We start from the raw sequence: 56,198 nt of genomic DNA on the forward strand, positions 1-56,198 counted from the left end.
AGCGTCGCGTTCACGTCCTGCGCGATCAGTTCTGCCCGGTCCCGCGCCCACGCCTCGGCGTCCGGGTCCGTGACCATCCACGACGTGTTCAGTACCACCAGTAGAGCCACGATCATCACTGCGGGCACGGCGACGGCCGACACCCCGAGCACCACCCGCACTACCTTCCACATGTCGGCCATTGTGGACCGCACCGGCAACCGCCGCTCCGCATGAACAGGGCTCGTGGAGTAGGCAGCCACAACCCTCAAGCAGGGAGTACCTCGATGTCGTACTTCTGGATATGGGGGTCGCGGGTTACCAGGGTCAGCCCTTCGATCTGAGCTTGGGCTATCAGGACGCGGTCGAAGGGATCTCTGTGGTGCATCGGCAGGCGGCCTGCTGTGATGCCGTGCTCGGCAGTGATATTCAGCAGGCGGAAGCCGCTGGGACTATGTGGGTGTCGAGGAGAAGTCTTATGGTGCCAGCCCGAAGTCGCGGGCGATGGCGTCGTCGACCTCGGGGGAGTTCCAGTCGTCCGAAGTGATGAGTCTGCCCTGCAGGGAGCCTCGGCCTGTGCGGGTGATGCCCGGCCGGATCGTTGGCAACGATCGGCGCCGGCCGGACTCATCATCGAGTTGCCAGAAGTCCCAGCCGTCGATAAACCGGGCCCGCACTCGTTGCCCCTCGTAATCCGCGTGGATCGCTGTGCCGTTGCCGGTCGGCCGGGCGGGCTCATCCGCGTGCAGAGTGCTGGCAGCTATCAATCGACGGATGATCGCGCTCTCGGAGAGATTGATTAGGGCCGCGAACGACACGGTGCGTTTGGTCTCTTCATCCCCTTCGATGATGGCCATTGTCTCACCTCCAGCGTCACGGTAGCGCCGTGAGCAAGCAAAGCAGCAAGGCATGAGAAGGCATAGCCGCGTCAGCGGTGCAGCGCTGCAACGAGAACGCCACAGGTGAATGCAAGCAGGCAGGTAGAGCGAAGGCCGGTTCTCCTCCGGCTCCCTTGATCGACTGGCGGCCACGTCTCCCATAAAACGCCACGTCGGAGGCGCGCCACCCTCCCGCCCAGGTGGCCGGGAGTGTCTTCCGTGGCGTTAGGGATCAGGTAAGGGCAACGACGATCAGTTGGCCGATGAGGTTGTTGACGACGTGGACGAGGACGGCCGGCCAGATCGAGCCGCTGCGGCGGCGCAGTTCGGCGGCGACCAGGCCGACGATCAGGGCGGTGAGGAAGGCGGAGTTGAGGCCGTGGGCGAGGGCGAAGATGACTGAGCTGGCGATGACGCCGATGAGCGCGCCGTAGCGCAGTAGGGCGGTGGTGACGACGCCGCGGAAGAGGAACTCCTCGCCGATGGGGGTGAGGATGGCCAGGAACAGGATCGAGAGGATGACCGTGACGAGGCCGCCCTGGGCCGCTTCGCGGTAGGGGGCCTGGATGTCGTCGGCGGGGCCGGCCAGGTAGAGGAAGGCGGCTGCGGCCAGGCGGGACAGCACCATGGCGAGAAGGCCGCCGGCTATGCCGATCAGGAGCCAGCGCGTGGAGGTACGGACTATGCCGAAGGCGGCCCAGTCGCGGATGCGGATCCGGTCGGCGACGAGGAAGCCGGCGAGGCCGGCCACGCCGGAGAGGGCGGCGAGGAAGAGGCCGCCGACGACGGGGGAGAGCCGATCGCTGACGCCTGTGGCGTTGAGCAGGTACGGAAGGCCGAAGGCGACGACGGCAAGCGTGCCCAGGCCGGCAAGGATCTCGGTCCAGCCGGGCTTGATCGTTCGATTGGTGAGCACGGACATGAGAGCGGCCTCCCTGGGAGCGACTTGGCCTATGCCAAGCGCTTTAACCGAGAGTGTCCTATGTCAAACCGATCGGCGGGCGCGGATCTCGTCGAGGACTGTGGCGACCATCTGGACGGAGCCCTCGTCGAGGACGTTGCCGAACTCGACGACCTCGGTGCCGGGTGCGGCGCCCTCGCCCAGGTCCGGATCCTCGGTCGGTACGACAAGCACGGCCAGGTCCGCGGGGACCGGCGCGGTGGTCGGGACGATCACGACTGTCGCACTCGCGGCGGTGGCCAGCCAGTCGCGGACCTGCTCGCTCTGGTGCTCGGTCGAGTAGCGGACGCCGACGCGGGCGGAGGCGGGCAGCTCGGCCACCGTCATCAGCGTGCGGATGTGCGGGGCCACCACGATCGCGACCGTCTCGGTGCCGCGCTGCCCGGCCCGCGCCCACCGGCGGACCGCGGCCAGGTGGAAGAACGTGGTGATGACCAGGTCGACGTCGGCGGTGACGGTGTCCAGCTCGGTGAGCAGGCTCGGCCGTACGTTGACGTGCAGCCGGGCGGACAGCTCCTTGGAGAACGCCTGCGCGCGCTCCTCGTTGCACTCCACGAACACGGCCCGCACCTCGCTCGTGCTCTGGCGGGCGATCGCGTACGCCGCGTCGCGCACCTGCTCCGGCGTCATCCCGCCGTGCAGCGCGGCCAGCACGGCGTCCCGAAGCGTCGGCGCGGGTGAGGCGGGCACGGGCGGCGGCGTGGCGATCACCGTGCCGGACGCACCGCGGGTCTCGATCAGCCCGAGTTCCCGCAGCGTGGCGTACGCCTTCACCACTGTGTTCCGGTTGACGCCGAGGTTGTCCGCGAGCTGCCGGACCGGTGGCAGGCGCTCGCCCGGCCTCAGCCCGCCGCTCTCGGCCAGGAACCGGATCTGCCCGACGATCTGCCGATAGACCGGGACGGCCGACGTCGAGTCGACGGACAGCGTGCTCATCGGCCGAGCGTACGTCGCCTGCCCAGGCGGCCGTGGCGCGCTGTAGCGGTGGGGGCGCAGGTGCCGACGGATGGCTGACGTCGTGCGGCCTCGTGCTGGTCTTGCCGGGACCGGCACGAAGCCGCACGCACGGGGACTAACTGCTCCGGGACTAACTGCTCCGGGGCCGGTGCGCCTCGTAGACGAACGCGGGCGGCGGATTACGCCAGAAGGTACGGCTCTGGGTGACCTCTTCGAACGTGGTGTTGAGCGCCGCGCGGAAACGGCGGGCGCTTGGCATGCGGCTGCCGATGCTGAGCGTGATCGTGGTAAACGCGCCGTGCGGGGCCATCGACGCGGCGACGCTGCGGAGGATGGCGCGGGTCTGGTCGTCGGGGAAGAGGGTCCAGGGGAGGGCGCTGACGATGACGTCGGCCTTCCCGAGGCCGCGGTCGGCGAGCAGTTCGGGAAGGTGGGCGGCGTCGGCCTCGGCCACGTCGAGATCGGGCCAGCGGGTACGGAGCAGCCCGGCGAAGACCGGGTCGATCTCGATCGCGAGGTGGTGGCCGCGGCCGCCGAGCCGTTGCCGTATCTGTTCGGTGACCGCGCCGGTGCCCGCGCCCAGCTCGACGACCAGCGGGTCGCCGGTCTCGGGGACCGGGGCGGCCATCTGGCGGCCGACCGCCGCGGAGGTGGCCGCCGGCGTGCCGACCCGGGCCGGATTGCGGAGGAACCGTTGCACGAAAGCGCCGGTGGACGAGGGGGTGTCCGTCTGCATTCCGCCTACGCTGCCTCAGAGTCCGCTCAATGGCCAGCCGTGGAGTGCTCACCGATGCCGCACAGAGACATGCGACACCGGTGAGCGCCGGGTCAGGCCGGTTTCTGCGTGCGGGGACGGCGGGCCTCGTAGACGTAGGCCGGCGGGATGTTGCGCCAGATCGCGGCGCTTGGCTCGACGCTCTCGAACGTGTCGTTCAGCGCGGCCAGGACGCGGCGCCACGGCGGCAGCATGCGCGCGGTCGTGTACGTGATCGTGGTGAACACGCCATCAGGCGTCATCGACGCGGCGAGCGCGCTCAGTATCCGGCGGGTCTGCTCGTCCGAGAGGAGCGTCCAGGGCAGCGCGCTGACCACCACGTCGACCTTCCCGAGCCCTCGGTCCGCGAGAAGCGTCGACAGGTTGCCCGCGTCGGCGACCGCTATGTCCAGGTCCGGATAGTTGGTCCGGAGCATCTCCGCGAAGACCGGGTCGATCTCGATCGCGAGGTGGTGTCCGCGGCCGTTCAGGCGGCGGCGGATCCACTCGGTGACCGCGCCGGTGCCCGGGCCGAGTTCGACGACGAGGGGCTCGCCGGTCTCCGGGATCGGCTCGGCCAGCCGCCGGCTCACCGCCGGTGACGTGGCGGCGATCGTGCCCACCTGGGCGGGGTGCTTGATGAAGCGTTGGATGAAGGCGGCGCCGGACGAGGGGGTGGATTTCGACTGCATCCCGCCACGCTGACTTAGATCACTGCTCACTCGCCACTCGCTCACTGTTAATTCGGCGTGCATTCATGGGGCCGTTGTGGACGGCCGGAGAATTGTCGCTGGTCAGACCGGCTCGTGCGGATTTTCCACCTCTCCTGGCCATCGGGGTACGCCGGTTGTGGCAGATCCCCGACACGAGCTTTGCCGACGCGCGTCTCCGCCCGATGATCATCCCTCGACACGTCCGTGAGCAGGGAGAATGTCGTGCGAGTGAAGACCGCGCTGCTGGCGATCAGCGACGGCGACCCGAGGCCGGCGCTGCGCGGCACGAGCCGGTCGGCGGCCGACGCCGAGGAGTTGGTGCGTGGCCTGCTGCCCGGCCGCGACGTGACGCCGTCCGGCGAGGGCACGCTGCGGGACCGGATCAGCCCGCCCGACGACATGACCTTCGCGGCCGTGCTTCGTGGCGCCGCCGTGCTGTGTGACCGCCGGTTCGCGCTCGACCGCCCGTCCCGGCTGCCGGCCCACGTGCTCAGGGTCGCGGCCGGCCGCCGGATCACCGTGCACGCGATGGACTCGGCGACGGGCTGGGTCAGTTTCGGGGTGTGGGAGGGCGGTGCGCTGGTGCGCTCGCTGAGCCGTACCGGCGACCGGATCCTTGAACACATCGGCCGGCCCTACGACTTCGAACGCTCCACCGACCCGGCCGCGCTCGGCGAGGAGGCGCTGCGGGCGCTCTTCGGCTTCGTGGTCGCGGGCCGGCCGCACCCGGGCGACATCCACGCCGGCGGGGTGCGCATGCACGGCTTCCGGGTGGAGGACCCGCTCGGCCAGGAGCAGGCACTCCGCGCGGCGATGACCTCCCGCCTCCGGCACGCGCTCGGCCGGCCGACCCCCTCGATCGGCCGCTGAAACACGGTTAGGGCAGTGACGCCTGGACCCGGCCCTCCACCACGCGGGAGCGGAGCACGGGCTGGTCATTTGCGGACGGGCCGCGCACGACCGCGCCGTCCACAAGCCGGAACGTGCTGCCGTGCCACGGGCAGACCACGCACGCGGCGCCGCCGATCTCGGTGATCTCGCCGTCGCCGAGCGGGCCGGTCTGGTGCGCGCAGTGCTCCATGATTACGGTCACCCGGTCGCCGATCCGGGTGACGAGCACCGGCACCTCGCCGATCCTTGCGACCTCGGGCCGGCCCTCGGTCAGCTCGTTCCAGGCGTAGAGGTCGTGCCAGCCCTCGTCGATCTGCCGCAGATACGGCTCGGCCTGGTTGACGGCCGCGCCCTGCCGGAAACTGAGGTGCCCGCCGACGTAGGCGCCGAGCCCGGCCGCGGCCAGCCCGGTGTAGCCGAGCGTCCGCCCCAGCCGGTGGTTGCCGGAGAGCCGCGCCACGAACGAACCCGCGTACAGCCCGAGCGCGACGGTGTTCGCCGCCGCGTGCACCAGGCCGACGCGCCGCTGCTCCCGGGACAGCTCCGACCAGTCGGTCGCGCCCGAGGCGACGGCGGGCAGCGCGGCCGCGGTACCGACGCCGACAAGCACTGTCGCGGCGCTCTCGGTGCCCGGCAGCGCGTCAAGCACGGCCGTGCTCATCCAGGCGCCGACCGGCAGCTGCACCGCCACCGGATGCAGCGGATGCCCGAGCCCGACGCCGTGCAGCAGATCCTTGAGCCGCCTCGGCAACGTCGCCCGCACCCGCCGCTGCAACGGATCACTCGCCCGGTCCAGCTCCCCGGCCTTCTCGACGCGTTCCAGCAGTCTCTGCAACATGTCGCATGGGTGCCCGCCCGAGGCCGCCGCAAACACCCGTCAATCACAATCAATGTCAAGGTCCAGGTCATGTTCCCGCTTCCGCGGTGGTCCGGCCCGCACGCTCCCGCGGGCAAACCTCGCGGCGGGCAAAGACTCCGCTGGCGCTCCGCTTTCCCCGCCGCTCGGAGCCGGGGCCGTGCGTGGTCCCGCCAAGGCCGCGATCTCCGTGCACCCGCGGCCGCGCCCGCGACGCGCGTGCCGCGTCCCAGCACCCGGAAGAGCGTTCCCGGGATGCGGTCACGCCTGGGTTGTCCCACGACGGGTCGTGCAGGGAGGAGCGCAAGCGACGACCGGAGCCCGCGGGAGCGTGCGGGCCGCCACCACCCGCGGAGTGGGAAGAAGGGTGTGATGTCCTTGATCTGGGTGGTTGTGAGGGCTGGAGGGCTTGATGCGGCTGGTGTTGCTTGCGGACACGCATGTGCCGAAACGGGCGAAGGATCTGCCGGCCGAGGTGTGGACGGCGGTCGAGACGGCGGACGTCGTGCTGCACGCGGGCGACTGGGTGGACGTGCCGCTGCTCGATGCGCTGGAGGGGCGGGCACGGCGGCTGATCGCGTGCTACGGCAACAACGACGGCGCGGGATTGCGGGCCCGGCTGCCGGAGGTGACGCGGGTGGCGCTGGACGGGGTCCGGATCGCTGTGGTGCACGAGACCGGGGATGCGAAGGGCCGGGAGGCGCGGTGCGCGGCGGCGTATCCGGAAACTGACGTGCTTGTGTTCGGGCATTCGCACATCCCGTGGGACACGGTCGCGCCGGGCGGGTTGCGGCTGCTCAATCCCGGCAGCCCGACGGATCGTCGACGGCAGCCGTATCGGACCTACATGACCGCGGTGATCGAGGCCGGTGTGCTCGGCGAGGTGGCGCTGCACCGGCTGCTCTAGGCGGTGCGGGCGTTGCGATCAGGCGGCGTGGTCGTGGTCGCTGTCGCGGCCACTGTCACCGGCGTGCGTTTTCCGCTGACTCCCGAACGATCGGCTGAGCATGAGAATCAGCTGCTCGGCGGCGTGCGCGGTGTCGAAGGCCGGATCGGCCAGGCTCTCGGTCACGATCGCGTCGAGCGCGCCGTTGATGATGATCGCGGTGGTGCGCACGTCCACGTCCGGCCGGTAGTCGCCCGCGTCGGCCGCGGCGGTGACCAGCGCGGCGACCGTTTCGTGCCGGCCCGGCCCCTGCGGAGTGCCGGTGTCCGCGATCAGCGCCTCGATGATCATGCGGGCGTGATCGGGGTGCTCCCGCATGTAGCCGGCCATCGACCGGAGGTAGGCCTCCAGCGCGGCCGCCCCGTCCCGCCCCTCCACCGCGGCGCCGACCTGCGCAACCACGCCGTCAAGCACCGAGGCGTACGCGGCACGGACGACCGCGTCCTTGCTCGGGAAGTGGTAGAGCACCGCGGCCTTGGAGATGCCGGCCGCCTCGGCGATCCGGGCGAGCGAGGTGCCGGGGTAGCCATGCTCGGCGACAAGCGTGATGGTGACGCCGATGAGCTGGGCGCGCCGGGCCTGCTCGGTGAGGGTGAGCGGCTTGGCGGCGTCGGTCGGTGGCACGCGCACACCGTACCGTGGCGTGATTCTGACCGACCGGTAGAATTTTCTACCATGCGGTCAGTAGACTGGCGGGCATGAATGCGAGAACAGTCGTGATCAGCATCGGCGCGGTGATCGTCGTGTTCGTCGCCGCCGTGGCCTACGTGCTGCGTGACCCGTCCCCGGTCGGCTACTTCAGGTCCGGGCGGGCGGCCGACCGCTTCCAGGCGGCCTACCGGGAGGCGATGGCGGACATGCCGGTGCCGGACCGGACCCTCGACCTCCGCACCGGCTACGGCGTCGTCCGCGTCTACCACTTCAGCGGTGGCCCCGGCCCGCCGCTGCTGCTCCTGCCCGGCCGCGCATCCGCGTCGCCGGTCTGGGCCGACAACATGCCGTCGCTGCTGCGGCTGAGCAGCGTCTACACCGTCGACCTGCTCGGCGAGCCCGGCCTGAGCATCCAGCAGCGGCCGGTCGAGACGCCCGCCGACCATGCACAGTGGCTGCACGAGTTGGTGCAGGCGCTGCCCGAGCCGCAGATCCACCTGTTCGGCCTGTCGTTCGGCGGGTGGACAGCGATGAACCTGGCCGTCCACCACCCGGAGAAGATCGCCGGCGTGATCCTGCTCGACCCGATCATGGTCTTCGGCGGACTGTCCGCGGCAGTCATCTGGCGCTCCATCCCGGTCGCGGTTCCCTGGGCGCCCCGCTCCTGGCGCGACGACTTCGCCAGCTGGACCGCGAACGACGCGCCGGTCCAGGACCTCCCGGTCGCCCGGATGATCGAGGCCGGCCTGCAGGCCTACGTGGTCAAGCTGTCCGCCCCGACCCGCCCCACCGACGACCAACTGCGCGGCCTCATACCCCCGATGCTGCTGCTGATGGCCGGCAGGTCCCGCATGCACGACTCCGCCGCCGTCGCGGCCACGGCCCGGTCGTTGCTTCCCCAGGCCACCGTCAAGACCTACCCGAACGCCTCCCACGCGATCAACGGCGAACACCCCGACGAGATCGCCGCGGACATCGCAGCCTTCCTGCCCTGAGCACCCCGCACAGAACTGCCCAGCGGATCAGGGCTGCTACGCGCCGGCGGTGAGCAGGGTCAGGGCGCGTTGCGACGCGCTGCCCGGTGCCGCGGTGTAGAGGATCAGGCGCTGGCCGGTCTCGGTGATGTCCAGGGTCTGGCAGTCGAGTTCGAGGTCGCCGGCGACGGGGTGCGGGATCCGCTTGGTCGAGGTGCTCCTGGGCGGATCCACCGGGTAGTCGGTCCAGCGCCGGGTGAACCCGGGGGTGCCGTGCAACCGGTCGACCAGGCCGGTGACCTCGGGACTGCCCGGGTACCGCGCCACGGCCCGGCGCAGATGCGTCGGTCCATCCGGTCATCGTGCCGGTCCCGGGCGTGCGCATCCAGGGACCGGCCGGTCCGGGGTTGCGGCCGGTCTCTTCACCGGCCTCGGTCGTGGCCGCAGGCTGGGCGCATGTCTGACATGAGGATCGCGCTGGTGACCGGTGCTAACAAGGGGATCGGCCTGGAGACGGCACGCCGGCTCGGCCAGGCGGGGGTGACAGTGCTGCTGGGCGCGCGAGACCCGGATCGGGGTACGGAGGCGGCGGCGCGGCTCGGTGGTCTGCCTGTGGTGCCGCTGCTCCTGGACGTCACGGATCCGGGGTCGGTCGCGGCGGCGGCGAAACGGATCGAGGACGAGTACGGGCGGCTGGACATCCTTGTCAACAACGCGGGCGTGCTGACCGGCTGGGGGCGGCCGGCCGATTTGACGGCTGCGGACTTCCGGGCGGCGTACGAGGTGAACGTGTTCGGTGTGGTGACGGTGACCAACGCGGTCCTGCCACTGCTGCGGCGCGGCCCGGCCGGGCGGATCGTGAACGTCTCCAGCGCGATGGGCTCGCTCACGCTGCAGGCGGCCCCGGACAGCCAGATCCCGATCATGTCCTACAGCTCGTCGAAGGCCGCGCTGAACGGCCTGACCGTGGCGTACGCCGCCGACCTGCGGGACACCCCGATCACTGTCGTCTCGGTCGATCCCGGCTATTGCGCGACCGACCTCAATCGGCACACCGGTTCCCGGAGCGCGGCAGAGGGCGCGGTGGTGGTGGCCGGTGCGGCGCTGCGCGAGGCGGGTGTGGACAGCGGCCGGTTCCTCGGTGACGGGGGAGAGGTGCCCTGGTAGGGGTCAGCCGGCGGCCTGCCGGTCGGCGTCGGCCTCGGCGGTGCGGCCGAGATCGTCGAGGACGGCCGCCCGCTCCTGCCGGCACCGGGCGGCACGTTCGGTGTCGCCGAGCCGGTCGAAGATCTCCAGCGCCGTCGCGAACTCGGCCAGCGCCCGCCGGTGCCGTCCGCGACGGTGGGCCACGACGCCGAGGTTGCGGTGCGCGCCGGCGACGCCGGTCAGGTGTCCCATGCCCTGGTGCAGCTGCAACATGCGCCGGAACTCCCGCTCGGCGTCGGCGTGCCGCCCCGCCGCGTCCGCAGCCCACCCGAAGGCGATCCAGTGCAGCGCGTGCGCGCGGCGCGACCCGTCGCCGAGTCCGCGGGCCGCGACCTCGCCGGCCTGCCAGAGCTGGAGCCGGTAGACGTGGTCGGCGGAGCGGTCGAGCAGCGGGTGGACCGCCTCGACCAGTTGCCAGGCCGCGGTGAGATGTCCGTGTTCGACGGCGGGGGAGAGTGCTGCCAGGGCGTTCTCCAGTTCGAGCTCCCGCCAGGCGCCGGGCGCCGCGGTCGCGGTCAGCCAGGCGAGCAGCCGTTCCAGCGCCGCGTCGTCGTCCGACAGCTCCCGCGCGTAGAGGCGCAGCAGGTCGTGCAGCCGGTACCGGCCCGGCGCCGGGCTGTCCACGAGCATCGCGTCGGTGAGCCGGTCCAGCGCGCCGGCCACTGTCTCCTCGTCCAGCCCGGCCAGCGCGGCCGCGGCACCGACCCCGAACGCCGGTCCCGGATGCGCGCCCGCGCGCCGGAACACGAGCCGGTCCGTGGCGGACAGCCCGTCGTAGGCGCTGCGGAACGTGGCCCGTACCGCCGCGTCGCCGTGCTGGAACTCCTGCAGCCGGCCGCTCGCCAGCCGGTCCGCGAGGTCGCCCGGCGTCCATCCCGGCCGGTCGCGCAGCCGGGCCGCGGCCAGCCGCACCGCGAGCGGAAGCCCGGCGCAGGCCTCGATGATCCGGTCGGTGCCACCCGGATCCGCCGCGATCCGGTCACGGCCGGCGGTGGCGCCGAGGAGCTCACGGGCTGCGTCCGCCGAGATGCCGCCGAGCCGGACCGCGTGCCCCACCGAGAGTGCGCGCCGGCTGCTGATCAGCACGAGACAGCCGTCGCCGCCGGGCAGCAGCGGCCGGACCTGGTCGTCCTCGAGCGCGTCGTCAAGCACGATCAGCAGCCGCCGGTGGGCGACAGCGGTCCGGAACCGGTTCGCCAGCTCGTCGAGCGGCGCCGGGGTGTCCGGCTCGCCGAGCGCGCGCAGGAACGCCGGCAGCACGCTGTCCGGCGTGACGACCGCGCCCTCGCCGCGCAGCTCCGCGTAGAGCTGACCGTCCGGATAGTGCTGTCGCAGGTCATGGGCGGCCCGCACGGCGAGCGCGGTCTTGCCGGCCCCGGGAGCACCGAAGATCACAATCACGCGGGTACGGGCACGCGCGCCGCGGATCGCGCCGAGTTCGCCGGCCCGGCCGTGGATCCGGTGCCCGGCCGGCAACTGCGCGGGTACGGCCCGATGCGGGGTCTCGGCCGTGCGCCGGTGCTGCCAGACCGACAGGGCGGTCAGCGCGACTGCGAGCAGCCCGACGGCCGGCCAGGCGAACCATCCGAACGGGTCTAGTGGAGCGGGAAGGTCTCCACCGGTGGCGACGTTGACGGCGATGGCGAGCAGTGCCGTGAGTAACCCGGAGGTGACGATCTGGAGTGCGGTCACCGGTTCGCGTCGCACGGCGCCTCCCCCGGCCGATTCGCGGCGTCCGGCCAGGGTACGTGAGCCGGGCCACTTACGCTGCGGCCCACGATCAGGCAGAATGGCCCTATTACCCATCGGGTAAGAAGGATTTACCGAGCCGTAGGGAGACCGTGGTGAGCATCGCTGTCGTGGCGGGGAACCCCAAGCCGAAATCCCGCACGCTCGCGGCCGGCATCCTGCTCGCCGAGACGCTCACCGGCTCCACTCCGGACCTGGTCATCGACGTCATCGACCTCGGGCCCGGGCTGCTCGGCTGGGGGGACCCGGCCGTCACCGAGGCGGTCTCCGCGGTCGCCAAGTCCGATGTGGTGATCGTCGCCAGCCCCACGTTCAAAGCCACCTACACAGGTCTGCTCAAACTCTTTCTTGACCAGATCCCCACCGACGGGCTGGCCGGCGTCTACGCGCTGCCGCTGATGCTCGGCGCCGGGCCGGGCCACGCGCTCGCCCCGGAGCTGCTGCTCAAGCCGGTCCTGGTCGAGCTCGGCGCGATCACCCCCGCGCGCGGCCTCTACCTCATCGACAAGACGTTCACCGAGGACCCGCAGCTCGTGGCGTACGCGGACCGGGTCCGGCCTCTGCTTCCGAAGTCCGCAGGGCTTCCGATATCTCAGGGAGAGTGACAGCCATGGTCGAGCTTCGTCCCGTCGCCGACGATCCCGGCGCGCTGCGCCAGGCCTACGGATGCTTCCCAAGCGGCGTCACGGCCGTCTGCGCGCTCGTCGACGGCGTGCCGGTCGGGCTCGCCGCCAGCTCGTTCACCTCCGTGTCGATGGACCCGCCGCTCGTCTCCGTCTGCGTCCAGCACACCTCCACCACCTGGCCACGGCTGCGTGACCTCGGCCGGGTCGGGGTGAGCGTGCTCGGCGAGGGCCATGACGTGCTCGCCCGGCAGATCGCGGCCCGCACCGGCGACCGGTTCGCGGGTGTGAGCTGGGAGGCCGGCGCTGAGGGGGGCGTGTTCCTCGGCGGCGCCACCGCCTGGCTCGACTGCACGATCGAGCGCCACGTGCCGGCCGGCGACCACGACATCGTGCTGCTGCGCGTGCACACGCTCAGCGCCGACCCGGACATCGCCCCGCTGATCTTCCACGGCAGCCGGTTCCGTCAGCTCGCCGCGCCGCGCCTGCAGGACGCCGCATGAGACGCGCGCCGGCCGCCTGCCCGCGTACCGCCGCGGTATTCGCCCTTGATCGTGCCGCCACCACGCGGTTGCCGACGCCGCACGGCGAGTTCCAGCTGATCGCCTACCGCGACCCGGTCACCGGGCAGGAGCCGCTCGCGTTCGTCGCCGGGCGCCCGCCCGCGGCCGGTGCCCACGTCCGCATCCAGGTCGAGTGCCCGGTCGCGGACACGCTGCGTTCCACCCGGTGCGACTGCGCCGCGCTGCTCACCCGCGGGCTCGCCGAGACGTCCGCCGCCGGTGGTGTGCTCCTCTACCTCCGGTCCGCGCCCGGCGGTCTGCTCGACCGGCTCGCCTCCTACGGCCGCCAGGACGCCTCCGGCGGTTCGTCCGCCTGTTCACAAACGCCACGGGGGTACGAGGTCCCCGCAGCGATCCTGCGCGACCTCGGCCTCGACGACGTCGTCCTGCACAGCTCCGACAGTCGTGCCACTGTGGCGCTCGGGGCGCATGAGGTGCGTGTGACCAGGCAGAAGACGGTAACGGCCTGATCCTGGACAGCCCGTCGCCGCGGCGCGCACCATCAGGGTCATGGATGGTGCGTGACCGACCCAGGGGGTGCGGGCGATGGTGACCTTCGGACCGGCTCAACCGCTGCTGCACGACACCCGCGCGCTCGCGCGTGCGGTCGCCGCGCCGGTGCACGACGACCCGGCCTGGCGCGAACGGGTCGCTGTGCACCTGCGCGGACTGCGGACCGCCTTCGACGCGCACATGCGTGACACCGAGGGCCCGTCCGGCCACTACGCCGCGCTTGTCGACAGCGCGCCGCGGCTCGCGTACAACGTCGACGGCCTGGTCCGCGAGCACGCGGCGATGCTTGACGGGATGCGCGCGCTGCAGGAGCACGTCGACGACGGCAGCGGCCCGGCCGCCGAGCAGATCCAGGCCTGGGCGCGGCTGCTCGTCAATCAGCTCTCCACACACAGGCAACGCGGCGCCGACCTGTTGCTTGAGGCCTACCAGACCGATCTCGGCGGCTCCGACTGACGCAGACCGGGGTGCGGGGCCGATCCGAGATCGCCGGACCAGGTCGCGGGGCCGCCTTGACCTGCACGGACGCGATGCTGCCCCCGGTACTCGACCGCGGCTCACCAAAGAGGCCGTGCCGGGAGCGCGGAACCACGGCGACGGGTGGTTCGTCATACCGGTTATGCGTCGTTTGCCGTATCTGGGAATCGCTTTTGTTCTGACGGCCGCCGGGTGTGCCGCACCGGGCGAGTCGCCGTCGTCCTCCGCCAGTTCTCCGTCCTTGTCCGGCGCCTTCACCGCGCGCGCCGCCGCCGTCGCGGCCGCCTGGCCCGCCACGGCCTCGTCCACGGCCTGGACCAGCGGTTTCGTACCGTTGCAGGATCTTCTGGTGGTGCCGTCCGGGCTCAGCGACGAGCAGCGGACCGCTGTGGACGCGGGATGGTTCACGCTCGACAGCCTGCTGCCGGCGGAGGCGCCGTCCGGTGAGGTGACGTTCGCCGGCGGGGCGGAGGAGCTGCCGCTGATCGGCGCGGCGGACGCGTACCGGCTGATCGACAGGGGCGATCCACCCGCGTGCGAGCCGGCCCAGGGCAAGCGGCCGGCTCCGAGCGGTACCGCCGCCGATCCGGGCGGCAGCGGATCCGATACGTCGTCAAGCGGCGCCGATACGTCGTCAAGCGGCGCCGGGGGGTCGTGCACGCGGCTGCCGGTGACCGGCGCGACGCTGGGGAGCGTGCCGCTGCGCACCAGCCGTGGCGACGCGACCGTGCCGGCGTGGCTGTTCACGGTGCGCGGCCTGACCGCCCCGGTCGCGCGGGTCGCGGTCGCGCCGGCCTCGGTCGCCGAGCCGCCGGCGCCGTCCCTGGCACCGCCGGACACCGCGTCCGCGGCCACGCTCAAGGGCGCCCAGTCGCTCGCGCGGGTGGCCGGCACCGCTGTCGACTACCGGCTCGGCGTCGGCGCCTGCGACGAGCAGATCACCCCGCTTGTGTACGAGACGGAGACGCTGATCGTCATCGGCGGCAGCGCCACCTCATCCGCCGAGATGTGCACCGAGCAACTCGTCCTCCAGCCGGTGTCGGTCACGCTCCGCGCCCCCGCCGGCGCCCGGCCGATCCTTGACGCCCAGACGGGTCAGGCCCTCATCCTGAAGCCCTGAACCGCCTGCCCGGTGCGCGACGCCTGAACCGGTCAGGCTCATTCTGCGGCCCTGACCTGCCGATGTGGTCCGGCAGGCGACTCCGGCCCTGAGCGACGAGCGGTTCGCGTCAGGGCCGGAGTGCCGGTGTCGGTCTTCGTTTTTGTTCTTGCGCCCACGGCACGTGCAGGGAGGCCGCCTGCGGCCGACCGTTGCCCGCGGGAGCGTGCGGGTGGTGATGTGCGACCAGGTGGGTATATCTGGATCTTTGTTGCTTTTCAGGGCAGTTGAATGGGGAGCGGGATGCCGTCCAGCGCTGTCGCGCACGGGCAGGCGCGGTCCTTCGGGAGCTGGGTGACGACCGTGAGGAGCAGGTCGCGGAGGCGGTCGGTGTTCTCCCGGAAGACGCGGAAGACCTCGTCCATGGTGACGCCCTCGCCCGCTTCGACACCCGCGTCCAGGTCCGTGACGAGCGCGATCGAGGTGTAGCAGAGTTCGAGTTCGCGAGCGAGGACCGCCTCGGGGTGGCCTGTCATGTTGACGATCGTGCCGCCGATTGCGGTGAACCAGCGCGACTCCGCACGGGTGGAGAAGCGTGGGCCCTCGACCACGACCATGGTGCCGCCGCTGACCGGTTCGAGTTGCTGGGCGGTGGCCTCGGCGAGGACGATCTCGCGGCCGGTCGGGCAGTAGGGGTCGGCGAAGCCGAGGTGGACCGCGCCCTGGTCGTAGTAGGTCTGCACGCGGCCGCTGGTCCGGTCGATCAGCTGATCCGGCACGACGAACGTGCCCGTTCCCAGCTCGGGCCGCAGGCCGCCAACCGCGCACGGCGCCAGGATCTGCCGCACGCCGATCGACCGCAGCGCCCACATGTTCGCCTGATATGGGATCTTATGGGGCGGGAAGCGGTGATCCTTGCCGTGTCGTGGCAGAAAGGCGATCTTTCGGCCACCGACCTCGGCGATCGTGATCGGGTCGGAGGGAGGGCCGTACGGCGTGTCGACGACGTGCTCGCTCGCGTTCTCGAGCAGGGCGTAGAGGCCTGACCCGCCGATCACCGCCACATCCGCGTGCGGCGCGTCCGGCTCTGTCGGGTAATCGTTGCGCTCACTCACGTACAGACCTTATCGGCGGGCTGGGACGCAAGCTATCGTGCGAGGCATGGCGTTGACTGCGTCCGGAGACTTCGACGCCCCCGGAGCCGGGGATTGGGGGTCGCGTGCATCCTGAAGGTCAGCGCATCGGAGGTCGTTCCATGGAGTCGATGACCGGACGTCTCCTGGTCGCGACTCCATCGCTGAAGGATCCGAACTTCGATCGCACTGTCGTGCTGCTCGTCGCGCACGAGCCCGGCGGCGCGCTCGGCGTGGTGCTGAACCGGGCCACCGAGGTGGCCGTCTCCGAGGTGCTCGGCAAATGGGGCACCCTGGCCGGCGATCCGGCCGTGCTGTTCGAGGGCGGCCCCGTCGCTCCCGAGTCCGCCATCTGCCTCGCCCGCACCCGCCCCTCGGTGAAACGCCCGTCCGGCTTCCACCCGGTCTCGGGCGGCGTCGGCACTGTCGACCTGTCCGCCGACCCGGAGTCCCTGGGCGACAACCTGGCCGGCCTGCGGGTTTTCGCCGGTTACTCCGGGTGGTCGCCGGGGCAGTTGGAGGAGGAGGTCTCCTCGGGTTCGTGGTTCGTCTTCGACGCCCTGCCCGGGGACGCGTTCGTTTCCCGGCCTGACGATCTGTGGGGAATGGTGCTGAAGCGCCAGGGCGGCATCATGGCCGCGGTGGCCCACTTCCCGTCGGACCCTGCACTCAACTGAGCCGGGGGGCCTCCGATGAGGGGGTGCCGAGGGTGTGTAATATTGCTGCCGTGCCCGGGTGAAACCGGGTGCACGGAAGACACAAGGGGCTGTGGCGCAGCTGGTAGCGCACCACACTGGCAGTGTGGGGGTCAGGGGTTCGAGTCCCCTCAGCTCCACCCTTGTAGAGGCCCGGGCGATTACGCCCGGGCCTTTTTCTGTCTGCGGATTCAGTTGTCGACGGCTTCGGCCGCCACTGGAGCCCTCCGGCGCCGGTCTCGAGGGTCCCCTCGCACGCTCTCTTGAAAAGATAGAACGTTCGGTCTTGACACTGGTGCGATGGCGGGTCATTGTTGGACGTGACAGAACGTTCGTTCTTCCGGCGGGCCGTGCAGTGCGACTCTCCGTGACGACTTCTCCGAGTCGCACCACAGCTGAAAGGAACATCGTGACCGCCATCGCCTCGTCCGGCGTCGCCGAGACCGCTACCGCCCTCCGGCGGCTCTACTTCGTCCGCTTCGGGTTCGCAATCATCTGGGCCCTCATCACGACGGTGCTCGCCAAGGACCTGAGTCCGGTCGTCGTCGTACTGCTCGTGCTGTACCCGCTGTTCGACGTGGCCGCCGCGATCGTCGACGCCCGGGCGTCGCGCACCACCGGGTCGCCGGTCCTGCTGTACGTCAACATCGCGATCAGCCTGCTCACCGCGGTCGGCCTGGCCGTCGCCTCGGCCTCCGGCGTCCCCGCGGTGCTCCGGGTGTGGGGCGCCTGGGCGGTCGTGGCGGGCCTGATCCAGCTGGTCGTGGCGATCAGCCGCCGCGCGATGGGCGGCCAGTGGCCGATGATCATCAGTGGTGCGATCTCCGTGCTCGCCGGTGCCTCGTTCATCGCCGGTGCCTCGGCTGACAACCCAATGCTTACCAATGCGGTCGGTTACGCCATCCCCGGTGGCATCTTCTTCCTTATCTCGGCCATCCGCCTGGGCCGCGCAGCGAAGGGCAAGTGACATGGAGAGCAACACGTACGACGTCGTCGTCATCGGCGCGGGCCCGGTCGGGGAGAACGTCGCCGACCGGGTGGTGCGGGGCGGTCTGAGCGCCGCAATCGTCGAGCGCGAGCTGGTCGGCGGCGAGTGCTCCTACTGGGCCTGCATGCCCACCAAGGCGTTGCTGCGCAGCGGGGCCGTCCTGCGGGCGGCCCGCCAGGTACCGGGCGCGAGCCAGGCGGTGACCGGCGGCCTGGACACCGCCGCGGTGCTGGCCCGCCGTGACTCCTTCGCCTCGCACTGGAAGGACGACGGCCAGGTCGGCTGGCTGGAGTCGGCCGGGATCGCGCTGCACCGCGGTCAGGGCCGGATCGCGTCCGCCCGGGTGGTCGAGGTGGTCGGCGACGACGGCGTGGTGACCACGCTTACCGCCCGGCACGCGGTGGTCGTCGCGACCGGATCCGGCGCGTTGGTGCCGGACCTGCCCGGTCTGCGTGAGGCGAAGCCGTGGACCAGCCGGGAGGCGGTCGCGGCGAGCGTGGTTCCGGGCCGGCTGGCGGTGATCGGCGGCGGCGTGGTCGCCTCGGAGATGGCCACCGCGTTCGCCTCACTGGGAAGCGCCGTGACAGTGCTGGCCAGGGACGGGGTGCTGCCGATGGCGGAGCCGTTCGCCGGCGAGCGGGTCACCGAGGCGCTTCGCGAGGCGGGCGTGACCGTGCGTCTGGGCGCGGAGGCGTCCGAGGTCCACCGCGACGAGCACGGCACGGTGCGCATCACCCTGACCGGCGGCGAGCAGATCGAGGCCGACGAGGTTCTGGTGGCGGTCGGCCGCACGCCGAACACAAGTGATCTCGGCCTGGACGCCATCGGCCTGACGCCGGGCGCCTGGCTGACGGTCGACGACACGCTGCGCGTCCTGGACGGTGACGGCGCGCTGGCCGGCGACGGCTGGCTCTACGCCGCAGGCGACGTGAACCGGCGGGTGCTGCTGACCCACCAGGGCAAGTACCAGGCCCGCGCGGTCGGCGACGTGATCGTGGCCCGGGCCAAGGGCGAGACGGTCGACGACGGCCGATGGGGCCGGCACGCCTCGACGGCCGACGAGCGCGCAGTGCCGCAGGTCGTCTTCACCGAGCCGGAGATCGCATCGGTCGGGCTGACCGCCGCAGCCGCCGAGCGGGCCGGGCTGCGGATCCGGGTCGTGGAGTACGACCTCGGCGCCGTCGCCGGCTCGGCACTTCACGCCGACGGCTACAAGGGCCAGGCGCGGATGGTCGTCGACGAGGACCGGAAGGTGATCGTCGGGTTCACGCTCGCCGGGCCGGACGTGGCGGAGCTGATCCATGCCGCGACGATCGCGGTGGTCGGCGAGGTGCCGCTGGAACGGCTGTGGCACGCGGTTCCGGCCTACCCGACGGTCAGCGAGGTCTGGCTGCGGCTGCTTGAGGCCTACGGCCGCTGAGCCGGAGAGCAACACCCCCACCCCCCATACAGGAGGTCACCATGTCCACCAAGATCACGCTGATCATCGACAACCCCGAGAACCCCGACGAGTTCGAGAAGGCCTACGCGGAGGTGCGCCAGGCCGCCGAGACGTTCCCGAAGGTCCGGCGGGTGGAGTCGGCCAAGGTGTGGCCGAAGGAGGACGGCACGCCCACGCCGGCGTACCGGACGCTCGACCTGTACTTCGACAGTTACGAGGACGCCTCCGCCGCGGTCGCCACGCCCGCTGCCGGCGCCGTCTTCGGTGGGCTGGTGGGGACGCAGGTGACGTTCAAGGGGCTGTTCTCGGACATCGAGCAGTAGAGCCGTACCCCGTGGCCCGTCCGACGTGATGTCGGACGGGCTTTTCCGTGCGCGACGCCGCCTATCGAGCGGGCTCGGCTGCCCGGCGCCTTCCGCGGACTCGGACCGGCCCGGCGAAGAGAACGTTCGGTCTGCTCTGCTCTCGACGGCCGCTACGGAATGCAATCGACCGCGCTCTTTGCGCTTATCAAAGATCTCGGATTGATATCAAGAAATTAAGGGGTAGCTAAAAAATTTCTGTGCGAATGATGGAATGGCTAGTCTCAGGCGGCGTTGCGGGTTCGCTTCGTCCATTAGCGACAACCGCCGCTGACACGCCCCTCGAAGGCGTCACCCTCACCGGTCAGTACATCGGCATCACCCGGTTCGCGCCGACCGATAAATCGGTGCGTTCCGTTCGTTCCCCTCTCTTGGAGCGTCGCACCTATGAGTTCTGCCCCCCGCATCCGCCGTGCCGCCGCCCTTGCGGCCGGTGTTCTTCTCGGCCTGACCGGTCTGGCCGTCCTCGGTTCGCCGGCCAGCGCCGGCACCGGTGACCACAAGACCTGTGTCGCGCCCGAAAAGGCCGAGTACCGGCACACCTTCAACGGCCCGAACGGAACCGCGAGCATCCAACTGCTCAACGGCCCGCTCTGCGCGGAGCAGTCGTTCGCGCTTGTCGCCTACACCGCGCCGTCCGCGACGTTCGCCACGCCGCAGCACGTGCTCGACAGCTCGGTGAAGAAGTTCGTGCCGGCCACGGCTGCGGAGCTCAGCTCGAGCAAGCTTGAGTTCAAGGTCGAGGTCCCGGAGTGCTTCACCCAGGTCGACTTCGTCTTCGGTGACCAGATCATCAACCCGCTGACCGACGGCAGCGACCGCTACGGCAGCCGCAAGGTCGGCGAGGGCAGCGCCCCCGGCAACCGGTCGAAGCCGGCGCAGGGCCAGCCGAAGAACGCCTGGTACAACGGCGGCTCCGGCACCTGCAAGGCCGAGCCGGCCGTCGAGGCGCTCCCCGACTGCGAGGGCAACGTCACGCTCAAGCTGATCAACCGCAGCACCTTCAGCGAGACGTTCACCATCACCGCCGACGGCGGCTTCTCCAAGTCCGAGACGCTCGCGGCCCGCCAGGAGCCGGTCTCGATCAAGGTGCCGGCCGCCAACGCCAAGAACATCGTGGTCAAGTCGAAGAACAAGGAGCTGTACCGCGGCTCCTGGACCAAGCCCGAGGACTGCAAGACCCCCGAGGTCGGCACCCTCGAGGCCACCGTGGACCAGACCTGCGAGGGCCTCGGCTTCACGATCAAGAACCCGGAGAACGGCAAGAGCCTGACCGCCACCTTCACCCCGAACAAGGGCGAGGCGAAGACGGTCACCGTGGCCCCGGGCAAGACCGAGAACGTGACGTTCGCCGGCGTCGAGGGCCTCACCGTCAAGGTCGAGGGTGACCTCGACTCGCTCGGCGAGGTCACCTGGGCCGGCGCTGCGAACTGCACCCCGGCCCCCTCCACCACCCCGGCGCCCTCCACCACCCCGGTGCCCGGCACCGGCGGCGGCGAGCCGGGCGAGCCCGAGCTCCCGCTGACCGGTACCGCAATCGGCTCCATCGTCGCCGGTGCGGCGGTGCTGCTCGCGGTCGGTGGCGGCCTCTTCCTGATGGCCCGCCGCCGCAAGCTCAACTTCGAGGCCTAACCGCCTTACGCACCACAGGGCGCGCCGACCGGCAACGGTCGGCGCGCCTTTCCGCGTCTGCGGGCCGGATCGGCAGCGGGCGTCGCGCGGTTGACGTCACCCGATCGAGGTCCGCGTCACATCGCCGGGCGGGCGCTTCGATACCGTTGGTTCCCGTGGCGCGATTGGCACTGACCCAGGATGAGGCGGCGATCTGTGAGGCGGTCGGTACCAGGAGCTTTCTGGCCGCGCGCGCGATCCTGGCCGACGGAGACCTGACCGGCGTCCGGTGGAACCCCACCGCCGGACAGGGGCACGCGGTCGTACGGGGTCCGGCGGGCGGGGTGACGACGGCGGCGGTGAAGACCGAGGCGAACGGCACGGTGCGTGTCGACGGCGACTGCACCTGCGAGGCCGCGCCCGGCTGCTCCCATCCGATCGCGCTGGCGCTGGCCGGCTATCAGAAACCGGCGGCCGCGGTGTCGACGCCGCCACGCAAGAAGGCGGCGTCCTGGGAGCCGTTACTGGCCGCGTTGATGGGGACCGATTCGCGGCCGGACGAGCACGACGTCCCGGACCTCGCGCTGCAGGTGGAGCTGGAGGGCCGCCGGGTCGGGCTGCGCCCGGCCGTACCGGGAAAGAGAGGGTGGGTACGTACCGGCATCTCGTGGTCGACGCTGCACTACGCCTACCGCGCCACGTCACCCAGGGCGAAACACCATGTCCGGCTGCTCCAGGAACTGCGCGCGTTGGCCGAGGCCGATGAGCGCGAATTGCATCGGTACGCCTACTACGGCGGTGGCCAGCGGGTCATCTACCTGGACGACTTCCAGACCCGGCGGGTGTGGGACGTGCTGGCCGAGGCGCAGGAGGCCGGGCTGCCACTGGTGCAGAGCGGCCGGACGCCGGCGCCGGTGACGGTGTCCGCGCCGGTGAGGTTCTCCGTGCATGCCGACAGGGACGGCGCCGACCTGCGGCTGCGCCCGATGCTGATGAGCGGTGGCGAGGTGATCGATCCGGCGGACTCCGTCATGATCGGCGATCCGGCACACGGCATCGCCTGGTGGGGTGCGGGCCCGTTGCGGCTGGCACCCGCGGAGCGGCCGTTGACCGATCAGGCTCGGCGGGCGCTCGCGGTCCCGGCGATCGTCATCCCGGCCGCCGACGAGCAGCGCTTCCTACGGCAGTACTACCCGGGCATGATGCACCGGTCCGAGATCGTCGCCGCGGGCGAGGCCGGGCTGCCCGACATCGCGCCGGCGCTTCTGACCCTCACTGTGCACCGGCTTCCTGAGCATCGCATGTCGCTGACCTGGGACTGGATCTCTACGATCGGCACACAGATCCAGCGCGAGCCGCTGAGGGACGGCAGCGGCGAGACGGCCGACCGGGCCGCGACGGTACGCCGCGCGGCTGAGCTGGTGGCCGGCCCTGAGTACGGGATGACCGAGCCGGCACCCGGCGGGCAACGCCTGCGTCGCCACGTCATGGCCGACGGCGATCTCATGCTCCGCATCATCCGCGACATCCTCCCCCGGGTGGCCGAGGCGGACGGCCTCGCCCTGGAGTTCGACGCGGACGGCGACCTGCCGGATTACGTCGAGGAGGAGTCGGCGCCTGTCGTCTCGTTCAGCAGCGACGGGCAAGCGGACTGGTTCGACCTCGCGGTACGGGTGACTGTCGGAGGCGAGGACGTCGGCTTCGACGCGCTGTTCCTGGCGCTCGCGGCCGGACAGCAATTCATGATCTTGCCGAGCGGCAGGTACTTCACCCTCGACCGGAACGAATTCCGGCAGCTTCGCGAGCTGATCACGGAGTCCCGCGAGCTGCAGGACGCGCCGCCGGGCGTGCTCCGGGTCGGGCGGTTCCAGGCAGGTTTGTGGCAGGAGCTGTCCGAGCTGGGCGTCCTCACCGGGCAGGCGGCCGCCTGGCAGGAGTCGATCCGGGCGCTGAGCGTGACCGGTGCCGGCGACCGTGCCACGGTGCCGGCCGCCCTGCAGGCGACGCTCCGGCCGTACCAGCTGGAGGGCTTTGAATGGCTTGCCGCCCTGTACCGTCATGGGCTCGGCGGCGTGCTGGCCGATGACATGGGACTCGGGAAGACGCTTCAGGCGCTCGCCCTGATCTGCCATGCCGGCGCCGGCGTGCCGTTCCTGGTCGTGGCCCCGGCCAGCGTGGTCGGCAACTGGGCGCAGGAGTCCGCCCGCTTCGCCCCGCACCTGCGGGTCAGTGCCGTCGTGCAGACGGGGGCGCGCCGCCCCGGCTCGCTGCGGGAGACGGTCGAGGGTGCGGACATCGTGGTCACGTCGTACACGCTGTTCCGGCTGGAATACGACGACTACGCCGCGCTGCCGTGGGCCGGGCTCATCCTCGACGAGGCGCAGTTCGTCAAGAACTCCCAGTCACACGGCTACCGATACGCCAGGCAGCTGCCCGTTCCGTTCAAGCTGGCGATCACCGGAACACCCATGGAGAACAACCTGGGTGAGCTGTGGGCGCTGCTGTCCATCACCGCGCCCGGCCTGCTGCCCCGGCCGGACCGCTTCACCGACTACTACCGCAAGCCGATCGAGAAGGACCACGACGAGGCCCGGCTCGCCCAGTTGCGCCGCCGGATCCGGCCGTTGATGCTGCGCCGCCGCAAGTCCGAGGTGGTCACCGAGCTGCCGCCGAAGCAGGAACAGATCGTTGAACTGGAACTGAACCCGAAACACCGGAGGATGTACCAGACCTACCTGCAACGCGAGCGGCAGAAGGTTCTTGGCCTCCTCGGTGACCTGCAGAAGAATCGCTTCGAGATCTTCCGGTCGCTGACGCTGCTGCGGCAGGCGAGCCTCGACATCGGCCTCGTCGACCCGAAACACGCGAACATCCCGTCGACCAAACTCGACGTCCTCAGCGACCGGGTCACCGACCTCGTCGCGGAGGGCCACCGAGTGCTGATCTTCAGTCAGTTCACCCGGTTCCTGACCGCGGCCCGGCATCGGCTGCAGGACGCCGGCATCGACTGCCTCTACCTCGACGGCAAGTCCCGTGACCGGGCCCGCATCATCGACGGCTTCAAGTCGGGCATCGCGCCCGTCTTCCTGGTCAGCCTCAAGTCCGGCGGCTTCGGCCTGAACCTGACCGAGGCCGACTACTGCATTCTGCTCGACCCCTGGTGGAATCCGGCGACCGAGGCGCAGGCGGTGGACCGGGTCCACCGCATCGGTCAGACCCGCACCGTCATGGTCTACCGCTTCGTCGCAAAGGACACGATCGAGGAAAAGGTGATGGCCCTCCAGGCCCGCAAGGCCGAACTCTTCAGCAGCGTCCTCGACGGCGGCGAGTTCGCCGATGCCGCCCTGACCTCCGACGACATCCGCACCCTGCTCGAATGAGCATGAATCCCGCGCCGCTGACATCCCTGAGTGGTGTCGGAATCATGTGCGTCTGCCGATGCCACCGCCCTGTTCACCGACGACCTCGCATCGGCCGTCCGCGAGCTGCGCGAACCGCGGGGCGTGGCCGGACTACCGCCGTCGCCGCCCGGCCCGCCGCTTGCCGCTGAGGACCGCTGGGCGGGCGGTGTGAGTCGGTGTAACGGCGATGGGGTCAGAGGTCGAGGCCCACGTCGGCCAGGCGCCGCTGGAAGGCGGGTTTGCTGAGGTGACCGGCACGGAGCTCGGCGATCCGCTGCCCGAAGGCAGCCTCGGCACTGTCGCGCTCGCTGATGTCGCGTAGGTCGATGAGGAGTTGCACGGCCTCGTCGTACCCTCGCGAGGTCTTGGTGTCTATCAGTGCGAATACCCGCTGCCAGGCGCGGATCTGGTCCCTGGAGAGGCGGTCGAGGTGTCGTTGCCGTTCGGCGGCGGCCGACCGTTCGCGACGCTCCTGCTCCTGCCTGCGGGCCGCGGCGTCTAGGCGTTCGCGCTCGTCCCGCGCCTTCTCGGCCGAACCACGAAGCATCCCGGCGGTACGCGAGGCGCGCGCCCCGGCCCGGTCCGGGTGCTCCGCGCGATATCGGCGGAGCAGGTCACCGTGGATGGAGGCGCCGGTGATCGCACGGGTCAGCAGCGCGTCCTTCTCCGCGACCGGCAGCTCACCCACCCACGCGGTGAGTTGCACTGCGGTGGGCTCGGCTCTGGCGGCCGAGCCGGTCGCGGCGACGGTGAGGAGATCCGGGTCGAGGCGTAGGAACGCGGCGGCAGCGGTCAGCGGGCCGTCCAGCCGGTCCAGGCCGGCGGGGACGGGTGGTTCCGGCTCGTCGTCATCGAGCCTCATCAGCTGTACGTCAAGCAACCAGCCCAGATAGAGCAACCGCAGGTCACCGGCGAGCAGACCGGCCCGGGCCGGAGTGATCGCGCCGAGCAGACCGCCGCCCTCGGATTCCAGCTCGACCTCGCCCTCCTCGTCCTGGAAGACCAGGTCGATCACGACATGTGTACGGGTCTTGAAGGAGGAGGCGTTGTAGCGGATGGCGGTCGCCGGGTCGAGAGCCGTGACGGGCAGCCGGAACATCAGCTGCCGGGTGCCCCACAGCGCCAGGTACAGGTGGGCGTCGAAGTAGGTGCTCATCAGGGCGCGCTCGTCGCCCTTGAAACTGCCGTAGTTGTAGTAGTTGGTGAAGCTCGTCGTGGTGATCTCGGCGCGGGTGGAGATCGCACGCAACGCGGCCTGCCGACGCGCGGTCAGCGGCCGGTCGACGGCGACGAACTCGTAATACTGGTACTCGCTCACGGTCTATCGCCCTGTCGCCCAGCGGCGGGAGGCGTCTACAACGGCCTCTTCGATCATCGCGTCGAGCTCGTCGGCCCGCTTCTTCGGCATTCCGCGAGGATAGTGAGCCAGGGGGCGGGCGGCGTGCTATGTCACCCGTGGGTGTCCGGCGGGCGTGAGGTCGGACAGCAGCGTGTCGAGCAGCCGTTCCTCCATCACCGCCCGGCCGGTCCCGCGCATCAGCGCGCCAAGCGCCGGCTCCCACGGTGTCTCCGCGGCCGCCCCGGCCAGCGCAATTCCGGCCGTCCCGGTCGCATAGTCGGCAGCGCCCATCCGCCACGGCACCGCCCCCGGGTAACGGGCCAGGGCGCTTCCCGTCAGTCGCACGCCGGTCCAGTCGAAGTCGTTACGCCAGCGGATCACGGTGTCCGGGGTGAGCGTGCCGAGCAGCGTGTGGACGGCCGCGGACGGCACTCCCTCGGTGCAGACGAGCGGGCGCGTGCTCCTGCCCGCCGCCGCGCGGAGCACGGCCGGGTTCTCACAGACGAAGATCTCGGGGGTACGGGGTGTGAGCGGCGCGATCCGCAGCTGGTGCAGGGTCACCCGGAACGGCACGTGCGCCTCAGCGGCCGAGGTGAGCCATGCCCCGAGTGGGCCACCGGAGGCGGGCAGGTTGAGGACGAGCACCTGGCTGGCCAGATCGTCGGGGACGACGCCGGCCAGCTCCCACAGCGCCCGCTCCTGCTCCGCGCCGGCCGGGGCGGGTACGTCGTACCGGACGGCGAGCGCGCGCAGGACCAGCCCGCGCACCGGGCCGTCAGCAAGCGCTTTCGTGTCGTGGAGGATCCGTTCCGCGAAGACCGGCATCGGCTCGAACTCGGCCGGCAGCGCGTCCAGCACGGCCAGAACGTCGGGGAACGGCAGGCCGCCGCGGACGATGCGGGTGAGCGTGCCGTCCCGCCGCATCCCGTCCAGCCAGGTCTCGAACCACGCCGTACGCGCGTGCCGGCTGTCGGTGGCGAGGGAGAGAACGGCGGCGCGGCCGAGCGACTCACGTGCGCGTTCGCCGGGCCGGTCGCGGAACGGGCCCACGGCTTCGGCCAGGCCGAGGCCGTGGGCGGCGCGAAGGTATTCGTCCAGGTCCGCGAGCCGGACGCTGACCCGGCTGACCCCGGCGGGCCGGTGTGTGCCGGTCACGCCGATGACCACAAGCCGTTCGGGTTCGTCGGGCGCGGCAAGCGAGATCGCGCCGTCGAGGGCGCCACCTGTCCGTTCGAGGCTCCGCCGGGCGGCCGCGAGCAGCCGCCGCCAGCCGGGGTCGTCGGCGAGGTCAGGCATCGAGGCCGTCAAGAACGCCGGATCCCTCGGCGGCGCTGTTCGCCGGCGAACCGGAGTCGGGGGCCCGCCGGGTTTCCGGGGAGCCGAGTGCCCGCGCCAGCGTCCCGTCGAAGTCCGCGACGTTCATCGTGCCGTCCCAGACAAGCAGCACCGTCGACACCGCGTGCTCGACCGTGGAGTGTGACAGGTCGTAGTGGGCCGCACCTGTCACGGCCGGGTGGGTGGCCCACAGGTCGTACCCGGTCATGAAGAGGTCCAGGTCGAACTGTTTCGCGAGCGACATCAGCTCACCGCGGCCGTTGTCGTCGACGCCCGCGAACGCCTCGTCCAGGCCGAGCAGCCGGGGCGCATCCGGGCGGGCGGAGCCGAACAGTGCGTTCGCGGCCGCGAACAGCGGCAGGTGCAGCGACACGGACTGTTCGCCGCCGGAGAGCTGGCTGTGCCGGGCCCGGGTCAGCGCCTCGGCGGTTCCGCCCGGCCGGTGCAGCGTGAACGCGAAGACCCGCCACTGCCGGTAGTCGAGCACCTCGGCGAGCAGGTCCCGGTACGGTTTTTCCGGCGCCTGTGCGCGGGCTTGCTTGATCCGGGCCGCGAAGTGCCGGCGGAGCGTGGTGAGCTGGCCGGGGCCGAGCCGCGCCGGGTCACGTTCCAGCAGGCGGCAGACCTCGCGCTGCTCCGGGTCGAGGTCGTCGGCGAGCCGCCAGCCGACACCGACGGTGAGCCCGGACGACATGCGCCGGGCCCGCATCTGGGTGTCCATCGCGTCGACCAGGTCGCGGGCCTCGATGGTGCGGCGGTGGATCTGGCCGGCGAGCTGACCGAGCAGCGCGTCCTCGAAGACCCGCTGTTCCGCGTCGGTGAGCAGCTGTTCCTGGTCGCGGCGTTCGGCGGCGATCCGCTCGGCGAAGTGCGCGACAGGCGTGAGTCCCTGCTCGTCCGCGACCCGGACGACGATCACACCCTCGTCGCTGTCCCATTCCGGCCGGTGGTCGAGCCCGGCGGCGGGCAGCTGCGCCTGCAGATCGGTGAGCGCGGAGGTGAGCCGGGTGGCGCTCTGCTTCAGCGACGTCTCGGTCGGCGTCAGTTCGCGGGCGGCGGCCAGGATCGCGTCGTGCAGCGCGACGATCGCCGGGTCGAGATCGTCCTCGTCGGACCCGGCGGCCGGCCAGCGCAGCCCGATCGGGGCACGGATCAGACCCAGCAGATCGGCCTGCGCGTACGGCCGCAGCCGTACCGCCTCCTGCCGCGCCTCGGCCAGCGCGCCGATGACGGCCTGCTCGCCGAGCTCCACCCGGGCCGCCGCGCCCGCGTGCGCGGCGGTCGCCTCCGTCACCGCGGCGCGCGCCGTTGCAAGCGTGGCCTCGGCCGCGACGACTGCCTGCTCGGTGCGGGCGACCTCCGCGAGCACCTGCTCGGCCTCGCTGCCGATCGCCGCGGAGAGCGTCCGCAGTTCCTCGTCCTTCTCGGCGTGCCGGATCCGGGCCTGCTGCGCCTCACCGGCGGCCTCCTCCTGCCGGGCCAGCGCTTCCGCGTGCCGTTCGGCGGCCTGCTCGGCCTGCACCGCGGTCCGGGCCGCGGCCGCGTGCGCGTGTTCCAGGCGCAGTCCGGCCCGGTCGAACCGGTCCAGTGCGGCGGCGACCTCGTCCAGGCGCTCGACCGGGAGGCTGCGGTCCGCGACGGCCCGGCGCAGCGCGGCTACCGTTGCCGCACGCTCGGCGGCGGCCGCGTCGAGCGCGGACGCGGCGGTCACTGCCGCTTCCCGGCGCACCCGTAGCGTGGCGGCGGCCCGGTCAAGTGCCCGTTCCGCCTCCCGGATCCCGGTCAGCGGCGGCAGCGCGTTCCGCGCCCGGTCCACGGCGGCGAGCAGGTCCCGCACCGATGCGATGGCCGCGTCGGCGTCAGTGATCTCCGCATCGAGCCCGGCGATCCGGATCTCGCACTCGGTGATCCGGGCCGCGCGGCGGGCGGCGCGGGCGGTCGCACCGATGTATTCGCAGCGGTCCTTCACGAACCGGCCGGCCCCGGCACCCTGCGCCCACCGGCCGGCGGCGGAGACGGCGGCCGGCCCGGTCAGGTCACCGAGCGCGATGCCCGCCAGAACCGCAAGAATCCGATCCGGGGGTACGTCGTCCTGCTCCTCCGGCACGAGCACGTCCGCCAGGTTCGGCCCGGTCACCGGCGCCCCGGCCCGCAGGTAGGCGTCCTGCACATCCTCCGGAGCCGCCGCGGGCAGCCCACCGGTGCCGGCAGCGCCCGCGAGGTCCCCCTCGGCCGGATGGGGGAGGCCGGTGTCGCCCGGCCCGCCGGAGGAGTGCGTCGCCGCCGGCCGGTGGGTGCCGGGGGAGAGGCCCGCGCCGGACGGGTGCAGCCAGGCGTCGAGCAGGCCGGCCGCCTGGAGCGCCGCCTCGATCCCGGCCGCCTCCGCCTCCGGCACGCCGTCGCCGAAACGGACCAGCTGCCACAGTGGCGCGCCCGCGCGGCCCGTGCGCGATGCCGGCCGGGTCGGTGACGGTGGTGGCGCGTCGTCGTGTTCCGCCGCGATCAGGTCGCGTTCCGTGACGACCTCGCTCCGGGCGGACAGTAGCCCGGCGCGACGCGTGGTCAGCGCGGCCAGCTCGTCCCGGCGCACGGTGACCGGCGGCGTCACCGCCGATGAGTAGACGTCCCGCAGTGACGGCGCATCGAGCGATCCGGCGAGCAGCTCGGGCAGCTCCGGAAGCGCCAGCGCGGTCAGCACGTCGCCGTGGCGGGCGCCCCAGTCCCGTACCGCCGCGGCTGTCTGGGTTGTGGTCTGGGAGAGGTTGTCCTGGGCGAGCTGCGCCTGGGCGGCTGCCTCCTCGGCGGCGTCGCCGGCGGCGCGGTCGGCCTCGGCGGCGCGCGCGTGATCACGTTCGGCGTCGGTGACCCGGGCGGCGGCGCTGCGGACGGTGTCCAGATCGGACCGGCGGGCCTCGGCGCGGGCCGTCAGCCGCACCGGCAGGCCGTCCGGGGCGGCGTCGCCTGCGGTCCAGGAGATGCCTGCAGCCTCCGCCTCGCCGGCGACCTCGGTGGCGCCACGAGCTGCGGCGGAAACCGCGTCGCGGGACTCGGCGGCGGCCCTTTCCCACTCGGCGCGCCGGCGTTCGGTGGTGGACTCCTCGGCGCGGACGGCCTCTGACGCCCGGCGTGCGGCGGTGGCCAGATCGTGCACGTGACGGTCCAGGTCGGCGAGCTGCTCGTGGGAGCGGTAGGCGGCCGAGCCCTTCAGCCGGTCCAGGTGGGCGCGCAGCCGGCCGGGCTCGCCCTCGGCCGCGTCCTGACGCTCCCGGGCGGCGGTGACCTCTGCCTCCGCGGTGACGGCGGCGGCTCGGGCCTCGTCGCGCGCGGTGCGGTGCGTGCCGACCGCGGTGCGCCGGGCGGTGACCGCGTCGGCCGCGGCGCGCGCGTGGGTACGCAGGTAGGTGGCGTAGACGGAGAGGAAGGTCGACGTGGCCGTGTCGGCGGCGACCAGACCTTCGAGGGTACGGGCGACCGCCTCCATGTCGTCGAACGATCGCGCGGCCTCGACCAGCAGGTGGTCCTCGACCGGGCGGAGTCCACGCTGGAGCGTCCGGGACAGCTCGACCGGGTTCAGGTCCTTGGCCAGTTGCGGTTTGCGCAGCGTCAGCACCAGGTCGAGCAGCTGTTCGTAGCGGGCCGGGCCGAGGCCGAACAGCCGGGCGTCGACCAGGTGCCGGTACTCCTCGGCGGAGTCGCGGACCGCGTCCGCGCCGAGCCGCTCGATCAGCTCCTTGCGGGATACCGGCCGGTCGTCCGCGTCGATGAGCGACAGGTCCACGCCGACCCGGCCGTCCGCGACGAAGTGCCAGCGGGTGACGCGGTCGTTGTGCCTGTGCGCGCGCAGGCCGATGCCGATCGTGACGTGGCGGACGCCGTCGCCGAACTCCATCCAGACGTAGGCGTGTGACACGTCCTGCCCGCGGTAGAGCAGGTTCGACTTCATGGTCCGGTCCTCACCGGCGAACGGGTTGAGCCGGCGGGGCTCGATCCGCCCGTCAAGCACGAACGGGAACAGCACCTCCAGTGCCTTCGTCTTGCCGGAGCCGTTCGGGCCGCGCAGCACGAGCCAGCCGTCGACGAAGAGGAACTCCTCGTCGCGGTAGTCCCAGAGGTTGATGATGCCGGCCCGGGTGGGTGCGAAACGTGCCATCAGAACAGCGCCCTTTGCTTGATCTCGGCGACCGTGTTGCGGTAGCGGCCGACCAGCGGGCGGACCAGCACGCCGCCGGGCACCACGATGACCGCGCCGAACCGGGCCAGCAGCGCTACCGCCTCGGTGCGCAGCCGGTCCGGGTCCGCGTGCCAGGCCGCGCCGAACGCGGACCCGTACCGCCGGAGGATGTCAGCAGTTGTCTCCCGCAGGAAACTGTCAGTGACCAGGGGAAGTCTGTGCTGCTCGGCGTCCGGCACGACCACGGCGGAGGTCTCTTCGGGCAGGATCAGCGTCGCGGCAGGCAGCCCGGCGTCGACGTCGCGGACCAGGTCGGCGCGGCGCTCGGCCGGATCGGGTACCGGCATGCGGCGGTTCCGGCGGCCGTCCGGGTCCTGCGCACGGTCGGCCATCTCCACGGCCAGCAGGATCGCGGCCTGCGCCACCGAACCCGTGCCGGGAAAGCGTTCCGCGGACCAGCCGGCCGTGTCGACGAGCAGCACGCCCTCGGCGCGCCGTTCCAGCCGCAGGCCGGTCAGCCGGGCCAGGTCCGCGGGCAGCGCCTGGCCGCGCAGATGGTTGCCGATCTCCGGGCTCACGTCCGGGTAGTAGACGACCGGGCGTTCCACCGCCGCCCGCCGGGCCGCCTGCGCCGCCGCCCGCCGCTCCGCGTTTCCGCTGCTGCCGGCCTGCCGGTCGAGCAGCGCCGTCACGGACTCGACGTGCTGCAACACGCGCGGCGGCCGGAAGAGTGAGAGGACGGCGTCCCGGGCCACGTCGTAGAGCGCCTCGCCGGAACCCGGGTCGCCGGCCCACGCGGCGCTCGAACCGTCGGCCAGGACGAGCACGCCGCGCTCCTCCAGCCAGGCGACCGCGTCGACGAACGCGCGCCGGTCCGCGCCGGTGTCCGGATCCAGACCCAGGCCGCCGATCCGGTTCGCGTCGCCGGCGACCGCGTCGGCCAGTTCGCTGAGCATGATCTGCACGCCGGCCCGGCCCAGCACGGCCAGGCAGAGTGACAGGTAGGCGTAGCGCCGCCTGTCGAACGGCCGGCCGGTCCGCGACACCGCGGGACGATCAGGATCAAGAGCGTCGGCGGTACGGACCAGGCGCGCGGTCGCCCCGTGCAGCTCCAGCCGGTAGCCGAACGCCTCGGCGAGGTCGACGCGCAGCACCGAGGCGAAACGGCGTACCCGCGGCAGGGCCTTGGCGTCCGGCCATGAAGCGGTGATCAGCGGATGACGCAGCAGCAGCCGCACCGCGCGCTGATAGTCGGCCAACTCCAGGTCGGAGACGTCCGCGGCGAACCTCATGCGCGCACCCCGGTGTGGCCGGCCGCGGTGATCGACAGCTGGTAACCGTCCAGGTGCAGGCGCCCGGTCTCGGTGTTCACTGTGGTGAACCGGCCCGGGCACGGGGTGAGCGTCAGTCGCACCCCGAACGCGGCCGCGGCAAGTGGCACGCTTGTTCTTCCCGCGACCCTGGCCGCCAGCGCGATGTCAAGCAGCCGCCGTACCGCTATCGTCTGTGCCTCGTCGAGCTTGTCCAGCGGGCCGTCCGACACCAGGCGCCCGGCCGCCTCCGCCTGACGCCGCTCGTCGGACACCTGCCGCTCGCGCAGCGCCCGCCGGGACGTGTCCGACCTGTCGATCCGCGCCGGCCGGCCGTTGCCCTGACCCGGCAGCCGGCCCGACTGCACAAGCGTGCGGGACAGCTCCACCGCGGGCGCCTCCCACCACGACAGCCGGCCCGGGATCGCCTCCGGATCCGGGTGCGCGACCCCGACGTGCCGTGGCGCGCCCAGGCCGAACACCACGTCGAAGAGCGCGTGCGCGGCCTCCTCCGAGCCGGCGCCGGCGAACCAGGCCGCCAGGTGCCGCAGCTGCGACTCCCGGCTCACGCCGCCGCGCCGCGCCTCGGTGACGCGCCGCAGCAGCGCCAGCACGTTCCCGATCGCGGCCATCGTGGCGCCGGACAGCCGTTCCGCCTCGCTCGTTGTGTCCGCGCCCTGCGGCGCAAGCCAGGAGCGCAGGCCCGACCAGCGGCGTTGCCAGTCCGCCAGCCGTTCGGCAGGGGTGGCGAACAACCGCTCGTCCGCCTCGGCCGCCGCCTCGATCATCCGGTCCAGGCCTGTCGCCTCGACCTCGAACACGGCCTCCCGCAGCCGCGGCGTGTACCGCTGCAACTCGTCGTGGAAGTCGCGCAGGTGTGCCAGAAGCGCGTCCTTGTGCGAGAGGAACACCTCCGGCCGTACGTCGTGCGTACGGCTCAGATCGCCGAGCATGTGGTAGAACCGCGCGGCCCGCTCCGCCACGTCCGCAAGCGCGCGATCCAGCCGGTTCAGCTTGCGGTAGACCTCCTCGGCGTCACCCGCCGTGTTCGCCGCGGCAAGCGCCTTCAGGTCGGCCAGCAGGTCCGCGAAGACCAGCCGGGAGAGCGTGCTGTCGTCGATGCCGGCCGCGAGCACGCTCTCCACCGCCCGGTGCGCCCGGTAGCCGGCCTCGGTGAACTGGTAGACCGAGTGCCGGTTGCGGTACTCGGCAAGCGTCGCCGCGCGGGCGCCGTCCTGACTGCGGTCGAGCACACCCCACTCGACAAGCGCATCAAGCAGCCGCGACTGGTCAAGCGACGCCGGGTCCGGGCAGCCGGCATGCGTCCGTGCCAGCTCGGCGAGCGTGGTGGTCACCTCGGAGGTGTGCAGCATGACGTGATAGCTGGACCGGGCCGCGTCGAAGGCCCGCAACACCCACAGGTACGCCTGCCGGTTGTCCGCCGTCACATACCCGAACAGCCGCATCCGGTCGTCGAGCCCGAAGTCGTCCAGCCCGAACGAGGGCGGCGCGGGCTGCGACATGTGGGCGGCCTCCCATGATCGGGCGTAACGGACCGGGCAACTTTACCGGGCCCGCGATCGGCGCCGGCACACCCGGCGTGCGGCAGGTCACCAGTTGGTCAGCAGCAGGTGGTTGACCAGCAACGCGATCAACCCCTGCGCGGCCAGCCAGAACCGGCGGCGTTCCGGTGGGAGCAAGCCGGCGCCGGCGAGCAGCCACACCGCGAACGGCAGCCAGATCCGCTCGGTCTCCGCCTTGCTGTAGCCGGACAGGTCGGCGGCGACGATCGCGGCCAGGCCCGAGGCGGCCAGCAGTGCACCGGCGTAAGGACCGAGGTCGAACGGGCGGCGGAGGGTCCACAGCCGCCCCGCCGCCCGGCGTATCACCGGCGCGGCCGCAGGACCGGCGCTGACCACGAGCACGGCCAGGTTCGCCCACACCCAGTAGGCGTACGCCCGGTCCGTGGCGATGCCCTGGTAGTACCGCTCGATGACAAGCGTGTAGCCGGTGAACCACCAGAACCCGGCGGCGGTGAACGCCGCCACGACCGCGGCTGCCCCGGCCACGGCCCAGCCGGCGAGCAACGGCCCGGACCGGCCGATCACCAGCACCATAAGCGCGACCGCGCCCATCAACACAAGCCCGTACGACAGGTAGCAGCCCAGCCCGAGCAGCATGCCGCCACCGAGCAACCGGATCGGCGACCGCCGGACCGCCCCGGAGGCCAGCAGCGCCACGCCGGTCGCGGTCACGCCCGCGAACAGGCCGTCCGCGGACGCGCCCACCCACACCGCACCCGGGAACAGCACCAGGAACGGCACGGCCGCCCGCGCGTCCGCATCGGTGCCAAGCACCCTCACCGTGCGCGGTACCGCGACCGCGATCACGGCCCCGGCCAGCACACACGCCAGCCCGGCCCAGCCACCGCCGCCCAGCCCGATCCGGTCAAGCGCGACGAAGAACAGCAGCGCGCCCGGCGGATGCCCGGAGACGTGAGTGGTCCATGAGTCCGGCTGGAAGTCGAGGATCCGGCCGGTGAACCCGGCAAGCGTCGCCGGGACGTCTGTGATCCCGGGAACCTCGTGCAGGTACTCGTGCTCGGTGGTGAGCCGGCCCGCTATCCCGCGCTGCCAGCCGTCGATCAGCGCGAGCGACATCGTCCACGCCACCGCGGTCAGGTACGCGGCCACGGACAACCACCGCCACGACAACCCGGCGGCGACCCGCGGGCCGTAGACGCAGACCGCCACCACGATCCCGGCGGCCAGCGGGGTGCCCGGCCCCACGTGCGGCAGCCAGTGCGCGAACAGCGGCGCCGCGCTCGCGTAGACCGGACGACCGGCCAGATAGAGCAGCGCGCCGGTGATCGACGCGACCGCGAACAGCGCCAGCGCGAGGCCGGCCGCGGCCAGATCGGCGTGCCGCCTCATCCGCGCAGCGGGGCGTGCGTGAACTCCGCCACCCCGGCCTTCAACGTCACGGCGGCCCGGAAACCCAGCTCGGCGCCGGCGCGCGCGGGCGACGCGACCACGTGCCGGACGTCGCCGAGCCGGAACTCGCCGGTCACCACCGGCGACGGCCCGCCCGCGGCACGGGCCAGTTCGCCGGCCATCTCGCCGATCGTGGCCGGGCGGCCGGACGCCACGTTGTAGGCGCGCCACCCCGGTCGCGTCCCGGTCGACTCCAGCGCGGCCAGGTTCGCCGCGGCCACGTCCCGGACGTGGACGAAGTCGCGCCGCTGACCGCCGTCCTCGAAGACGCGCGGTGGCCGGCCCGCCTCAAGCGAGGACCGGAAGATCGCGGCCACCCCGCTGTACGGCGTGTCCCTGGGCATTCCCGGGCCGTAGACGTTGTGGTAGCGCAATGCGGCCACAGCGCCGCCGGTCTGTCGCGCCCAGGCGGCACTGAGGTGCTCCTGCGCCACCTTCGTCGCGGCGTAGACGCTGCGCGGGTCGAGCGGCGCGTCCTCACCGACAAGCCCGCCGGCCAGCGGGGACCGGCAGTGCGGGCAGACGGGCTCAAAACGGCCCTCTACCAGGTCTTCCTCGGCGCGCGGTGCGGGGCGGGCGGGACCGTGGCGGGGGCACTCGTACGCGCCCTCGCCGTAGACGACCATCGAACTGGCCAGGACCAGCCGCCGTACGCCCGCGCGGGCCATCTCGGCCAGCAGCACGGCAGTACCCAGATCGTTGACGCCCACGTAGTCGGGCAGGTCGTCCAGGTCGACGCCGAGCCCGACCATCGCGGCCTGGTGCACCACCGCGTCCACACCGGACAGCGCGTCAGCGGTCGCGGCCCGGTCACGCACGTCCACGGCGCGTACCGGCACGCCGGCGATCTCCGCCGGTGGTGGCGTCCGGTGCGCGGCTGGATTGCCGGAGTCGATGATTGTCACGTCGTGGCCGGCGCCGAGCAGCGCCTCCACCACGTGCGAACCGATGAAACCGGCGCCGCCGGTCACGAGTACCTGAGTCACCAGGCGACCGTAGGGCCGCGACAGCCCCACCGGCCCCGCCCGTCATCGGACGGTAAGGGTTCGTCATCGGACGATAAGGATTCGCCGCCCCGATCGCCAATAGCGTGCTGAGACATGACCGATGTGGTGCTGCCCTGCCGCAATGAGGCGCCGGCCCTGCCGGACCTGCTCACCCGGATGCCGCCCGGCTACCGGCCGATCGTCGTCGACAACGGCTCGACCGACGGCACGGCCGAGGTCGCCCGCGAGCACGGCGCCGCGGTGATCACGTGCATGGATCCGGGGTACGGCGCCGCGGTCCACGCCGGCGTCCTCGCCAGCGAGCCGGACGACGGCGTGGTCTGCGTGATGGACGCGGACGGCTCCTTCGACCCCGGGCAGTTGCCGCTGCTCGCGGACCCGGTACGGCACGGGCGGGCCCGGCTGGCCACCGCGCGCCGCCGTCCGGTGTCCCGGGGCGTCTGGCCGTTGCACGCCCGCGCCGGGAACGCGGTGCTCTCTCATCGCCTGCGCCGCACCAGCGGCCTGACCGTGCACGACATCGGGCCGATGCGGGCGGTGCACCGCGCGGACCTGCTCGCGTTGAACCTGCGTGACAGGCGCTTCGGGTATCCGCTCGAACTGCTTATCGCGGCCGGGCGGGCCGGATGGCAGGTGCTCGAGGTCGACGTCGACTACCACCCGCGGGCGGCGGGCACGCGTTCCAAGGTGACCGGGACCGTCCTCGGGACCGCGCGGGCCATCCGCGACATGAGCGCGGTGCTGGCCCGATGAACAGCGAGGCCACTATGAAAAGCGAGACCACGTCGACCGGGCAGACGGTGGTGACCGGCCAGATTCTGGTGTTGGCGAAGGAGCCGGTGGCCGGCCGGGTCAAGACGCGGCTCTGCCCGCCCTACACCCCGGATCAGGCGGCCCGGTTCGCGGCCGCCGCGCTTGCGGACACGCTCGACACCGTCTCCGCGTCAGCGGCGCAGGTCCGCACGCTTGTCGTCGACGGCCACTATCCGGCGCCGCCCGGGTGGGCCGTCACCGCCCAGCGCGGCGGCCCACTGGGGGAGCGGATCGCCAACGCGTTCGCCGACCGGGCCCGTCCCGGCCAGCCCACAGTGCTGATCGGCATGGACACGCCGCAGGTGACCGCCCGGCACCTCGACGCGGCGCTGACGCTGCTGAACACCTGGGGTGGACCGGACGCCACGCTCGGCCTCGCCGCGGACGGGGGCTGGTGGGCGCTCGGACTGCGGGAGCCCGCCGCCGCCGAGGGACTGCGCGACATCCCGACGTCTACATCAGACACCGGCGACCTCACCCTGACGATGCTTCGCCGCAGCGGCCTGCGGGTCGCCATGCTTCCGGTCCTGCGCGACGTGGACACCGCTGCGGATGCGGTGGAGGCGGCCGCGCTCTGCGCCGCGGACAGCAGGTTCGCGCAGGCCGTCGCGGCGGTCCGGGCATGACCGCCACCGCGGTCTTCGACGATGCGTTCCGCCGCGTCGAGGACGGCCGGCCCGCCCGGCTCACGGTCCGCGGCGTCACGCTCGACCCGGCCCTCTGGTGCCGCGACGACCTGCCCGGCGACACCACGCTGCTCGCCCCCTGCACCGGCCCGACGCTCGACGTCGGCTGTGGACCCGGCCGGCTCACCGCCGCGCTGGCCCGGGCCGGCCGCCCGGCGCTCGGCATCGACACAAGTGCGGCCGCGGTCCGCCTCGCCCGCCGCCGTGGTGCGACCGCGCTGCTGCGGGACGTCTTCGACCCGCTACCCGGCGCCGGACGCTGGCAGCATCTGCTGCTCGCCGACGGCAACATCGGCATCGGAGGTGATCCACTCCGGCTGCTGCGCCGCTGCCGGGCGCTGCTGGCACCGGACGGCCGCATCCAGGCCGAACTCGCGCCACCCGGCTCGCCGAGCTGGTCCGGCGCGGCCACCGCACAGACCGGCGCCACCACGACCGTGCTGGCCTGGGCCGCGGTCGCGCTCCCCGACCTGCCCGCGCTGGCTGCCACGGCAGGCCTGCGCGTCCTCGACACCCGAACGGAGGCCGGCCGATGGTTCGCGACCCTCACCGCGCGGTGAGCCCGGACGGCACGGCCGGCCACGCGGCGAGTCGCCGCGCCCGCGGCCTGACCCGGACCGTCATCGCCTGGCTGGCCACCCCGCTCCCGCCCCCGCCGGATCAGCTGCGGCGCGGCCCTTGGCGCGACGGCGCGTTCACCTCGGACCGCCGCTCCACAGCGCTCACCGCCCGCCTCGGCGTCCTGCTCGGCCTCGCCTTCGCGGTCTGCTTCGCGACCGGCCTGCTCAGCCACCTGATCCAGCACCCGCCCGGATGGTTCTGGTGGCCGTCCCGGCCGGTCCGCCTGTACCAGGTCACCCAGGGCGTGCACGTGGCCACGGGTCTCGCCTGTGTCCCGCTGCTCGGCGCGAAGCTCTGGTCCGTCTACCCGCGGCTGTTCACCTGGCCGCCGGCCCGGACCCCGGTGCACGCCGCCGAGCGCGCCTCCATCGGCATCCTGGTCGCGGCGGCCCTGTTCCAGCTGGTCAGCGGCGTTCTCAACATCGCTCTCTGGTACGCCCCGATGCCGTTCATCTTCACGGCCGGCCACTACTGGGTCGGCTGGCTGGCCATCGGCGGCCTGCTCATCCACGTCGCCGTCCACCTTCCGGTCACCCGCACGGCGCTGCTCCCGCAGTCCGCAGGTACCGCCGTCCCCGCCCGCCGTGAGGTCCTGACCGCCGTGGGCGCCGCCGCCGGCCTGATCACCCTGTTCACCGTCGGGCAGACGCTCCGCCCGCTCGCCCCGCTTGCCGTCCTCACCCCGCGCCGCCCCGGGACCGGCCCGCAAGGACTCCCGGTCAACCGCACCGCCGCCGACGCGGACGTGCTCGACACCGCCCGGGACCCCGCGTACCGCCTCGTCGTGACCGGCCCGAACAGCACCCACCACCTCAGCGTGGCCGACCTCGCGGCCCTCACCCAGCACACCGTCGCCCTGCCGATCGCCTGCGTCGAGGGCTGGAGCGCCACCGCCGGCTGGACCGGCGTCCGCGTCTCGGACCTGATCGCGCTTACCGGCGCCGATCCCCGTACCAGCGAGGTCGAGGTGGTGTCTCTTGAACAGCACGGCGCCTACCGGACGTCGGAGCTGACCCCGCCGCACACCGCCGACCCGAACACCCTGCTCGCGCTGCGCCTCAACGGCGAGATCCTGGACCCCGACCACGGCTATCCGGTACGACTCATCGCCCCCAACCGCCCCGGCGTGCTGCAGACGAAGTGGGTCGGCTCGATCACCGTCCGGGAGTTGCCGTGACCGCCGTCCGCACGCTGCTCGTCACCACAGGCCTCGCCGCCCTCGCCTACGCCGCGTTCGGGCTGCTCACCGACCCGGGCTCGCGTCCCGTCGGCATCGCGGTGTTCCTCGCCGCCGTCCTGGTCGCCCACGACCTGATCTGGCTGCCGCTCGTGCTCGCGGCCGGCGCCCTGATCAGCCGTTTCGTGCCGGCCAGGGGGCGGCCCGTGATCCGTGCGCTGCTGCTCACCGCCGCCGCGGTCGCGGCCGTCGCGCTCCCGCTCCTGCTCAGCCCCGGCCGCCCACCCGGCCCGGCGACACACCTGGCCCTGCCGGCCGCCGCCGTCGTCGCTGCGATCGCCGTCCTGTGGGCGGTCCTGCCGAGACGTAAGAAGTCCGAAAGCAGCGCCGCCGCCGATCCCGGCCCCGGCCCTGGGTAGCGTGGCGTGAATGGGACACCGGGTGCTTGTCGTCGACGACGACCCGACCGTCAGCGACGTCGTGCGCCGATATCTGGAGCAGGCCGGCTGCGAGGTGCGGCTGGCCGCGGACGGTGCCGCCGGGCTCGCCGCGATCGCCGCCCAGCGCCCCGACCTGGTCGTGCTCGACCTGATGATGCCCGGCATCGACGGCATCGAGGTCTGCCGGGTGCTGCGCCGCCAGCTGCCCGACCTGCCGGTCGTCATGCTCACCGCGCTCGGCGAGGAGGCGGACCGGGTCCTCGGCCTGGAGGTCGGCGCGGACGACTACGTGACCAAGCCGTTCTCGCCGCGTGAGCTGGTGCTGCGCATCCGGTCCGTGCTGCGGCGCACCACCGGGGCACCTGATGCCGGTCCGCTCACGGTGCTCACCGACGGGGACCTGACCGTCGACACCGGCCGCCGGGTCGTCACGCTCGGCGGCAGCCCGCTGTCGCTCACCGTCCGCGAGTTCGACCTGCTCGCGTTCCTGCTCGGCAGCCCGGGCCGGGCCTGGTCCCGTACGGACCTGCTCAGCAAGGTGTGGGGTTGGAACTTCGGCGACCAGTCCACTGTCACAGTGCATGTGCGGCGGCTCCGCGAGAAGATCGAGCGTGATCCGGCCGACCCGCGCCGCATTCTCACGGTCTGGGGCGTCGGCTACCGCTACGAGACGGCCGCCGGATGAACGACATGGTGCTCATCGGCGTGTACGCGCTGCTTGCCGGCGGTGTCGTCGGCGCGGCCGGCGCGGGCGCGCTCCGTCTGCTGCGTGGCCGGTCGATCCTCGTACACATCACGCTGCTCCTGGGTGTGACAGTGCTCGCGGTCGTCGCCGGCGTGGCCACTGTCGCCACCGCCATGTTCCTGTCCGGACACGATCTCCGCGTCGTCCTGGTCACCGTCAGCGCATCCGCCCTGGTCAGCCTGCTGGTCGGCGGCATGTTCGGCCGCCGGCTCGCGGCCGCGGCGGTCTGGGCGCGTGCGGCCCGCGAACGCGAACAGCACCTGGAGGCCGGTCGCCGCGAACTCGTCGCCTGGGTCTCGCACGACCTGCGCACCCCGCTCGCCGGGCTGCGCGCCATGGCCGAGGCGCTCGAGGACGGCGTGGTCGACGATCCCGCCACCGCCGCCGAGTACCACCGCCGGATCCGGATCGAGACCGACAGGATGACCCAACTCGTCGACGACCTGTTCGAACTGTCCCGGATCAACGCCGGCGCGCTCCGGCTCGCCCCCACCGCCGTACCGCTGCGCGAGCTGGTCTCGGACGCGCTCGCCGGCGTCGCCCCGCTTGCCGCCAGCCGCCGCATCACGCTTGTCGCCCCGGAGACCGGCTGGCCGACCGTCTGGGCCGGCGAACGCGAGCTGAGCCGCGTCATCACCAACCTCCTGATCAACTCGGTCCGCTACACCCCCTCCGACGGCACCGTCCGCATCGACGCCGGTCAGGGCCGCAACGACGTCTGGCTCGCCGTCTCCGACACCTGCGGCGGCATCCCCGACGCCGACCTCACCCGCGTCTTCGACGTCGCCTTCCGCGGCGAACGCGCCCGCACCCCCGACCGCACCCGCTCCAACACCGGAGCCAGCGCGGGAAACGGCAACGGCGCCGGCGGCGGCCTGGGCCTGGCCATCGTCCGCGGCCTGGTCGAGGCCCACGGCGGCCACGTCCACGTCCGCAACATCGGCGGCGGCTGCCGCTTCGAGGTCCGCCTCCCGGTCGCCTGACCGTCCCACCCGAGACCACCACTCAAGATCCAGACGAAGCAGATCTTCCCGCTCCCGGGACGGTCCAGCCTTCATGCTCCCGCGGGCAAACCTCCGGTGGCCGGAAGACTCCGCTGGCGCTCCGCTTCCGGCCACCGGAGGAGCCGGTTCCGCCGTGCCCGGGGACGAGCACGCGAGGCCCGTCGTGGGGGGGGGGGGGCGCGGCCGCCCCCCCCGGCGCGCCGGGCGGCGGCGGGGGGGGGGCCCCCCCCGGGGGGGGGGGCGGGGGGGGGGGCGGGGGGGGGGTGCGGGGGGGGGGGGGGGGGTTGGGGGGGTCGCGGGGCGCCCCCCCCCCCCGCGGGGCCTCGCGAACGCTCTGGGCGTGCCCACCCACGGGCGTGTAGCCCGCGGGAGCGTGCGGGCCGGACCACCGCGGAAGCGGGCATCTCCAGATCTGGATCTCGTCTCAGTGGTCTCCGAGGAACGATCGTGTGGCGCCCGGCCGTGGCCAACTCGGCCGGGCTTCGCACGAGGGGGTGGTCAGCCGCGGCGCCACTTCTGGTTGGCGCCGCCGTGGCAGTCGAAGAGGATGAGGCGGGCGCCGTCGGCGGTGTTCCAGTCGACGACGTCGACGCACTTGTTGGCCTGGGGGTTGACCAGGTCGCCGGCGGCGCTGAGGACGAACTGCTGGGCGGCGTTGCCGCTGCAGTTCGCGAGTTGGATGACGGCGCCGTTCGCGGTGGAGCCCCAGGCGACGTCCATGCAGAGGCCGAGCGCGCGGACCGTGCCGTCGCCGGGCCAGGTCCAGTTCTGGGCGCCGGAGCCGTTGCAGGTCCAGAGCTGCAGGTACTGGCCGTCGACGGCGTTCGAGTTGGGGATGTCGATGCACTTGTCGGCGAGGCCGATGAGGCGGCCTGTGGATCCGCCGCCGGTGGTGGTCAGGGAGAGGCCGTAGCGTTGCAGGATCTCGTTGACCGGCTGGTAGATGGTGGTGCCGCCGGAGGCGCAGTCGCCGCCTGCGCCGGACGTGACGCCCTGGGCCTGGTTGCCGGAGATGAACGAGCCGCCGGAGTCGCCGGGCTGGGCGCAGGCGGTGCTTGAGACGAGGCCGTTGACGATCTGGCCGGAGTAGTTGACAGTGACGTTCTTCGCGGTGATGGTGCCGCAGCGCCAGCCGGTGGTGCGGCCGGACCGGCAGACGGACGCGCCGACAGCGGCCTCGGTGGAGCCGGCGACCGTGGCCACGCCGCCGCCGTAGTTGTTTACCCACGGCCGGGAGACCCAGTTCGAGTTGGTCTGCACCCAGGCCATGTCGTCGCCGGGGAACGTGGAGCCGCGGAACGTGCCCTGGGCGGCGCCGCTGCCGGTGGTGGTGGCGCCGACGCCGCCGCAGTGACCGGCGGTGACGAAGCCACCGGAGACCGCGAACCCGACCGAGCACAACACGCTGTTGTTGATCACGTACTGGTCGCCACCGCGGAGGTCGTAGACCGGCTGGTACGCATCCCGGGTCGCGACCGTGCTGACCGCGTCCGCGGGGAGCCCGGCGGTGCGGGCGAACGCGCCGGCCGCCGCGGTGCTGGCCGCCTCGATGGTGACCGTGTTGGTGACCGGATCGACGTACCAGGAGCGCACGTCCGGCCCGGGGGAGGACAGCGTCGCGGCGAGGCGATCGAGCGTGGCGAGGTTGCGGGTGACCACCGTCGGCGTGGCGCCGGCCGCGCGGACCTGTGCGGCGCGGGCCGGGTCGGTGATGCCGGTGATCACGGTGCGGCCGTCCTCGGCGACCCAGGTGCCGGCGTACGCGCTGCCGAGCGCCGCCTGGAGCCGCTTCTCGATCGGTGTGGCGGCGGCCTCGGTGACCAGCCGGGTGGCCAGCTGCCCGTCGGTGATCCGCAGGTCCCGGAGCAGCGCGTCGACCTGGCCGGGTGGGAGGTCGGGCGCGGCGAGTGCGGGTGACGCGGTGTGGACCACGCCGAGCAGGCCGACGCCGAGGACCAGGGTGGAGAGCGCACACAGCTTCCGTTTCATCAACATACCTCCGTGGCGGGTAGGTGTGTGAGAGCGCTCTCTGTTAAGAGAGTTTACGGATAGCGTGAGGGCTGTCAATATCTAAAGTCGTCTATTGTGCGAGGTGGAGCGGGTTTTACCTCGGAAGGAGGTTAAGTCGCGCGCGCAGCAGGTCGAGGAAGACCTCCACGTCCGCCACCTGATCCGGCTGCTCCGGGCAGGCCGGCCGCTCCAGCGCCCGCCGCAGCACCGCGCCCGCCTCCGCCGGTGAATGGTCGTGGAACAGGATTCCGGCCTGCCGCGACGCCGAGCGGAACCCGGCCCGCAGCACGTCCGGCTCGGACGCCGCCCAGATGTCCTTGACGCCGCCGCCGAGGTGATGATCGATCAACACCGCGATCGCGTGCTCGTTCCGGCCGTACCGGAACGTCACCGCGACAGTCTCCTGCGATCCGAGATCGTCGCCGTACCCGAACGCCGTACCCACCAGGGGCCGGCCCAGCCCTTTCACCCACGGCCGGTCCCGCAGACCGCCCGCGACCAGCCGATCCGCCGCCTGCGCCGCCGCCGGGCGGGCCCGCTTCGGCCCGATCGCCGCCAGCAGCCGCAGCATCGCCAGCGCAGCGGGCCCACCGTGCATCTCCACCTGCCCGGCCAGCGCGATCAGCATCTCGATCTCATCGTCACCAGCCGGCGCGTGCGGGGCGGCCCGCATCGCGGCCAGGAACTCGTACCCGCTGATCTCCGCCTCGAGCGCGCCGATCCCACGCTCGGTGAGCGGCGCAAACCCGCCGACCAGACCCGCCACCGCGTCGCCCTGCCCCGGCAGCAGCCCAGCCTCCGCGAGGTGCGCCATGATCTGGTCCGGATCGGTGATCCCGGCCAGCCCGTCCAGCACCTCTTCCGGCACCCCGGCCTCGGCCAGCATCCGAATCAGCTCGGCCGCGGGGTCGCCGCCGCCTTTGATCACCGTGAGCCGGGGTCGCGATTGTGCTTCAGCCATCCGGGAATCGTGTCAAAACAAATGATCAAGAACATAACGGGGGTACGCCCTCGCGGCACCGACCACCCGGCATGGGAGGAATCATCCGCGTTCACGACGCCGCGGTCTCCCACGGATTCACAAGGGCCACGCCGGTCTCGGCGAAGTCCTTGATGTTGCGGGTCGCGAGGATCGCGGACTGCGACCGGCAGATGGCGGCGATCTGCGCATCCATGCTGTCGATCGGGGCGCCCAGATTGCTGCGGGTGGCGGCGATGTCCGCATACGCGCCGGCGGCGGCCAGGTCGAAGGGCAGGACCTGCCGTGGGAACGCGGCGAAGATCTCGTTCGCCGCTTGGTGCAGGGAGTCACGCCGCCGGCCTTGCGGTAACCGAGCGATGCCGTAACGAATCTCGGCGATGGTGATCGCGGTGGTGTAGAGGGCCTCGCCGGTGTTGGACTGCAGCCACTCGACCACGGAGCGGGCCGGCTCGGACCGCATGAGTTCGGACACGACGTTGCTGTCGAGGACGATCATTCAGGTAGATCCGCGGCACGCGCGGGAACGGAACGGGTCGGAAGTTCCAGGTCGTCGGCGCCGCCCAGCTGCGAGAATCGTCGTGTCAACGCGCTGAAGAGATCGGTCGGCGGCTCTTCGGCGACAGCGTCGGTCAGAATCGCGCGGGCCTCGGCCTCCATCGACCGCCCGTGTCGCGCGGCTCTGCGTCTGAGACTTTCTTTCACGGAGTCATCCAGATCGCGGATGCTGAGAGCGGCCATGATGCTCACCTCCGGCGAATGGTCTGCTGGCAATGCGATCAGACTGCTCGCAATGCTAGCGCCAACTTTGCCTGGGCGTCGCTCGCCGGTCACTCCTTCGAGGCCGCTTCACACCTGCTTACCCGCTGGGGTCCGGAGGAGGCTTTGCGGCGCTGCCCAGCCCGGACGGACCGTCCGGCAACGCGGCCCCTGTTCGGCCTACTGATACGCGAGAAGGCCCGCGAACGGCGGGCCTTCCCGGAACTTCTGCGGGGTCAGGAACGGCCGATGGCGGTCTTCTCACCCTCGATGACCGGAGCGTCGTGGCCGCCGGAGTTGATCGCGATCCGGCGCGGCTTGGCCGCCTCGGCGACCGGGACGGTGAGCGTGAGCACGCCGTCCTGCCAGGTTGCGGCGATGCGGTCCAGGTCGAGGCCGTCGCCCAGCTGGAGGCGTCGCTCGAACGTGCCGGTGGCCCGCTCGCGGCGCACCCACTGCACGTCCGCGTCGGTACGCGGGGAGCGCTCGGCGCGGATGATCAGCGCCCGGCCGTCCACGTCCACCTCGACCGAGCCGGGGTCGACACCGGCCAGGTCGCAGTGCAGGACGAAATGGTCACCGGACCGGTACAGGTCCATCGGCATCGCCATCGTGGCGGGCGTGCCGAGCATCTGACCGGCCAGCCGGTCGAACTCGCGGAAAGGATCGAAAGTCAGCACCACGGGACCCACCTCCTCGAGGTTGCCTGCCGGGCCGTCCGGCGAGGCGTGTGGCGCTCGGCTCCAAACCTGGTTCTGCCGAGGAGCTCGCCGCCTTAAGCGGGGTTCTTCACCCGCCCTCAGCAGCGGCTACATCTCTTTTTTTAGCACTCGACGTGGAGAGTGCCAAGTCCTTCCGGAGGAAATTTCCGTCACCGGCGCGGCCGGTTCTTGGGGCGCCGGGCGGACACCGCATGCGGCCGGGCGGGCGCGCGCCGGACGCCGCCGTACGTCTCGGCCAGCGCGCGATGCTCCGGGTCGTCCGTACGGTCCGCGAGCGCACGCAGCTCGGCCACGCCGGCCTCCGCGTGGTGGTCGCGCCAGCGGGTGAGCAGCGGGGCGGCGAGCGCCGGGGTCTCCGCGGCCAGCGCCACCACCACCTCCGCGGTCTCCCCGAGCAGGTCCTCGAACGTCGGCACCTCGACGTCCTCGCCCCTCAGGTGCGCGACGAACAGCGCCGTACCGAACGGCGTCAGCGCGGTCCGCTCCGCATCGTGCCGGACCACGCCGAACAGGTGCAGCTGCCGCAGCAGGAGGTCGATGTCGCGGCCGTCCGGGTCATCGTCGCCGTTCGGGTCCGCCTCCCCGCCGGGTGCGAGAGCGATGAACTCCTCGACCAGGCCGCCGGTGATCTCGGACCGTTCCTCCGCGTCGATCGGGCGCTGCGCGATGAACATGGCCATCAGCAGGGCGAAGACGAAATCGTCGGCGCGGAACGGCACGATCGAGTCGATGTCGCCGGCCGTGCAGACCGCCCGGCCGATGTGGAAGAACGCCTCGAACGCGCGGTGGGCGGCCGAGACCGGGTCCTTGAGCGTCTTCGCGGACGACTTGTTCGGCAGCAGCCGTCCCTTGACCACCCGGACGAACCGCGCCTCCTTCGCCCATGCGAGGACGACACCCAGCTCGTAGTCCGGGTCGTCCAGGTCGAGCAGCGCGCTCACCTCGGCCGCGTCAGCGGGTGTCAGAGCGCCCGCCGGGGCCGGCGCGCCGCCGTCGCCGACCCACGCGGTGAAGCGCAGCAGCCGGGTCAGCCCGGCCGAGCCGGTCGCCGCGGCCGCGATCACGTCCGGGGACGGTGGGTCGAACGGCGGCAGCGGCGGCAGCGTCTCGTCCTCGTCGGTCAGCTGGTTCTCGACGACCTTGGCGAGCACCGCCTCGTCGTACGGCACCCGGCCGTCCTGCACGTCGGTCATGAACGCGGCGACCGCGGCCTCGTTCTCCAGGTTGATGCCGGCCGCGAGCATGCGCATCGACCAGTACTTGGCTGGGCCGTACCGGGTCTCGTCCGCCATCGCGACGTCGAAGTCAGCGGCCATCGAGTCAAGCGCGGTGTGCAGCACGGCCGCGTCCGCGCACTTCGCGTCCGCCAGGTCCGTCTCGAACAGGAAGTCGATGAACGCGTGCACGGTCGGGACCGTGTCCGCCCAGTCCGTAATGGTCACGCCGCGCGGGAAGTACTCAAGCAGCGCGTACCGCAGGTCGTCCGGCTGCCAGCGGCTCAGCAGCCCGTCGCCGACGCTCCACCGCTGCTCGACAAGCACCTCGGCCGCGAACAGGTCGACGCCGCGGCCCGCACGCCGGGCCCAGCGCTCGAACGCGTCGACAAGCCGATCGCGGGCCGGGTAGAAGTCCTCATCGGGGGCGTAGGTCCAGACCATGCGCATGAGGACGAACCGTACCCCAGGTCAGACACCCAGCCGGTCGAGGATGGACGCACAGCTCTCCACCACGATCGTGGCGGCGCGGCGCTGTTGACGGTCGGCGACGCCGCCCTCCGCGAGGACCTGCCAGCGCAGCAGCGCCTCGTCGCAGTGGCGGCGCATGCCGGGGGCGTCGGTCGGTTCGTCCAGGCCGAGCCGGGCCGGAATGTCGGTGCCGTCGCCGCCGGCCAGCCGGTGTGCTTCCGCCTCCAGCTCGGCGGGGAACCGTACCGGCAGCTCCGGCAACGCCGCCACCAGCCGCATCTCGCGGAACTCGGTCGCCTCGGCGAGGATCCGGCCGAGCCGGACGCGCAGCGCGTCGGTCTTCGGCGTCCACTGACCGTCCAACGCGGACTCGATGGCTAGCAGCGTCGCGCGCGCCTTGAGCGCCTCGGTGCGTGCGACAAGGCTGTGCGCGATCGTGTCCCGCAGGTCGGTGAGGCCGCTGCGGCGCGCGAGTTCACCCGCGAGCGTGAGCCGTGTGTCGTGCCCGGTGCGGGCCAGCACGGCCGCGAGTCGGATTCCGGGCAGTCCGAGCCGGTGCAGCAGGTCCGCGGGCAGGCCGGCCGCCAGGTACCGGTCCGTGCTGAGCAGCGCGCCGTCGGTGTCCGTGCGGGGGAGCGCGGCCAGGTGCGCGATCGTCTCGAACTCCGCGTCGGTGAGCGTGCGCGCGGTCGCGGCCGCCAGCCCGCCGAGCGGATGCACGCGCAGGCACAGGTCGCGCACGGCCGGGTCGCGGCCGTGCCGGCGGGCGATCTGCCGGGCGGTGACGAACGCGTCGGTCCGCCCGCCGTTGATCTCATCGGCCCGGGACAGCACCAGCACCGTCGCGACCGGCGTGGCGCGTGCGACCGCGCTGCTCTGCAGGTCGCGCAGGGGCGTCAGGTCCGCAGGACGTGCCGCAGGCGTCAGGTGCAGCACCGCGTCCGCGTCGTCGAGCGTCGCACCGTCCGAGGGCGTGTCGAGAAGCGTCATCTGCCGCAGCACCCGGCTCGGCCAGTGGATCACCAGATCGCCGTCGACCTGCCCGGTGCGCGGCCCGTCCGGCGTGATCGTCAACGGCAGGTCATAAGGATCCAGATCCGGCGGGTACGCCGTGGCGCGCGGGCTGGTCCCGTCCTGGTACCAGACCGTGTAGCAGTCACCGGAGGCCGCGACCGGCGCGACCCGGTCCCCGACCAGCGCGTTGACAAGTGTGGACTTCCCGGTTCCGGCCCGCCCGGCGACCGCGATCCGCAGCGGTTCTGTCCACCTGTGCCGCTGATGCCGCAGCGAGGTGACCTGCGGATAGGCGTTGAGCGTGTCGTCAAGCAGACCCTGGGCCGCGGAGGCCAGGCTCATCCCGTCGCCTCCGCTGCTCTCCGGCGCCGGGCTGAGCCTGTGCGCCGAGCCACTGATCTGCTCGCGCGCCCGCTCATGCCGCGGACTGCAGCTGCTGGGCCCGCCGGTAGAGCCCGGCCAGCTCGCGCAGGCTGATCTCGATCTCCCGCTGCCGTCGCTCGGTCTCGGCCACGTCCGCGTCGGCGGCGAGTTTCGCGGTGCGCACGGAGTGCACGATCGCGTCCTGCAGCCGGTCCGTCAAGTCGATGAAATGGTCGCGCAGCAGGCGGTGCGCCTGCCGGACCGTGTCCTTCGCCTCCTTGCTGACAAGCAGAAAAAAATCATCCACATGCCGCTGGGTACGGGTACGGGCCGCCGCCTGCCGCCGCTTGAGCAGCATCTTGCTCTCGTCGTGCACGGTCTTACCGCCGAGGATCGCGCCCGCGCCTACCGAGACCGGGTTGATCAGCGGCATCCCGGCGAGGCTTGTCGCCAGGCCCACCATGAGGATGCCGCCGTACGAGCCGCGCAACCCGGTCAGCGCCTTCTGGGTGATTGTGAACTTCTCCACGCCGGGCTGTTCGATCGCGGGCACCAGCCGGTCCAGGTCGTCCGGGACGTGCATGCGCCAGGTGGGCAGCGCGTCCGGGCCGTACTCGCCGAAGTGTGCGGCGACCCGGTGCGATATCCACTCGCACTGGGCGATCAGCCAGCCGAAGTTCGCCTCCGCGGCCGCCTTCAGCTCGCCGTCGAGCCAGGCCGCGTACTCGTCCCAGGCGGTCATCGGGTCCGCGCTCTCGAATGTCTGGTCCACCGTGCGCAGCAGCTGGCGGGTCCGGTCGCGCAGGTCGTACTCGATGTTCGACACCAGGTCCGAGATGTCGTCGTTGAGCGTGTTCTGCCAGCGGATGTGCCGCCGCCGTACGTCGTCGAGCGCGCTCTGCGCCTCGGTGAGCCGGGCCATCGCCTGGGACGGCGCGGACGCGGAGGTGAGCCGGGCCCGCAGCGGCGTCGCGACCTGCTCCAGCGCGGCCCGGGACGCCTGCGCGGCCGCGGTCCGGGCCAGCTCGCGGCTCTTGCCGGCCACGTCCCGGTTCAGCCGGCCGATCAGCTCGGGGAACCCGGACTCCGCGTTCAGCGCGGCGTCGCCGGTCTTGGCCGCGTGCAGCCGCAGCACCGACGAGACCGGGATGACTGCCGCGGTCAGCCCGGCCGAGGCCAGCCGCTGGCGGTTGCGGTCCGCGACCGCGCGCCAGTCCGTGGCCAGGTCGGTCTTGGTGAGCGCGACCACCACGTTCGGCACTGTGGTGGCGATGTCGCGCAGCAGGTCCAGCTCGGCGACGGTCAGCTCTGCGGTGGCGGCGGACGCCAGCACCACGATGTCCGCGGGCGGGTGTGCCCCGAGCCGTGTGTGCCAGGCCTGGCCGGGAACCGTCGCGGGCGTGTCGACAAGCGTCAGGCCGCCGGCCAGCAGCGCGCGGGGCACGCCGATCTCGGCCCGCAGAGCCTCCCGGCCGCGGATGTGCGCCGCAGCCTCCGCCACGGTGAGCGACGTGCGCGCCGTGCGGTGCACGAGCAGTGCGGTCGGCTGCTCCGCGTGGCGTACCACTGTGGGGGTTCCGGTTGTGCCCGCGTCGCCGACCGGGCAGACCGGGGCATTGATCAGCGCGTTGACCAGCTGACTCTTGCCCTGACCGGACTCGCCGAGCACCACGACCCACAGCGCCGGGTCGAGCAGTTGGGTGCGGCGGGCGCGCAGGCCCGCGGCCAGGTCGGTGCGGCCGTGCACCAGGCACGCCTGGGTGGCCGAGTCGAGCACGTCCACCCACATCGGGGTCGCCACCGAGGTCATCGGCGCTCCTTCCGGCCAGTCTGTGCTCACACGCCTGCCGCGCGGCACCCGGGACCGGAGCCGCGCGGCAGAGGCGTAGTGATCGAGCCTCGTCAACCTGGCTGGAATCCTAGCCGGGTTGAAAAAAGCTCATTAGAACAGAATGTCGGTCACGCCCGACAGGTCCGTTCCATGCTGGCCGGTCACGTCGCCGACCGTGCCGGTGAGCGAGCCGGTGACATCGTCCAGGCCGGTGCCGCCGGTGACCGAGCCGAGGGTGTCGCCGGTCAGGCCGTCCACCGAGGAGGTGACGCCGTCGAGCGTGTGGTCCAGGCCGGTGCCGTGGGTCAGGTGGTCGGTGAGGCCGTTGACGCCGCCGGTCACGCCGCTCACCGTGCCGGTCACGCCGTGCAGTGTGCTGCCGACCGTGTCCAACCCGAAGCCGACCGAGCCGAACACGGTCCCGCCCAGCCCGTTGATCGTGCCGTCCAGGCCGCCGACCGTGCTGCCGACGCCGGTCACTGTGTCGCCGAGCCCGGCTGTGTCCGCCACGTCGTAGACCGTGCCTGCGACCTCGTTTACCGGCGCGGAGACCGTGCCGGCCACGTCCGCGTCGAGCTGCGCGGTCAGGTCGCCGTCCACGCCCAGGTCGACCGGCAGGTCGACGCCGACCTCGGAGACACCGCCGAGACCGAGACCGGTAAGCGCGCCGACGCCCAGCTGAACGCTGTTGTGGTCGATCGCCAGGCCGGCCGCGGCGGCCGTGTTGCCCAGATCGCCGTGCGTGGTGCCGGCGGACAGCTGCGCGGTCACCGACTGGAGCTGCGCGATCGCTGTCGCGGACACGGTGTCGCCGGCCACGGTCTCGACCGCCGCGGTCGGCAGCGACAGGTCGGCCAGGCCGGGCACCGCCGCGTAGTCCATCACCAGCGGCACCACGTCGGTCACGTCGGCCGGTGTGATGTCGCCCAGGCCGGCCGCGGTCAGCGCCGCCTCCGGGTCCAGCTCGAACACCGAGCGGGCGGTCGAGTCGGTGATCAGGTTGAGCACGAAGTCGTGAAGGGTGGAAGACATGGGAGGAAACCTCTCGTCAGCACGGTTGAAGGGCTCTGGCTGCCACCACCGAAGTTAGTGTGACGCCCTGCGGCGAACATCGGGGACGAGACCGGGTTCCGCACGCTCCCCCCTGGGGGCCCGGGGGATGGGGATAGGGGATTAGGGGTTATCGGGGCCCCTGTTTTTGTGGGGTCCGTCCCCTCGGCGCCGTCTGGTACGAACGTTGCAGTCCACCGGTGAGACGGGACGGAGCCATCCCGGCCCGTCTCCGGCGGGCGAAGGCCTTACCGTGGCCGCAGCCGGACCTCCGTCTGCCGAGCCGGCTGTGTGAGCGTGTGCCCACGCATCGCCACGGAAGGGCCTGTCCCTCCCGGGTAGGGGTGCCAAGGAGGGACACACGAGGGATGGGGAGGGCATCCGCCGGCTCATGGCGGATGCCCTTTCGAACCGGGAGGGGGCGAGACGGCGTGACGTACGTGCTCGGCATCGACATCGGCGGCACCCACGTCACCGCGGCCGCCAGCCGCCTCGTCGACGGCGCGTGGAAGCGCCCCGCCCCGGTCCGCCTGCGCGGTGACACCGACGAGGCCCCCGCGGTCCTGCACGTCGGCCCGGACGGCGGCCTCCAGGTCGGCGACCCGGCCGAGCGCGGGCCGGTGCTGCGCCCCGGCGTCATCGCCCGCGAGTTCGCCGGCCGGATCGGCGCGGACGCCCCGGTCCTGCTGCGCGGCGAGCGCTGGTCCCCGCAGACGCTCACCGCGATCGTCGCCCGCCGCGTCACCGACCTGATCCGGGCCCGCGAGGGCGACCCGCCGGTCCGGGTCGTGCTCGCCCACCCGGCCACGTTCACCGCGCACCACGTGTCCGCGCTGCGCGCCGCGCTCGCCGACGTCGGACTCGCCGCCGAACCGCTCCCCGAGCCGGTGCTCGCGGCCGAGGGACACTCGGCCCGCGGCGGCAAGAGCGCGCCCGCGCTCGCGGTCCTCACCGTCGGCGGCACCGGATACGAGGCATCAGTCATCACCAGGACCAACCCGATCACGTACGCGGTCCGCGCCACCCGCACCGGCGCGCAGCAGATCGGCGGCGCCGACCTCGACGAGGCGCTCGCCCACCACGCGCTCGAGCAGCTCCGCAAGGAGATCGGCCGCCTCGACCCGGCGGACGAACGCGAGCTGCGGATCCTGCACGACCTGCGCGCCGAATGCCGGTACACGCGGGAGCAGCTCAGCCACGTGGACGACGCTGAGATCATCCTGCCGCTGCACCCCGGCGAGACCCGGCTGACCGTCACCCGTACCCAGCTCGACCAGCTCCTCCGCCCGCTGCTCGACCATCCGGCCGCCACCCTGGCCCGCGTGGTCGCCGCGGCCGGCGTGCCGCCACACCACCTCGGCGGCATCCTGCTCACCGGCGGCGTCGGGCACACCCCGCTGCTCGCCACGCTTGTCGCCGAGCACCTGCCCGGCGTCACGCCGCTCCCGCCCGGCGGTCAGACCCTTGTCGCCGAGGGCGCCGCTGCGGTCGCGGCCCAGCTCGCGGCCGGGCTGCACGACAGCCCGCCGCCGGGCGGCCGCGGAAAAGCGGTCTGGGAGCCCGAGCCGGGCCAGGAGCCGTCAGTGCTCCCGGCGCCCGCGCCCGGCAACCGCGCACCGCTGCCCGACCCGCCACCCCGGCCGCCGGTGAAGATCAGCACCCCCGATCTGCCCGGCCGTCGCCCCCGCAAGAACGCCACGAACTTCGGTTGAGGAGAACGGTGACGATCCGCACCATGACACCGTCCTGGCTGGTACTCGATGAACAGGTCGCGCAGATCTGCGACGACCTCGCCGCGAACCCCGCCGGGCCGCTGCGCCTCTGCCTGCAGGCCCCCGGCGGACACGGCAAGACCGCGCTGCTGTCCTACCTGGCCGGACTGCTCCGCGAGCACGACGTGCCGGTCCACGACGTCTGGGCCGACCCGCTGGACGGTGCGGACGACGACGCTGTCCTGCTCGTCGACGACGCCCACCTGCTCGACGAGGGCCGGCTCGCCACGCTTCACTCGCTGGCGATCGGGCGCCGCCGCATCGTCCTCGCCTACCGCCCCTGGCCCCGCCCGGCCGGCCTTGCCTCGCTGACCTCGATCCTCCGCCGCGAACGCCCGGCGGTGCAGCTCGGCCCGTTCACGCCTGTGCAGACGACACGAGCGGTGCACGCCTGGACCGGTGGCGCGCCGGCCGACGGGCTCGCGGCCCGCGTCCACCAGCTCAGCGGCGGCGTTCCCGGTCTCGCGCAGCGCCTCACCGCGGTGCTCGCCACCAGCCAGGACCTCACCGACGCGTCGCTGCTGCAGTTCCGAGCGGACCTCGACCACCTCGAGCCGGACGTCCGGCGGCTGCTGCTCGCCACCGCGGCCGGCGGCGCGCTCCCGATCGACGTGCTCGCCGCACTGCTCGGCCGGGACACGGCAGGCATCGACGAACTGCTCGAGGCGGCCCGCGCCACCGGACTGTTCAGCCTGGACGACACGCTCGTCCCCGCGGCCCGGCAGGCCGTCACCGCGCTCGGACCGGTCGCCCACCGCGCCGACCTGTGGCAGCGCCTCGCCGCGCTGCAACTGGCCCGCGGCGACCGGACGCTCACCGTCGCCCGCTCCCTTGTCGACGCCGGCATCGGCGGCAGCGTGCTCGCGCCCACGTTCCAGGCCGGTGCGGAGGAGGCGCTCGCTGCCGCGCCCCAGGTCGCCGCGCGACTCTTCGCCGCAGCCGCCGCCGGGGGCGCCGCCACCGGCGCACGGCACGCGCTCGCCACCGCGCTCGGCGGCGACCTGGACACCGCGCTGCGCCTCGCGGACCGGCTGGTCGGCGCGCCCGGCACCGACCCGGCCGCCGAGCACGACCGGGCCGCCGGCGCCGCGGTCGCCGCCGCGGTCCTCGCCCACCGCGGCCAGCTGGCCCGCAGCGCCGAACGCTACCGCTGGTCCCGCACGCCCACCTCACGCTCGTTCGCCGCGCTCGCGGACCAGGCCACCGGCGCCGCGTTCGTGGAGACCGACGAGGGTACGGACGGGCCGCCCACGCTGCTCACCAACGCGGCCGCGATGATGGCCGAAGGACTGCGCGAGAGCATCACCGGCTCACCCGCGGCCGCGCTCGCCACCCTCGTCCAGGCCGCCGCGCTGCTCGAACCGGCAGGTCCGGCCGTGCTGCTGCCGGACAGCCCGGCCGCGCTCGCCGCGCTCGTCGCACTGCACGACGGCGAACTCGACGCGGCCGACGCGGTGCTCGGCCGTGCGCTCACCGCAGGCATGGGCTCGGTGCTGATGGCCCGCCGCCACCGGCTGCTCGCCGGATGGATCCGGATGTTCCGCGGCGACACCGCGGCCGCCCGGGACCACCTCGCGGCCGGCACCGCGGCTGGCGCGCCGATCCAGCTGCGGGACGGGCTGTTCGCCGCCGCGCTGCGGATCGGCCTGGCCCGGCGCACCGGCGACCTGCCCGAGATGCACCGCGGCTGGGCGACCGCGCGGGAGACCGTGCTGCGCCACCCGGTCGACCTGTTCACGCTGCTGCCCCTGGGGGAACTGGCGATCGCGGGCGCCCGGCTCGGGGAACGCGCGGCGCTCGACGTACCCGTGGAGCAGGCTCTTGATCTTTTGGATCGGCTCGGGCGGCCGCCGCTGTGGCACGCCACGCTGCACTGGTACCTGCTGCAGGCGGCCGTGGTGGGGGAGGACGCGGACACCGCGGCCGTGCATGTGGACGCGCTCGCCGCACA

51 protein-coding genes, 1 tRNA gene and 1 pseudogene (2 of these 53 cut by a window edge) are annotated in these 56,198 nt (G+C 72.4%); 25 read left to right on the forward strand and 28 right to left on the reverse strand.

Going from position 1 to position 56,198, the window contains the following annotated elements:
• The 7 genes and pseudogenes from ACIA8K_RS09795 to ACIA8K_RS09825 form a co-directional block, all read right to left on the reverse strand.
• Positions 1-173: the beginning of a hypothetical protein gene (locus ACIA8K_RS09795; RefSeq protein WP_396056911.1), read on the reverse strand. It extends 256 nt beyond the left edge of the window; the window shows 173 of its 429 coding nt (coding positions 1-173); its start codon is at positions 171-173; its stop codon lies beyond the left edge, outside the window.
• A gap of 74 nt (positions 174-247) precedes the next feature.
• Positions 248-424, reverse strand: a pseudogene (locus ACIA8K_RS09800) (type II toxin-antitoxin system VapC family toxin); the annotation flags it as partial.
• 31 nt (positions 425-455) lie between these two features.
• Positions 456-836, reverse strand: coding sequence for a hypothetical protein (locus ACIA8K_RS09805; protein WP_396057666.1), 381 nt, complete (start codon positions 834-836; stop codon positions 456-458).
• A gap of 253 nt (positions 837-1,089) precedes the next feature.
• On the reverse strand, positions 1,090-1,779 hold the full coding sequence (locus ACIA8K_RS09810; protein ID WP_396056913.1) for a lysostaphin resistance A-like protein: 690 nt from the start codon (positions 1,777-1,779) through the stop codon (positions 1,090-1,092).
• A 63-nt stretch (positions 1,780-1,842) separates the two neighbouring features.
• On the reverse strand, positions 1,843-2,754 hold the full coding sequence (locus ACIA8K_RS09815) for a GntR family transcriptional regulator (protein WP_396056915.1): 912 nt from the start codon (positions 2,752-2,754) through the stop codon (positions 1,843-1,845).
• 151 nt (positions 2,755-2,905) lie between these two features.
• The gene (locus ACIA8K_RS09820; RefSeq protein WP_396056917.1) at positions 2,906-3,511 is read right to left on the reverse strand and encodes a class I SAM-dependent methyltransferase; all 606 of its coding nucleotides are present in this window, start codon (positions 3,509-3,511) and stop codon (positions 2,906-2,908) included.
• 92 nt (positions 3,512-3,603) lie between these two features.
• Entirely contained in the window at positions 3,604-4,221 is a 618-nt protein-coding gene (locus tag ACIA8K_RS09825; RefSeq protein ID WP_396056919.1) for a class I SAM-dependent methyltransferase, read from the reverse strand.
• Positions 4,222-4,464: 243 nt separating this feature from the next.
• Between ACIA8K_RS09825 and ACIA8K_RS09830 the strand changes: the two genes are divergently transcribed.
• On the forward strand, positions 4,465-5,112 hold the full coding sequence (locus tag ACIA8K_RS09830; RefSeq protein WP_396056921.1) for a DUF6928 family protein: 648 nt from the start codon (positions 4,465-4,467) through the stop codon (positions 5,110-5,112).
• 7 nt (positions 5,113-5,119) lie between these two features.
• Here ACIA8K_RS09830 and ACIA8K_RS09835 read toward each other — a convergent pair whose 3' ends face one another.
• On the reverse strand, positions 5,120-5,971 hold the full coding sequence (locus ACIA8K_RS09835) for a Rieske 2Fe-2S domain-containing protein (RefSeq protein WP_396056923.1): 852 nt from the start codon (positions 5,969-5,971) through the stop codon (positions 5,120-5,122).
• A 430-nt stretch (positions 5,972-6,401) separates the two neighbouring features.
• Between ACIA8K_RS09835 and ACIA8K_RS09840 the strand changes: the two genes are divergently transcribed.
• Positions 6,402-6,896 (forward strand): metallophosphoesterase family protein, encoded by a 495-nt coding sequence (locus ACIA8K_RS09840; protein ID WP_396056925.1) that lies wholly within the window; start codon positions 6,402-6,404, stop codon positions 6,894-6,896.
• A gap of 18 nt (positions 6,897-6,914) precedes the next feature.
• Here the strand turns inward: ACIA8K_RS09840 and ACIA8K_RS09845 are convergent, their stop codons facing one another.
• Positions 6,915-7,559, reverse strand: coding sequence for a TetR/AcrR family transcriptional regulator (locus ACIA8K_RS09845; RefSeq protein ID WP_396056927.1), 645 nt, complete (start codon positions 7,557-7,559; stop codon positions 6,915-6,917).
• Between the two features lie 74 nt (positions 7,560-7,633).
• Here ACIA8K_RS09845 and ACIA8K_RS09850 point away from each other — a divergent pair, with 74 nt between their 5' ends.
• Complete coding sequence (locus ACIA8K_RS09850; RefSeq protein ID WP_396056929.1) at positions 7,634-8,581, forward strand: alpha/beta fold hydrolase; 948 nt, start codon at positions 7,634-7,636, stop codon at positions 8,579-8,581.
• Positions 8,582-8,617: 36 nt separating this feature from the next.
• Here the strand turns inward: ACIA8K_RS09850 and ACIA8K_RS09855 are convergent, their stop codons facing one another.
• Positions 8,618-8,899 carry a hypothetical protein gene (locus ACIA8K_RS09855; protein WP_396057627.1) on the reverse strand — a complete coding sequence of 94 codons (282 nt, stop codon included), beginning with the start codon at positions 8,897-8,899 and terminating at the stop codon, positions 8,618-8,620.
• Positions 8,900-9,016: 117 nt separating this feature from the next.
• Here ACIA8K_RS09855 and ACIA8K_RS09860 point away from each other — a divergent pair, with 117 nt between their 5' ends.
• Complete coding sequence (locus ACIA8K_RS09860) at positions 9,017-9,727, forward strand: SDR family oxidoreductase (RefSeq protein WP_396056931.1); 711 nt, start codon at positions 9,017-9,019, stop codon at positions 9,725-9,727.
• Between the two features lie 3 nt (positions 9,728-9,730).
• On the opposite strand, the gene ACIA8K_RS09865 is transcribed toward ACIA8K_RS09860, so the two are convergent.
• Positions 9,731-11,473: an ATP-binding protein gene (locus ACIA8K_RS09865; protein WP_396056933.1), complete on the reverse strand. Its 1,743-nt coding sequence runs from the start codon at positions 11,471-11,473 to the stop codon at positions 9,731-9,733.
• A 137-nt stretch (positions 11,474-11,610) separates the two neighbouring features.
• On the opposite strand from ACIA8K_RS09865, the gene ACIA8K_RS09870 reads away from it, so the two are divergent.
• The 5 genes from ACIA8K_RS09870 (at position 11,611) to ACIA8K_RS09890 (ending at position 14,811) form a co-directional block, all read left to right on the forward strand.
• On the forward strand, positions 11,611-12,120 hold the full coding sequence (locus tag ACIA8K_RS09870; protein ID WP_396056935.1) for an NADPH-dependent FMN reductase: 510 nt from the start codon (positions 11,611-11,613) through the stop codon (positions 12,118-12,120).
• A 5-nt stretch (positions 12,121-12,125) separates the two neighbouring features.
• Entirely contained in the window at positions 12,126-12,641 is a 516-nt protein-coding gene (locus tag ACIA8K_RS09875) for a flavin reductase family protein (RefSeq protein ID WP_396056937.1), read from the forward strand.
• The gene (locus ACIA8K_RS09880) at positions 12,638-13,171 is read left to right on the forward strand and encodes a hypothetical protein (RefSeq protein ID WP_396056939.1); all 534 of its coding nucleotides are present in this window, start codon (positions 12,638-12,640) and stop codon (positions 13,169-13,171) included. Before ACIA8K_RS09875 ends, ACIA8K_RS09880 begins: the two co-directional genes overlap by 4 nt.
• Before the next feature lie 76 nt (positions 13,172-13,247).
• A complete protein-coding gene (locus ACIA8K_RS09885) occupies positions 13,248-13,670 on the forward strand; it encodes a hypothetical protein (RefSeq protein ID WP_396056941.1) in 423 nt (140 codons plus the stop codon).
• Between the two features lie 262 nt (positions 13,671-13,932).
• Complete coding sequence (locus tag ACIA8K_RS09890) at positions 13,933-14,811, forward strand: hypothetical protein (RefSeq protein ID WP_396056944.1); 879 nt, start codon at positions 13,933-13,935, stop codon at positions 14,809-14,811.
• Positions 14,812-15,068: 257 nt separating this feature from the next.
• Here the strand turns inward: ACIA8K_RS09890 and ACIA8K_RS09895 are convergent, their stop codons facing one another.
• Complete coding sequence (locus tag ACIA8K_RS09895) at positions 15,069-15,905, reverse strand: S-methyl-5'-thioadenosine phosphorylase (RefSeq protein WP_396056946.1); 837 nt, start codon at positions 15,903-15,905, stop codon at positions 15,069-15,071.
• A gap of 140 nt (positions 15,906-16,045) precedes the next feature.
• On the opposite strand from ACIA8K_RS09895, the gene ACIA8K_RS09900 reads away from it, so the two are divergent.
• From ACIA8K_RS09900 to ACIA8K_RS09930, 7 genes are all read left to right on the forward strand, one after another.
• Entirely contained in the window at positions 16,046-16,600 is a 555-nt protein-coding gene (locus tag ACIA8K_RS09900; protein ID WP_396056948.1) for a YqgE/AlgH family protein, read from the forward strand.
• Positions 16,601-16,685: 85 nt separating this feature from the next.
• A tRNA-Ala gene (locus ACIA8K_RS09905) sits at positions 16,686-16,758 on the forward strand.
• Positions 16,759-17,027: 269 nt separating this feature from the next.
• Positions 17,028-17,585: a hypothetical protein gene (locus tag ACIA8K_RS09910; protein WP_396056950.1), complete on the forward strand. Its 558-nt coding sequence runs from the start codon at positions 17,028-17,030 to the stop codon at positions 17,583-17,585.
• A gap of 1 nt (position 17,586) precedes the next feature.
• On the forward strand, positions 17,587-19,026 hold the full coding sequence (locus ACIA8K_RS09915; protein WP_396056952.1) for a dihydrolipoyl dehydrogenase family protein: 1,440 nt from the start codon (positions 17,587-17,589) through the stop codon (positions 19,024-19,026).
• Positions 19,027-19,067: 41 nt separating this feature from the next.
• Positions 19,068-19,370, forward strand: a complete 303-nt coding sequence (locus tag ACIA8K_RS09920) for a hypothetical protein (RefSeq protein ID WP_396056954.1) — start codon at positions 19,068-19,070, stop codon at positions 19,368-19,370.
• A 426-nt stretch (positions 19,371-19,796) separates the two neighbouring features.
• The gene (locus tag ACIA8K_RS09925) at positions 19,797-21,041 is read left to right on the forward strand and encodes an LPXTG cell wall anchor domain-containing protein (protein ID WP_396056956.1); all 1,245 of its coding nucleotides are present in this window, start codon (positions 19,797-19,799) and stop codon (positions 21,039-21,041) included.
• 155 nt (positions 21,042-21,196) lie between these two features.
• Positions 21,197-24,400, forward strand: coding sequence for a DEAD/DEAH box helicase (locus ACIA8K_RS09930; RefSeq protein WP_396056958.1), 3,204 nt, complete (start codon positions 21,197-21,199; stop codon positions 24,398-24,400).
• 214 nt (positions 24,401-24,614) lie between these two features.
• On the opposite strand, the gene ACIA8K_RS09935 is transcribed toward ACIA8K_RS09930, so the two are convergent.
• From ACIA8K_RS09935 to ACIA8K_RS09965, 7 genes are all read right to left on the reverse strand, one after another.
• Positions 24,615-25,739, reverse strand: a complete 1,125-nt coding sequence (locus ACIA8K_RS09935) for a hypothetical protein (RefSeq protein ID WP_396056960.1) — start codon at positions 25,737-25,739, stop codon at positions 24,615-24,617.
• Positions 25,740-25,865: 126 nt separating this feature from the next.
• Positions 25,866-27,056 carry a TIGR02679 domain-containing protein gene (locus ACIA8K_RS09940; protein WP_396056962.1) on the reverse strand — a complete coding sequence of 397 codons (1,191 nt, stop codon included), beginning with the start codon at positions 27,054-27,056 and terminating at the stop codon, positions 25,866-25,868.
• Entirely contained in the window at positions 27,049-31,245 is a 4,197-nt protein-coding gene (locus ACIA8K_RS09945; RefSeq protein ID WP_396056964.1) for an SbcC/MukB-like Walker B domain-containing protein, read from the reverse strand. The genes ACIA8K_RS09940 and ACIA8K_RS09945 overlap by 8 nt, the downstream gene beginning before the upstream one ends.
• Positions 31,245-32,558, reverse strand: a complete 1,314-nt coding sequence (locus tag ACIA8K_RS09950) for a DUF2398 family protein (RefSeq protein ID WP_396056967.1) — start codon at positions 32,556-32,558, stop codon at positions 31,245-31,247. The genes ACIA8K_RS09945 and ACIA8K_RS09950 overlap by 1 nt, the downstream gene beginning before the upstream one ends.
• Complete coding sequence (locus ACIA8K_RS09955) at positions 32,555-34,099, reverse strand: TIGR02677 family protein (RefSeq protein WP_396056969.1); 1,545 nt, start codon at positions 34,097-34,099, stop codon at positions 32,555-32,557. Before ACIA8K_RS09955 ends, ACIA8K_RS09950 begins: the two co-directional genes overlap by 4 nt.
• An 87-nt stretch (positions 34,100-34,186) precedes the next feature.
• Complete coding sequence (locus ACIA8K_RS09960; RefSeq protein WP_396056971.1) at positions 34,187-35,509, reverse strand: hypothetical protein; 1,323 nt, start codon at positions 35,507-35,509, stop codon at positions 34,187-34,189.
• A complete protein-coding gene (locus ACIA8K_RS09965; protein WP_396056973.1) occupies positions 35,506-36,555 on the reverse strand; it encodes an NAD-dependent epimerase/dehydratase family protein in 1,050 nt (349 codons plus the stop codon). The genes ACIA8K_RS09960 and ACIA8K_RS09965 overlap by 4 nt, the downstream gene beginning before the upstream one ends.
• 114 nt (positions 36,556-36,669) lie before the next feature.
• Here ACIA8K_RS09965 and ACIA8K_RS09970 point away from each other — a divergent pair, with 114 nt between their 5' ends.
• From ACIA8K_RS09970 to ACIA8K_RS10000, 7 genes are read left to right on the forward strand one after another with little or no spacing between them, the layout of a single operon-like run.
• Positions 36,670-37,329, forward strand: coding sequence for a glycosyltransferase family 2 protein (locus ACIA8K_RS09970; RefSeq protein WP_396056975.1), 660 nt, complete (start codon positions 36,670-36,672; stop codon positions 37,327-37,329).
• Between the two features lie 14 nt (positions 37,330-37,343).
• On the forward strand, positions 37,344-38,015 hold the full coding sequence (locus tag ACIA8K_RS09975) for a DUF2064 domain-containing protein (protein WP_396056977.1): 672 nt from the start codon (positions 37,344-37,346) through the stop codon (positions 38,013-38,015).
• The gene (locus ACIA8K_RS09980) at positions 38,012-38,635 is read left to right on the forward strand and encodes a methyltransferase domain-containing protein (RefSeq protein WP_396056979.1); all 624 of its coding nucleotides are present in this window, start codon (positions 38,012-38,014) and stop codon (positions 38,633-38,635) included. The genes ACIA8K_RS09975 and ACIA8K_RS09980 overlap by 4 nt, the downstream gene beginning before the upstream one ends.
• Positions 38,608-39,873 carry a molybdopterin-dependent oxidoreductase gene (locus ACIA8K_RS09985; protein ID WP_396056981.1) on the forward strand — a complete coding sequence of 422 codons (1,266 nt, stop codon included), beginning with the start codon at positions 38,608-38,610 and terminating at the stop codon, positions 39,871-39,873. Before ACIA8K_RS09980 ends, ACIA8K_RS09985 begins: the two co-directional genes overlap by 28 nt.
• Complete coding sequence (locus ACIA8K_RS09990; RefSeq protein WP_396056983.1) at positions 39,870-40,292, forward strand: hypothetical protein; 423 nt, start codon at positions 39,870-39,872, stop codon at positions 40,290-40,292. Before ACIA8K_RS09985 ends, ACIA8K_RS09990 begins: the two co-directional genes overlap by 4 nt.
• A gap of 10 nt (positions 40,293-40,302) precedes the next feature.
• Positions 40,303-40,998 carry a response regulator transcription factor gene (locus tag ACIA8K_RS09995; protein WP_396056985.1) on the forward strand — a complete coding sequence of 232 codons (696 nt, stop codon included), beginning with the start codon at positions 40,303-40,305 and terminating at the stop codon, positions 40,996-40,998.
• Positions 40,995-42,041 (forward strand): sensor histidine kinase, encoded by a 1,047-nt coding sequence (locus ACIA8K_RS10000; protein ID WP_396056987.1) that lies wholly within the window; start codon positions 40,995-40,997, stop codon positions 42,039-42,041. Before ACIA8K_RS09995 ends, ACIA8K_RS10000 begins: the two co-directional genes overlap by 4 nt.
• 519 nt (positions 42,042-42,560) lie before the next feature.
• Here ACIA8K_RS10000 and ACIA8K_RS10005 read toward each other — a convergent pair.
• From ACIA8K_RS10005 to ACIA8K_RS10045, 9 genes are all read right to left on the reverse strand, one after another.
• Positions 42,561-44,051, reverse strand: coding sequence for a ricin-type beta-trefoil lectin domain protein (locus ACIA8K_RS10005; protein WP_396056989.1), 1,491 nt, complete (start codon positions 44,049-44,051; stop codon positions 42,561-42,563).
• Between the two features lie 115 nt (positions 44,052-44,166).
• Complete coding sequence (locus ACIA8K_RS10010) at positions 44,167-45,033, reverse strand: hypothetical protein (protein WP_396056991.1); 867 nt, start codon at positions 45,031-45,033, stop codon at positions 44,167-44,169.
• A 91-nt stretch (positions 45,034-45,124) separates the two neighbouring features.
• A complete protein-coding gene (locus ACIA8K_RS10015; protein WP_396056993.1) occupies positions 45,125-45,550 on the reverse strand; it encodes a type II toxin-antitoxin system VapC family toxin in 426 nt (141 codons plus the stop codon).
• Entirely contained in the window at positions 45,547-45,792 is a 246-nt protein-coding gene (locus tag ACIA8K_RS10020; RefSeq protein WP_396056995.1) for a FitA-like ribbon-helix-helix domain-containing protein, read from the reverse strand. The genes ACIA8K_RS10015 and ACIA8K_RS10020 overlap by 4 nt, the downstream gene beginning before the upstream one ends.
• Positions 45,793-46,046: 254 nt before the next feature.
• The gene (locus tag ACIA8K_RS10025; RefSeq protein WP_396056997.1) at positions 46,047-46,493 is read right to left on the reverse strand and encodes an Hsp20/alpha crystallin family protein; all 447 of its coding nucleotides are present in this window, start codon (positions 46,491-46,493) and stop codon (positions 46,047-46,049) included.
• Between the two features lie 188 nt (positions 46,494-46,681).
• Positions 46,682-48,196 (reverse strand): hypothetical protein, encoded by a 1,515-nt coding sequence (locus ACIA8K_RS10030; RefSeq protein ID WP_396056999.1) that lies wholly within the window; start codon positions 48,194-48,196, stop codon positions 46,682-46,684.
• Between the two features lie 21 nt (positions 48,197-48,217).
• Positions 48,218-49,573 carry a hypothetical protein gene (locus ACIA8K_RS10035; protein ID WP_396057001.1) on the reverse strand — a complete coding sequence of 452 codons (1,356 nt, stop codon included), beginning with the start codon at positions 49,571-49,573 and terminating at the stop codon, positions 48,218-48,220.
• A gap of 73 nt (positions 49,574-49,646) precedes the next feature.
• Entirely contained in the window at positions 49,647-51,404 is a 1,758-nt protein-coding gene (locus tag ACIA8K_RS10040; RefSeq protein ID WP_396057003.1) for a dynamin family protein, read from the reverse strand.
• A gap of 132 nt (positions 51,405-51,536) precedes the next feature.
• Positions 51,537-52,457 (reverse strand): IniB N-terminal domain-containing protein, encoded by a 921-nt coding sequence (locus tag ACIA8K_RS10045; RefSeq protein ID WP_396057005.1) that lies wholly within the window; start codon positions 52,455-52,457, stop codon positions 51,537-51,539.
• A gap of 449 nt (positions 52,458-52,906) precedes the next feature.
• Here ACIA8K_RS10045 and ACIA8K_RS10050 point away from each other — a divergent pair, with 449 nt between their 5' ends.
• Together ACIA8K_RS10050 and ACIA8K_RS10055 are read left to right on the forward strand one after the other, a co-directional pair.
• Complete coding sequence (locus ACIA8K_RS10050; protein WP_396057007.1) at positions 52,907-54,187, forward strand: Hsp70 family protein; 1,281 nt, start codon at positions 52,907-52,909, stop codon at positions 54,185-54,187.
• Positions 54,188-54,195: 8 nt separating this feature from the next.
• Positions 54,196-56,198, forward strand: partial view of a LuxR C-terminal-related transcriptional regulator gene (locus ACIA8K_RS10055; RefSeq protein ID WP_396057009.1) — the 5' portion only. 517 nt of this gene lie beyond the right edge of the window; 2,003 of the gene's 2,520 nt are visible here — the first part of the coding sequence; its start codon is at positions 54,196-54,198; the stop codon falls past the right edge of the window.

This window comes from Catenuloplanes sp. NPDC051500 (assembly GCF_044454585.1).
In the GTDB taxonomy this organism is placed as follows: domain Bacteria; phylum Actinomycetota; class Actinomycetes; order Mycobacteriales; family Micromonosporaceae; genus Catenuloplanes.

Excerpts from the sequence above, each read along its gene's own strand:
- ACIA8K_RS09805 (WP_396057666.1), bottom strand. The coding sequence starts at position 836 with ATGGCCATCATCGAAGGGGATGAAGAGACCAAACGCACCGTGTCGTTC.
- ACIA8K_RS09810 (WP_396056913.1), bottom strand. The coding sequence starts at position 1,779 with ATGTCCGTGCTCACCAATCGAACGATCAAGCCCGGCTGGACCGAGATC.
- ACIA8K_RS09815 (WP_396056915.1), bottom strand. The coding sequence starts at position 2,754 with ATGAGCACGCTGTCCGTCGACTCGACGTCGGCCGTCCCGGTCTATCGG.
- ACIA8K_RS09820 (WP_396056917.1), bottom strand. The coding sequence starts at position 3,511 with ATGCAGACGGACACCCCCTCGTCCACCGGCGCTTTCGTGCAACGGTTC.
- ACIA8K_RS09825 (WP_396056919.1), bottom strand. The coding sequence starts at position 4,221 with ATGCAGTCGAAATCCACCCCCTCGTCCGGCGCCGCCTTCATCCAACGC.
- ACIA8K_RS09835 (WP_396056923.1), bottom strand. The coding sequence starts at position 5,971 with ATGTTGCAGAGACTGCTGGAACGCGTCGAGAAGGCCGGGGAGCTGGAC.
- ACIA8K_RS09840 (WP_396056925.1), top strand. The coding sequence starts at position 6,402 with ATGCGGCTGGTGTTGCTTGCGGACACGCATGTGCCGAAACGGGCGAAG.
- ACIA8K_RS09850 (WP_396056929.1), top strand. The coding sequence starts at position 7,634 with ATGAATGCGAGAACAGTCGTGATCAGCATCGGCGCGGTGATCGTCGTG.
- ACIA8K_RS09860 (WP_396056931.1), top strand. The coding sequence starts at position 9,017 with ATGTCTGACATGAGGATCGCGCTGGTGACCGGTGCTAACAAGGGGATC.
- ACIA8K_RS09875 (WP_396056937.1), top strand. The coding sequence starts at position 12,126 with ATGGTCGAGCTTCGTCCCGTCGCCGACGATCCCGGCGCGCTGCGCCAG.
- ACIA8K_RS09880 (WP_396056939.1), top strand. The coding sequence starts at position 12,638 with ATGAGACGCGCGCCGGCCGCCTGCCCGCGTACCGCCGCGGTATTCGCC.
- ACIA8K_RS09885 (WP_396056941.1), top strand. The coding sequence starts at position 13,248 with ATGGTGACCTTCGGACCGGCTCAACCGCTGCTGCACGACACCCGCGCG.
- ACIA8K_RS09900 (WP_396056948.1), top strand. The coding sequence starts at position 16,046 with ATGGAGTCGATGACCGGACGTCTCCTGGTCGCGACTCCATCGCTGAAG.
- ACIA8K_RS09915 (WP_396056952.1), top strand. The coding sequence starts at position 17,587 with ATGGAGAGCAACACGTACGACGTCGTCGTCATCGGCGCGGGCCCGGTC.
- ACIA8K_RS09920 (WP_396056954.1), top strand. The coding sequence starts at position 19,068 with ATGTCCACCAAGATCACGCTGATCATCGACAACCCCGAGAACCCCGAC.
- ACIA8K_RS09925 (WP_396056956.1), top strand. The coding sequence starts at position 19,797 with ATGAGTTCTGCCCCCCGCATCCGCCGTGCCGCCGCCCTTGCGGCCGGT.
- ACIA8K_RS09940 (WP_396056962.1), bottom strand. The coding sequence starts at position 27,056 with ATGCCTGACCTCGCCGACGACCCCGGCTGGCGGCGGCTGCTCGCGGCC.
- ACIA8K_RS09945 (WP_396056964.1), bottom strand. The coding sequence starts at position 31,245 with ATGGCACGTTTCGCACCCACCCGGGCCGGCATCATCAACCTCTGGGAC.
- ACIA8K_RS09950 (WP_396056967.1), bottom strand. The coding sequence starts at position 32,558 with ATGAGGTTCGCCGCGGACGTCTCCGACCTGGAGTTGGCCGACTATCAG.
- ACIA8K_RS09955 (WP_396056969.1), bottom strand. The coding sequence starts at position 34,099 with ATGTCGCAGCCCGCGCCGCCCTCGTTCGGGCTGGACGACTTCGGGCTC.
- ACIA8K_RS09960 (WP_396056971.1), bottom strand. The coding sequence starts at position 35,509 with ATGAGGCGGCACGCCGATCTGGCCGCGGCCGGCCTCGCGCTGGCGCTG.
- ACIA8K_RS09970 (WP_396056975.1), top strand. The coding sequence starts at position 36,670 with ATGACCGATGTGGTGCTGCCCTGCCGCAATGAGGCGCCGGCCCTGCCG.
- ACIA8K_RS09975 (WP_396056977.1), top strand. The coding sequence starts at position 37,344 with ATGAAAAGCGAGACCACGTCGACCGGGCAGACGGTGGTGACCGGCCAG.
- ACIA8K_RS09980 (WP_396056979.1), top strand. The coding sequence starts at position 38,012 with ATGACCGCCACCGCGGTCTTCGACGATGCGTTCCGCCGCGTCGAGGAC.
- ACIA8K_RS09985 (WP_396056981.1), top strand. The coding sequence starts at position 38,608 with ATGGTTCGCGACCCTCACCGCGCGGTGAGCCCGGACGGCACGGCCGGC.
- ACIA8K_RS09995 (WP_396056985.1), top strand. The coding sequence starts at position 40,303 with ATGGGACACCGGGTGCTTGTCGTCGACGACGACCCGACCGTCAGCGAC.
- ACIA8K_RS10000 (WP_396056987.1), top strand. The coding sequence starts at position 40,995 with ATGAACGACATGGTGCTCATCGGCGTGTACGCGCTGCTTGCCGGCGGT.
- ACIA8K_RS10005 (WP_396056989.1), bottom strand. The coding sequence starts at position 44,051 with ATGAAACGGAAGCTGTGTGCGCTCTCCACCCTGGTCCTCGGCGTCGGC.
- ACIA8K_RS10010 (WP_396056991.1), bottom strand. The coding sequence starts at position 45,033 with ATGGCTGAAGCACAATCGCGACCCCGGCTCACGGTGATCAAAGGCGGC.
- ACIA8K_RS10015 (WP_396056993.1), bottom strand. The coding sequence starts at position 45,550 with ATGATCGTCCTCGACAGCAACGTCGTGTCCGAACTCATGCGGTCCGAG.
- ACIA8K_RS10020 (WP_396056995.1), bottom strand. The coding sequence starts at position 45,792 with ATGGCCGCTCTCAGCATCCGCGATCTGGATGACTCCGTGAAAGAAAGT.
- ACIA8K_RS10030 (WP_396056999.1), bottom strand. The coding sequence starts at position 48,196 with ATGCGCATGGTCTGGACCTACGCCCCCGATGAGGACTTCTACCCGGCC.
- ACIA8K_RS10035 (WP_396057001.1), bottom strand. The coding sequence starts at position 49,573 with ATGAGCCTGGCCTCCGCGGCCCAGGGTCTGCTTGACGACACGCTCAAC.
- ACIA8K_RS10040 (WP_396057003.1), bottom strand. The coding sequence starts at position 51,404 with ATGACCTCGGTGGCGACCCCGATGTGGGTGGACGTGCTCGACTCGGCC.
- ACIA8K_RS10045 (WP_396057005.1), bottom strand. The coding sequence starts at position 52,457 with ATGTCTTCCACCCTTCACGACTTCGTGCTCAACCTGATCACCGACTCG.